The organism is Spirillospora sp. NPDC029432 (assembly GCF_040703975.1).
Lineage (GTDB): Bacteria > Actinomycetota > Actinomycetes > Streptosporangiales > Streptosporangiaceae > Spirillospora.
This window is the reverse complement of the sequence record NZ_JBEZWH010000061.1, coordinates 1-47,868: the sequence shown is the minus strand read 5'-3', so window position 1 is coordinate 47,868 and position 47,868 is coordinate 1. Positions and strand designations below refer to the sequence as shown.

Annotated in this window: 43 protein-coding genes and 1 pseudogene; 21 read left to right on the top strand and 23 right to left on the bottom strand. The window is 73.8% G+C overall.

What is annotated here, in order from left to right; all coding sequences use genetic code 11:
* The 3 genes from AB0881_RS32975 to AB0881_RS32965 all read right to left on the bottom strand — a co-directional run.
* Positions 1-1,259, bottom strand: a 1,259-nt coding sequence (locus AB0881_RS32975) for a serine/threonine protein kinase (RefSeq protein WP_366623313.1), incomplete at its 3' end; no start/stop codon positions are given.
* 253 nt (positions 1,260-1,512) lie between these two features.
* Complete coding sequence (locus AB0881_RS32970) at positions 1,513-2,310, bottom strand: DUF3159 domain-containing protein (RefSeq protein WP_366623311.1); 798 nt, start codon at positions 2,308-2,310, stop codon at positions 1,513-1,515.
* A 47-nt stretch (positions 2,311-2,357) separates the two neighbouring features.
* A complete protein-coding gene (locus tag AB0881_RS32965) occupies positions 2,358-2,690 on the bottom strand; it encodes an OB-fold nucleic acid binding domain-containing protein (protein ID WP_366623319.1) in 333 nt (110 codons plus the stop codon).
* A 358-nt stretch (positions 2,691-3,048) separates the two neighbouring features.
* Here AB0881_RS32965 and AB0881_RS32960 point away from each other — a divergent pair, with 358 nt between their 5' ends.
* On the top strand, positions 3,049-4,266 hold the full coding sequence (locus AB0881_RS32960; protein ID WP_366623309.1) for an Ig-like domain-containing protein: 1,218 nt from the start codon (positions 3,049-3,051) through the stop codon (positions 4,264-4,266).
* 7 nt (positions 4,267-4,273) lie between these two features.
* Here AB0881_RS32960 and AB0881_RS32955 read toward each other — a convergent pair whose 3' ends face one another.
* From AB0881_RS32955 to AB0881_RS32940, 4 genes are all read right to left on the bottom strand, one after another.
* Complete coding sequence (locus tag AB0881_RS32955; RefSeq protein WP_366623307.1) at positions 4,274-5,167, bottom strand: PhzF family phenazine biosynthesis protein; 894 nt, start codon at positions 5,165-5,167, stop codon at positions 4,274-4,276.
* Between the two features lie 63 nt (positions 5,168-5,230).
* Positions 5,231-7,018, bottom strand: a complete 1,788-nt coding sequence (gene murJ / locus AB0881_RS32950) for a murein biosynthesis integral membrane protein MurJ (RefSeq protein WP_366623317.1) — start codon at positions 7,016-7,018, stop codon at positions 5,231-5,233.
* Positions 7,019-7,174: 156 nt separating this feature from the next.
* A complete protein-coding gene (locus tag AB0881_RS32945) occupies positions 7,175-8,530 on the bottom strand; it encodes an ABC transporter permease (protein WP_366623305.1) in 1,356 nt (451 codons plus the stop codon).
* 2 nt (positions 8,531-8,532) lie between these two features.
* Positions 8,533-9,300 (bottom strand): ABC transporter ATP-binding protein, encoded by a 768-nt coding sequence (locus tag AB0881_RS32940; RefSeq protein ID WP_366623303.1) that lies wholly within the window; start codon positions 9,298-9,300, stop codon positions 8,533-8,535.
* Between the two features lie 192 nt (positions 9,301-9,492).
* Here AB0881_RS32940 and AB0881_RS32935 point away from each other — a divergent pair, with 192 nt between their 5' ends.
* Positions 9,493-10,773 (top strand): ArsB/NhaD family transporter, encoded by a 1,281-nt coding sequence (locus AB0881_RS32935; RefSeq protein ID WP_366623301.1) that lies wholly within the window; start codon positions 9,493-9,495, stop codon positions 10,771-10,773.
* 19 nt (positions 10,774-10,792) lie between these two features.
* Positions 10,793-11,491 (top strand): PIG-L deacetylase family protein, encoded by a 699-nt coding sequence (locus AB0881_RS32930; RefSeq protein WP_366623299.1) that lies wholly within the window; start codon positions 10,793-10,795, stop codon positions 11,489-11,491.
* A gap of 257 nt (positions 11,492-11,748) precedes the next feature.
* Here the strand turns inward: AB0881_RS32930 and AB0881_RS32925 are convergent, their stop codons facing one another.
* Positions 11,749-12,591 carry a DUF3710 domain-containing protein gene (locus AB0881_RS32925; protein ID WP_366623297.1) on the bottom strand — a complete coding sequence of 281 codons (843 nt, stop codon included), beginning with the start codon at positions 12,589-12,591 and terminating at the stop codon, positions 11,749-11,751.
* 3 nt (positions 12,592-12,594) lie between these two features.
* Positions 12,595-13,071, bottom strand: a complete 477-nt coding sequence (gene dut, locus AB0881_RS32920; protein WP_366623295.1) for a dUTP diphosphatase — start codon at positions 13,069-13,071, stop codon at positions 12,595-12,597.
* A 251-nt stretch (positions 13,072-13,322) separates the two neighbouring features.
* On the opposite strand from dut, the gene AB0881_RS32915 reads away from it, so the two are divergent.
* The 9 genes from AB0881_RS32915 (at position 13,323) to AB0881_RS32875 (ending at position 18,528) form a co-directional block, all read left to right on the top strand.
* Positions 13,323-14,012 (top strand): hypothetical protein, encoded by a 690-nt coding sequence (locus AB0881_RS32915; protein WP_366623293.1) that lies wholly within the window; start codon positions 13,323-13,325, stop codon positions 14,010-14,012.
* Positions 14,009-14,536 carry a MauE/DoxX family redox-associated membrane protein gene (locus tag AB0881_RS32910; protein WP_366623291.1) on the top strand — a complete coding sequence of 176 codons (528 nt, stop codon included), beginning with the start codon at positions 14,009-14,011 and terminating at the stop codon, positions 14,534-14,536. The genes AB0881_RS32915 and AB0881_RS32910 overlap by 4 nt, the downstream gene beginning before the upstream one ends.
* Positions 14,533-15,000, top strand: coding sequence for a hypothetical protein (locus AB0881_RS32905; RefSeq protein WP_366623289.1), 468 nt, complete (start codon positions 14,533-14,535; stop codon positions 14,998-15,000). The genes AB0881_RS32910 and AB0881_RS32905 overlap by 4 nt, the downstream gene beginning before the upstream one ends.
* Positions 14,997-15,551 (top strand): hypothetical protein, encoded by a 555-nt coding sequence (locus AB0881_RS32900; RefSeq protein ID WP_366623287.1) that lies wholly within the window; start codon positions 14,997-14,999, stop codon positions 15,549-15,551. Before AB0881_RS32905 ends, AB0881_RS32900 begins: the two co-directional genes overlap by 4 nt.
* Entirely contained in the window at positions 15,539-15,709 is a 171-nt protein-coding gene (locus AB0881_RS32895; RefSeq protein WP_366623285.1) for a hypothetical protein, read from the top strand. The genes AB0881_RS32900 and AB0881_RS32895 overlap by 13 nt, the downstream gene beginning before the upstream one ends.
* An 18-nt stretch (positions 15,710-15,727) precedes the next feature.
* Positions 15,728-16,285: a hypothetical protein gene (locus AB0881_RS32890; RefSeq protein WP_366623283.1), complete on the top strand. Its 558-nt coding sequence runs from the start codon at positions 15,728-15,730 to the stop codon at positions 16,283-16,285.
* A gap of 28 nt (positions 16,286-16,313) precedes the next feature.
* Positions 16,314-16,586, top strand: coding sequence for a CopG family transcriptional regulator (locus AB0881_RS32885; RefSeq protein ID WP_366623281.1), 273 nt, complete (start codon positions 16,314-16,316; stop codon positions 16,584-16,586).
* Positions 16,583-16,996 (top strand): PIN domain-containing protein, encoded by a 414-nt coding sequence (locus tag AB0881_RS32880; protein ID WP_366623280.1) that lies wholly within the window; start codon positions 16,583-16,585, stop codon positions 16,994-16,996. Before AB0881_RS32885 ends, AB0881_RS32880 begins: the two co-directional genes overlap by 4 nt.
* A 248-nt stretch (positions 16,997-17,244) precedes the next feature.
* Positions 17,245-18,528 (top strand): cytochrome P450, encoded by a 1,284-nt coding sequence (locus tag AB0881_RS32875; protein WP_366623278.1) that lies wholly within the window; start codon positions 17,245-17,247, stop codon positions 18,526-18,528.
* 58 nt (positions 18,529-18,586) lie between these two features.
* Here AB0881_RS32875 and AB0881_RS32870 read toward each other — a convergent pair whose 3' ends face one another.
* From AB0881_RS32870 to valS, 3 genes are all read right to left on the bottom strand, one after another.
* Positions 18,587-19,654 (bottom strand): acyl-CoA dehydrogenase family protein, encoded by a 1,068-nt coding sequence (locus tag AB0881_RS32870; RefSeq protein ID WP_366623276.1) that lies wholly within the window; start codon positions 19,652-19,654, stop codon positions 18,587-18,589.
* Entirely contained in the window at positions 19,651-20,841 is a 1,191-nt protein-coding gene (locus AB0881_RS32865; RefSeq protein WP_366623274.1) for an acyl-CoA dehydrogenase family protein, read from the bottom strand. Before AB0881_RS32865 ends, AB0881_RS32870 begins: the two co-directional genes overlap by 4 nt.
* A 117-nt stretch (positions 20,842-20,958) precedes the next feature.
* A complete protein-coding gene (valS, locus tag AB0881_RS32860; RefSeq protein WP_366623272.1) occupies positions 20,959-23,505 on the bottom strand; it encodes a valine--tRNA ligase in 2,547 nt (848 codons plus the stop codon).
* A gap of 117 nt (positions 23,506-23,622) precedes the next feature.
* Here valS and AB0881_RS32855 point away from each other — a divergent pair, with 117 nt between their 5' ends.
* The gene (locus AB0881_RS32855) at positions 23,623-23,910 is read left to right on the top strand and encodes a DUF4235 domain-containing protein (protein WP_366623270.1); all 288 of its coding nucleotides are present in this window, start codon (positions 23,623-23,625) and stop codon (positions 23,908-23,910) included.
* A 54-nt stretch (positions 23,911-23,964) separates the two neighbouring features.
* On the opposite strand, the gene AB0881_RS32850 is transcribed toward AB0881_RS32855, so the two are convergent.
* Together AB0881_RS32850 and AB0881_RS32845 are read right to left on the bottom strand one after the other, a co-directional pair.
* Complete coding sequence (locus AB0881_RS32850) at positions 23,965-24,786, bottom strand: hypothetical protein (RefSeq protein WP_366623315.1); 822 nt, start codon at positions 24,784-24,786, stop codon at positions 23,965-23,967.
* 285 nt (positions 24,787-25,071) lie between these two features.
* Positions 25,072-25,368 carry a DUF4193 domain-containing protein gene (locus AB0881_RS32845; RefSeq protein ID WP_366623268.1) on the bottom strand — a complete coding sequence of 99 codons (297 nt, stop codon included), beginning with the start codon at positions 25,366-25,368 and terminating at the stop codon, positions 25,072-25,074.
* Positions 25,369-25,810: 442 nt separating this feature from the next.
* Here AB0881_RS32845 and AB0881_RS32840 point away from each other — a divergent pair, with 442 nt between their 5' ends.
* Together AB0881_RS32840 and AB0881_RS32835 are read left to right on the top strand one after the other, a co-directional pair.
* The gene (locus tag AB0881_RS32840) at positions 25,811-27,463 is read left to right on the top strand and encodes a serine/threonine-protein kinase (RefSeq protein WP_366623266.1); all 1,653 of its coding nucleotides are present in this window, start codon (positions 25,811-25,813) and stop codon (positions 27,461-27,463) included.
* A 99-nt stretch (positions 27,464-27,562) separates the two neighbouring features.
* The gene (locus AB0881_RS32835; RefSeq protein ID WP_366623264.1) at positions 27,563-30,379 is read left to right on the top strand and encodes an ABC transporter substrate-binding protein; all 2,817 of its coding nucleotides are present in this window, start codon (positions 27,563-27,565) and stop codon (positions 30,377-30,379) included.
* Between the two features lie 76 nt (positions 30,380-30,455).
* Here the strand turns inward: AB0881_RS32835 and AB0881_RS32830 are convergent, their stop codons facing one another.
* A complete protein-coding gene (locus tag AB0881_RS32830) occupies positions 30,456-31,754 on the bottom strand; it encodes a HAMP domain-containing sensor histidine kinase (protein ID WP_366623262.1) in 1,299 nt (432 codons plus the stop codon).
* A complete protein-coding gene (locus AB0881_RS32825; protein WP_366623260.1) occupies positions 31,751-32,404 on the bottom strand; it encodes a response regulator transcription factor in 654 nt (217 codons plus the stop codon). Before AB0881_RS32825 ends, AB0881_RS32830 begins: the two co-directional genes overlap by 4 nt.
* A 226-nt stretch (positions 32,405-32,630) precedes the next feature.
* Here AB0881_RS32825 and AB0881_RS32820 point away from each other — a divergent pair, with 226 nt between their 5' ends.
* Positions 32,631-32,807, top strand: a complete 177-nt coding sequence (locus tag AB0881_RS32820; protein WP_366623258.1) for a hypothetical protein — start codon at positions 32,631-32,633, stop codon at positions 32,805-32,807.
* Positions 32,808-32,943: 136 nt separating this feature from the next.
* Here AB0881_RS32820 and AB0881_RS32815 read toward each other — a convergent pair whose 3' ends face one another.
* From AB0881_RS32815 to AB0881_RS32805, 3 genes are all read right to left on the bottom strand, one after another.
* Positions 32,944-33,756, bottom strand: a complete 813-nt coding sequence (locus AB0881_RS32815; RefSeq protein WP_366623256.1) for an inositol monophosphatase family protein — start codon at positions 33,754-33,756, stop codon at positions 32,944-32,946.
* Positions 33,757-33,832: 76 nt separating this feature from the next.
* A complete protein-coding gene (locus AB0881_RS32810) occupies positions 33,833-34,753 on the bottom strand; it encodes a ferrochelatase (protein ID WP_366623254.1) in 921 nt (306 codons plus the stop codon).
* Positions 34,754-34,804: 51 nt separating this feature from the next.
* Complete coding sequence (locus AB0881_RS32805) at positions 34,805-36,004, bottom strand: lytic transglycosylase domain-containing protein (RefSeq protein WP_366623252.1); 1,200 nt, start codon at positions 36,002-36,004, stop codon at positions 34,805-34,807.
* A gap of 130 nt (positions 36,005-36,134) precedes the next feature.
* On the opposite strand from AB0881_RS32805, the gene AB0881_RS32800 reads away from it, so the two are divergent.
* Positions 36,135-37,355 (top strand): MFS transporter, encoded by a 1,221-nt coding sequence (locus tag AB0881_RS32800; protein WP_366623250.1) that lies wholly within the window; start codon positions 36,135-36,137, stop codon positions 37,353-37,355.
* Between the two features lie 38 nt (positions 37,356-37,393).
* Positions 37,394-38,704: a D-arabinono-1,4-lactone oxidase gene (locus tag AB0881_RS32795; protein WP_366623248.1), complete on the top strand. Its 1,311-nt coding sequence runs from the start codon at positions 37,394-37,396 to the stop codon at positions 38,702-38,704.
* Positions 38,705-38,730: 26 nt separating this feature from the next.
* On the opposite strand, the gene AB0881_RS32790 is transcribed toward AB0881_RS32795, so the two are convergent.
* A complete protein-coding gene (locus AB0881_RS32790; protein ID WP_366623246.1) occupies positions 38,731-39,684 on the bottom strand; it encodes a hypothetical protein in 954 nt (317 codons plus the stop codon).
* 380 nt (positions 39,685-40,064) lie between these two features.
* On the opposite strand from AB0881_RS32790, the gene sepH reads away from it, so the two are divergent.
* Positions 40,065-41,627 carry a septation protein SepH gene (gene sepH / locus AB0881_RS32785; protein WP_366623244.1) on the top strand — a complete coding sequence of 521 codons (1,563 nt, stop codon included), beginning with the start codon at positions 40,065-40,067 and terminating at the stop codon, positions 41,625-41,627.
* Between the two features lie 4 nt (positions 41,628-41,631).
* Here sepH and AB0881_RS32780 read toward each other — a convergent pair whose 3' ends face one another.
* Together AB0881_RS32780 and AB0881_RS32775 are read right to left on the bottom strand one after the other, a co-directional pair.
* Positions 41,632-43,125: a PH domain-containing protein gene (locus AB0881_RS32780; RefSeq protein ID WP_366623242.1), complete on the bottom strand. Its 1,494-nt coding sequence runs from the start codon at positions 43,123-43,125 to the stop codon at positions 41,632-41,634.
* Complete coding sequence (locus AB0881_RS32775) at positions 43,122-43,625, bottom strand: PH domain-containing protein (protein ID WP_366623240.1); 504 nt, start codon at positions 43,623-43,625, stop codon at positions 43,122-43,124. Before AB0881_RS32775 ends, AB0881_RS32780 begins: the two co-directional genes overlap by 4 nt.
* Positions 43,626-43,967: 342 nt before the next feature.
* Between AB0881_RS32775 and AB0881_RS32770 the strand changes: the two genes are divergently transcribed.
* Entirely contained in the window at positions 43,968-44,960 is a 993-nt protein-coding gene (locus AB0881_RS32770; protein ID WP_366623238.1) for an ATP-binding cassette domain-containing protein, read from the top strand.
* Positions 44,957-45,769, top strand: a complete 813-nt coding sequence (locus tag AB0881_RS32765) for an ABC transporter permease (RefSeq protein WP_366623236.1) — start codon at positions 44,957-44,959, stop codon at positions 45,767-45,769. The genes AB0881_RS32770 and AB0881_RS32765 overlap by 4 nt, the downstream gene beginning before the upstream one ends.
* Before the next feature lie 9 nt (positions 45,770-45,778).
* Here the strand turns inward: AB0881_RS32765 and AB0881_RS32760 are convergent.
* Positions 45,779-47,868: pseudogene (locus AB0881_RS32760) on the bottom strand (AfsR family transcriptional regulator); the annotation flags it as partial.

Below are 47,868 nucleotides of genomic sequence, written 5' to 3'. Positions count from 1 at the left end.
GGGCCAGGCCCCGCCGGGGGCGCCGGGCCCGGCTCGAACAGCCCCGACCGCCAGGGCCGGGGCGGGCCGCCGGTGTCCGCGCACACCTCGGCCAGCACCCCGGCGACCTGCTCGGCCATCTCCGCCGCCGACCCGAACCGCTCGGCCGGGTCGGGGTGGGCTGCGCGGCGCAGCAGCCGGTCGTACGACCCGTACCGGGACAGCAGCGGGACGTCGGCGCGGTCGGGCAGCGACTCCCGGTACTCGCCGGTGTAGCCGGTGAACTCGAAGCTCAGCACGGCCATGGTCCGCGCCACCGTGTACAGGTCGGAGCCGATCGACGGGCCGCGCTCGGCGATCTCCGGCGCCTGGTAGCCGACCGTGCCGTACACCGGCCCGCCGGGGTCGCCGATCCGGCGGACGCTCCCGAGGTCGATCAGCTTGAGCTGGTCGCCGGAGTGGATGGCGTTGTCGGGCTTGAAGTCGCAGTAGAGGAGGCCGAGGCCGTGCAGGTGGCCGAGCGCGCGCAGCGCCTCCAGCGCGTACGCGAGCACGTGCGCGAGCGGCGGTGATCCCCCCGCCCGGCGCCGCTCCAGGGCGATGTCCTTGAGCGAGCGGCCGCCGACGTACTCCATGACGATGTAGCCCTCGCCGAAGTGCCGGACGAAATTGTGGATGCGGACGATGTTGGGATGCTCGACCGCGGCCAGGAAGCGGCGTTCGGCCGCGGCCGCGGCGCGCAGGTCCGGGTCGTCCGAGCCGATCATGCTCTTGAGCGCGACCCGGCGGCCGGACACGCCGCGGTCGCGGGCCAGGTGGACCCAGCCGGTGCCGCCGTGCGCCAGGCAGCCGAGCACCTCGTACTGCGCGGCGACGACGTCGCCGGGCGCCAGGGCGGGCACGAAGGAGAAGCGGGTCCCGCACTTGGGGCAGAAGCCGCGGGTACGGCCGGGCGCGCCGTCGCGGCCGCGCCCGACGGGGGCGTCGCAGCCGGCGCAGAAGCGCCGGTGCTCGGGCACCTCGGGGTCGGTGAGCACGGCCTCGGCCGGGTCGCGGTCCGGGACCGGCGGCACGTGGACGAGCCCGGCGCCGAGCGTCCCGCGCAGCGCGGTACCGGAGGCCGCGACCGGCGGAGAAGTCAGGGAGGGAGGGACGGGTGTGGACGCCGGTGCGGGCCGCGCGGCCTCGGCGGGCTCGGGCGGGAGGCCGCACACGTCGCAGTAGCCGTCTTGGATCCGGCCCGTGCAGGAGGTACGCGGGCACTTCAGGGCAGCGTTCATCGTCGTCCCGGGTCGTCGGCCGTGGTGGGAGGGGGTGGAGCCGTCAGGCCACGGACCGATCAGGGAAGTCGAACACCCAAGGAGACACCCAGGGAGAGGAAAGGGGGGAGGGGGCCGGGTGCGGCGTCATGCGCGTCTCCTGTCGGCGGGCTCGCTCGCGACGACGCCGACCAGACTTCCCGGCACACCTACCGGCAGGTTACCCCGGACTTACCGGCAATCACCTTCGAGGACAGAGATGTCCGGAAGCGGACTATCCGGTGGCGCCGCGCGACTCCACCGGCGTGCGGCCGCGCGCGACCACCCACACCATCGTCGCCAGCGCCGCGACCTGCAGCGGCCAGCCCATCGCGATCTTGGCGGCGCCCAGCAGCCCGCTCTGGTCGCCGTCGGCCAGGTAGATCGGGTACTGGACGACCACCCGCAGCACGCAGGGGGCCAGCAGGATCCAGGTCAGCTTGGAGCACAGCCGCACGACCGCCGGGTCGGAACGCCACGCGGTGGGGTCGGAGGTGGTGACCGACCCGATGATGAAGCCGACGACCGGCCACCGGGCGAGGATCGACACCAGCATCGCCAGGCCGTACCCGGCGTTGAGCAGGATGCCGGGCATGAAGGCGTCCTCGGCCTTGCCCGAGCGCAGCGCGAAGAACGCCGCGATCGCGATGCCGATCAGGCTGTTGAGCACGAACTGCGGGTTGGACCGCTGCGCCAGCCGGACCAGCACCAGCAGCACCGCGACGCCCACGCCCAGGATGACGGCCGTCTTCACTTCCTTGGTGAGGACGTAGGTGAGCGTGAACCCGATCGTCGGCACGGCGGCCTCGATCATGCCGCGGACGCCGCCCAGCGCCTTGGACAGCTGCTCCCGCACCGCCGCCTCGACGGTGTCGTGCGCGTTGCCGTCGCCTGCGGCCTCCTCGGACGCGCCCGGCGTACCGGACGTGCCCGACTTCAGGGTGTTCTCGGCGTCGGCCAGTTCCTGGGCGAGGACCTCGGCGGGCGAGTCGTCGCGGGCCGAGGTCCCGGCGCCGCCGTCCGCCTGACGCATGGCGTCGTCCTCCATGCGCGGCCGGTCCGCGGTCCCGTCGGGCCCGGTCACGCGCTGCCACGCAGCTCGTAGCGGGGATTGAACATGACCTTGCGGCCGTCCTGGAGGCTCACCAGCCCCTCGGCGCGCAGCCGGCGGCCCGGGTCAATGCCGGCGATCTTGCGCCGGCCCAGCCAGACCAGGTTGATCACATCGGTGCCGTCGTACAGCTCGGCCTCCAGGGCCGGCGCACCGCCACGGGGTCGCAGGGTCACGGTCCGTAGCGTACCCGCGACGCAGGCCCGCTTGCGCGTGGCGCACGCGGTGATGGGCGTGGCCCCCTCCTCACCGGAGGTCTTCTGCAGTTCCTCGGCCTCCAGCTCGGTCCTGCTCGACGCCATGCGCCGCAGGAAGCGGCGCAGCCCGCCGCGGCCGCGCTCGGGCGGCGCCGGGCCGTCGGAACCCGGCGTCGTCCTAGCCGGAACGTCACTGGCCGGAACGTCGTCCATGCACGAAACCCTACGGCATACCACCCCCAAACGAACCTCGCCCCAGCGGACGAATCACCAGTTGAACGGATGACTCCCCCGATACCGGAACTCCCGCCCGGCGGCGGGCCCGGGCCGTTCGGCGCAAGCGCCCGCGGGTTTCGGCGAGACGGCCACCCGGCGGCCTCCGGGGCACTAGTTTGGCCAGCGATCGTCACTCTCGGTAACGAAATCCCTGCATAGGGGTCGCACGCGGCACAACGGGGGCGGAATGCTGCGACATGGGTACAGGCCGGTCACGGTCCTGGCCGTCCTGGCCACGGGCTGCGCGGGGTGCACCGGCGGCGGGGACGGAACGGCGCGGCCCGCGGTCTCGCCCGCCGGGGCCGTCCCGGCACCGGCGCCCGCGATCGCGATCGAGCCCGGCGACGGCAGCCGGGACGTGCGGCCCGACCGGCCCGTGGTGGTCTCGGCCGTGCGCGGCACGCTCGACCGGGTGATCGTGCGCGGCGGCGGGTCCACCGCCGGCGGGCGGCTGTCGGCCGACCGGCGCAGCTGGCGCACCCGGTGGCCGCTGCGGCCCGCCACGTCCTACACCGTCACGGCCACCGGCACCGGCGCCGAGGGCGAGCGCACCGCGCTGAGCGGCCGGTTCAGCACGCTGCGCCCCGCCGGGACGTTCCGGATCGCCGACGTGACGCCGCGGTCCGGCGAGACGGTCGGCGCCGGCATGCCGCTGATCGTCACGTTCGACCGGCCGATCACCCGGCGCCGCGCCGTCGAGCGCGCGCTGAGCGTGCGCATGTCCCGCCCGGTGCCCGCCGCCTGGCGCTGGACGGGCCCGCGGCAGGTGGTCCTGCGCCCGCGGCACTACTGGCCGGCGGGCCAGCGGGTCACGCTCCAGGCCCGCACCACCGGGGTACGCGCCGCCCGCGGCGTGTACGGGACGGCGGGACACGTCGCCACGTTCACCGTGGGCCCCCGCCGGATCAGCACGGTCGACGTGCGGCGGCACCGCATGACCGTCCGGGAGAACGGCCGGGTCGTCCGGTCGGCCGGGATCAGCGCCGGCAAGGGCGGCAAGCGCGCCTACACGACCACCAGCGGCGTCCACCTGGCCATGGGCAAGTACGACCCGGTCACGATGACGTCGGCGTGGATGGGCGTCACCGACCCGAAGGACCCCCGCTACTACAAGAAGCGGGTGCGGCACGCGGTGCAGATCTCGTCCTCGGGCGAGTACGTGCACGCGGCCCCGTGGTCGGTGAAGGACCAGGGCAGGCGGAACGTCAGCCACGGGTGCGTCAACGCCCCGCCGGAGTTCGCGCGGTGGTTCCACGCCCGCTCGCTGCGCGGCGACGTCATCACGGTGACCGGCACCGACCGGCCGCTCGAATGGGACAACGGCTGGGGCCACTGGCAGATCCCGTGGCGGCGGTGGGTCGCCGGGAGCGCGTTCGGCAGGCCGGTCCCCCACCAGGACCGGTGACGGCGGCTCAGGCCGGGATGGGCACGGCCGTCCCGGAGACGTGCACGCGCGGGTCGCCCGCGCGCAGCTCCACGTGCAGCGTCGCCGCGCGGCCCAGATCCTCGCCCTGGCGGAGGGTGACGCGGGCGGCGGCCGGGATCGCTCCAAGGCACCGGAGGTACGCGCCGAACGCCGCCGCCGCGGTCCCGGACGCCGGATCCTCCAGCACGCCGCGGGGCGGCGAGACCGAGCGGACGTCGAAGGCGTCCGGCGCCGCCCGCCACACCAGCTGCACGCCCGTCAGGTCGCGCGGGACCATGTACGCCGCGAGCCGGTCGAAGTCGTAGTCCAGCCGGGACAGCCGCTCCCGCTCCGCGGCGGCCAGGATCAGGTGCCGGGCGCCGGCGTAGCCGACGAAGGGCGGCAGCTCCGGGTCCAGGTCGGCCGGGCTCCAGCCGAGCGCGCGCAGGGCCTCGGCCAGGTAGCTGGGGCTGATCTCCTGCACGTACGGCTCGACGCTGGTGAACGTGGCGCGCGGCAGCCCGTCCGGCCCGGCCGCGGCCGTCACCGGCACCCGCCCGACCTGGGTCGCGAACTCCAGCGGCCGCCCCCGCGCGCCGCGCTCGGCCAGCGCCGCGGCGGCGGCCAGGGTGGCGCGGCCGCAGAACGGCACCTCGCCCTTGGGGCTGAAGTAGCGCACGGCGTGCGTGCGCCCGGGATCGCCGACCCAGCGCGGCGGCCGGGTCAGGAACGCGGTCTCGGAGTACCCCAGCTCGGCGGCTATGGCCAGCATGGCCCGGTCGTCCAGTCCGGCCGCGTCCAGCACGACCCCGGCCGGGCCGCCCCCGCCGGGGTCCGCCGCGAACGCGGAATAGCGGAGGACGACGCGCCCGAGAGCGGGGAGGGGGGTCGTCATCGTCATGGGGGCGCCCCGATGTTGGATAATTTCCTATGTGACCGATTAGCAGAGAATTTCAGCCGCCTGTCAACCCCGGTCACGGAGACCTGGCACCCGGGTACGGGCCACATCGAGGAAGTAGCCCACCTCCGGCACCCTCAGCAGCCGCGCGCACCACACGTACAGCAGCCCGCCGCCCAGCCCGCCCGCGGCCATCGCCGCCAGCCCCGGGATCCGGTCGCCCGGCAGCAGCCCGAACGCCCACACGCACCCGGCCCCGAACAGCCCGCCCGGGACCGCCGCCAGGAACAGCAGCCCCAGCGTGCGGAAGATCCGCCGCCCGTCCATGCCGCCGAGCCTGCGCCGCAGCACGCCCGTCGCGCCGACCGCGCCCACCAGGTAGAACAGCCCGTACGCCACCGGCAGGCCCAGCACCACGTACCGGGCCGGCAGCAGCGCCCCCATCGCGATCGCCGTGCCCGCCTGCACGATCCCCGCCGGAACGGCCAGCAGCCCCGGCGTCCGCGTGTCGCCCAGCGCGTAGAACACCCGCATCTGCAGCTGGAACAGCGTGAACGGGACGACCATCACCGCGAACACCATCAGCACCAGGCCGATCCGCCGCGCGTCGTCCGGCGTGGTGCTCCCGTACGCGAACAGCAGCACCGCCCCCGGGACGGCGAACACCAGCATCGCCACCGACAGCGGCACCAGCAGCGCCGACGCCAGCCGCAGCCCCCGCGAGAAGTCGGCGCGCAGCAGGTCGCGGCGGCCGTCGGCGACATGCGCGCTCATCCGCGGCAGCAGCGCGGTGATCACCGACACCGCGATGATCGCGTACGGCAGCTGGAACACCACCTCGGCGAACTTGTACGCCGCCAGCCCCGCCCCCGGCTCCCCTTCGGCCACGGCGTCGCGGCCCGCCCGGTTGGCCACGTTCGCGGTCACCAGCAGCCCCGCCTGCGCCACCACGATGTACACGAACATCCACAGCGCCGCCAGCGCCGCCTCGCCGAACCCCGAGCCGCGCAGGTCCAGCCGGGGCCGCCAGCGGAACCCGGCCCGCCACAGCGACCAGGCCAGCAGCAGGCTCTGCACGGCCGTCCCGGCCGCCGACCCGATCCCCAGCACCGCCAGCTGCCCGTCGGTGACGGTGTCCACGCCCCGGCCCGGACCCGCGACCCAGATGAACGCCACCCCGGCGCCGCAGGTGATGAGGTTGTTGACCACCGGCGCCCACATCGGCGCGCCGAACACCTGCCGGGCGTTCAGCAGCGTCCCCGCCACCCCGCTCACCCCGATGAACAGGATCTGCGTCAGCAGCAGCCGGGTCAGCAGCACCGCGATCTCGCGCTGCCGGTCCTCGAACCCCCGCGCGTACAGCGAGACCAGCGGGTCGGCGGCCAGCACCGCGATCACCGTCAGCACCAGCAGGCCCGCGACGACGGCGGTGAACAGCCGCTGCTCGGTCGCCGCTCCCCCGTCCGCGTCCAGCCTGCGGCGCTTGACCAGGAACGGCACGAACACGCTCGACAGCAGCCCGCCCAGCAGCAGCGCGTACACCGTGAACGGGATCATGTCGGCGGTCTGGTACGCATCGCCCAGCAGCCCGACGCCGAGCGCGGCGCTCACCACCGTCGTGCGCAGGAAGCCGGTCGCGCGGGAGAACACCGTCCCGATCGCCATCACCGCGCTGGAGCGCGCCAGCCCCGGCGGCGCCGCCTGCGCGGCACCGCCGATCTCGTCGCGGTCCCAGCCCGGCCGGCCCGCCGTGCCCGGGTCGCCGACGTCGCTGGGATCGCGGTACGGGACCAGGCCCGGCTCCGGCGCGGTCGGCGGCTCGAACCGCTCGGCGGCGTCGAACACCTCCGGCATGACCCGGCCGCGCGCCGGTCCCCGGTCCCAGTTCACCCGATCAGCCACACGAGGACCCTAGACCCAGGCCGCGCGCGAACGCGGGAACGGGACGGCCGCACCATGGCGGCCGCCCCGTTCCGCAGGACGTGCTCTCCGGCCCGCGACGCGGCTCCCTCACACGGCGACGGCCTCGACGGCCGGGACCCGCACCGCGCGCCGCGCCGCGCCCAGCGCCGTCGCCATCGTCAGCGCCGCGGCCACCGCCGCGACCCCGGCCATCGTCAGCGGGCCCAGGTCCGGCAGCGCCGTGCCCGCCCGCGCGATCCCGAACGGGACCACCGTGAACGCCGCCGCGAACGCCCCGCACACCAGCCCGATCACGGTCAGCAGCACGCTTTCCAGCGCCACCGCGCCGAGCACCTGCCCGGGCGTGGCACCGGCCAGCCGCGCCTGCCCGAACTCCCGGCGCCGGTGCGCGGTCGCCGCCAGCAGCGTGTTCACCAGCATCACCGCGGTGAAGACGAGGATCATCCCGATGACCACGAAGTTCAGCGTGGCGATGTTCTTCTGCTCGACCGTGCTGAGCAGCCCCGCGGCGCGGATGGCGTCGCGTTCGATCTCCTGGAGGTAGATCGTGCCGGCCGCGATACCGCTGAACAGGATGATCGGCATCACCACCGCGGCCATCTGCCCGGTCCGCCGGCGCAGCGTGCTCACCGCCAGGTCCCCGGCCACGCCCAGCAGCCGCAGCGGGCCGGCCAGCGCGCCGGCGATCCGCCGGATCAGCCACGGGGCCAGCAGCGCCAGCCCCAGCGCGGCGCAGATGTCGGCCTGCCCGGCGGTGGCCATGGCCGCGTCGCCCTCGTTCCGCAGCACGGTCGAGGTGATGACCGCGAGGTCCAGCCCCAGCAGCAGGAACACGATCCCGCCCGCGGTCCGCTTCCAGCCGAGCCGCGTCTCGCCGATCGCCGCGTCCGCCAGGGACTCCGCCACCCGCGCCCGCGCCGTCCGGCGCACCGCCAGCATCGCGGCGGCGACCGCCGACACCAGCGTGACGCCCAGGCCCATCGCCGGCGCGACCGGCCCGAACGCGTACCCGATGCTCTCGGGCACCTGGCCGGTGTCGTGCAGCATCGCCAGCAGCGCCCGCCCGCCCAGCAGCCCCGGAACGATCCCCAGCGCCCACGCCGCCACCGCCAGCACGGCCGCCTCGCCCACCACCATCCGGCCGAGCTGCGCCGGGGTCGCGCCGATGCTCTTCAGCAGCGCCATCTCCTCGGCGCGCTGCCGCACCGACAGCGCCAGCGTGGAGGAGACCGCCAGGACCACCAGGACCAGGCCCCAGCTCCCCACCACCGCCGCCATGATCGTCAACGTCTCGGCGGCGGCGCCCGAGGCGTTCCCCCGGATCGAGGTGTCCAGCATCGAGGCGAACGCCATCACGATCGCCGCGCCGAGGAACAGCGCCGTGAAACTGGCGGCGAACCCGCCGGCCCGCTTCCGCAGCGAGCGCAGAGCCAGAGCGAACATCGTCACACCCCCGCCAGCGCGCGCTGCCGCTCGACCTCGTCGGCCAGGTGCGTCATCCGCTCCGCCACCGCCTCGGCGGTCGGCGCGGTCAGCGACCCCACCAGCCGGCCGTCGGCCAGGAACAGCACGCCGTCGGCGTACGAGGCGGCGACCGGGTCGTGCGTCACCATCACCACGGTCCGCCCGTACATCCGCACCGCCTCCTGGAGCAGCCCGAGCACCTCGCGCGCGCTCCGGGTGTCCAGCGCGCCGGTCGGCTCGTCCCCGAACAGCACCTCCGGCTCGGTCACCAGCGCGCGGGCGATCGCGACGCGCTGCTGCTGGCCGCCCGACAGCTCCGCGGGCAGGTGGCCGAGCCGGTCGCCCAGCCCCACCCGCCCGAGGATCTCCGCGGCCCGCCGCTTGTCGGCCTTCCGGCCGGCCAGCTTGAGCGGCAGCGTCACGTTCTGCAGGACCGTCAGCGCCGGCAGCAGGTTGAACTGCTGGAACACGAACCCGATCCGCTTGCGCCGGAACTTCGTCAGCGCCGCCTCGCCGCCGCCCGCGGCCAGCTCGGCGCCGGCCACGAACACCCGGCCCCCGGTCGGCCGGTCCAGCCCCGCCGCGCACTGGAGCAGCGTGCTCTTGCCCGAACCGGACGGCCCCATCACCGCGGTGAACGAGCCCGCCGGCAGCGACAGCGACACGCCGTCCAGCGCCGTCACCCGGTTGCCCTCCGCGCCGTAGACCTTCCGCACGTCCTCCAGCCGGAGCGCCTCACTACCCACCATCGCCCTGCCTCCCATCGAGACCGCCCTTCCTGCGTCCGATAGAGACGCTATGGACGGCCCGAGGCCCGGAACATGGGCCTGCACCGCCGAACGGGGTAGGCAAAACCCCACCATCGGACCGCGCCGCACGGCACGGCACTGCTGCCCCCTGCGTTGATCTCGCACGGTGACGAGGCGTTAAGGTCGGTCACCGTGCAGGCCACCATCGCGATCGCGGTCTTCGTCATCGCCTACGTTCTGATCGCCACGGAGAAGATCGACCGCACCAAGGTCGCGCTCGGCGGCGCGGCGCTGATGCTCCTGCTGCACATCACCGACGCGCACGCGGCGTTCTTCTCCGAGCGGAGCGGCGTCGACTGGAACGTCATCTTCCTGCTGCTCGGCATGATGGTGATCGTCTCGGTGCTGCGGCAGACCGGGGTCTTCGAGTACGTGGCGATCTGGGCGGCGAAACGGGCCCGCGGCCGGCCGTACCGGCTCATGGTCATGCTGGTGCTCATCACCGCGGCCGCGTCGGCGCTGCTGGACAACGTCACGACCGTGCTGCTGATCGCGCCGGTCACGTTCCTGGTGTGCGAGCGGCTCGCGCTGAACGTCGTCCCGTACCTGATCGCCGAGGTGATGGCGTCCAACATCGGCGGCACCGCCACCCTGGTCGGCGATCCGCCCAACATCATCATCGCCAGCCGCGGCGACCTGTCGTTCAACGACTTCCTCGTCCACCTTGCGCCGTTCGTGGTGCTGATGATGGCGGTCTTCTGCCTGCTGTGCCGGGTGCTGTTCCGGAAGGCGTTCCGGTACGACCCGGAGCGCGCGGCCGAGGTGATGTCGCTGGAGGAGCGGGAGGCGATCACCGACCGGCGGCTGCTGGTCCAGGGCCTGGTGGTGCTCGGGATCGTGATCGCCGCGTTCGTGCTGCACCCCGTCCTGCACTACGAGCCGTCGGTGGTCGCGCTGCTCGGCGCCGGGCTGCTGGTGGCCGCGACCAAGGTGACCACCGAGGACGCGCTGCGCGAGGTGGAGTGGCCCACGCTGGTGTTCTTCGCGGGCCTGTTCGTCATGGTCGGCAGCCTGGTCGAGACGGGCGTGATCGAGTCGGTCTCCAAGGCCGCGACCGAGGCCACCGAGGGACGGCTGGCACTGGCGGCGATGACGCTGCTGTGGGGATCGGCGGGGCTGTCGGCGATCGTGGACAACATCCCCTACGTCGCGACGATGAGCCCGATCGTCGAGACGCTCGTCCACGGGCACGGCCCGGACGGCCAGGTGCTCTGGTGGGCGCTGGCCCTGGGCGCCGACCTCGGCGGCAACGCCACGGCGATCGGCGCCAGCGCGAACGTGGTCGTCCTGGGCATCGCCGCCCGGAACGGCACACCGATCAGCTTCTGGACCTTTACGAAGTATGGTCTGATCGTCACTTTCATCAGCATCCTGCTCGCCACGCCGTACCTGTGGTTCCGCTATCTGGCCTGAGATCGGCCAGAATCGGGGGATGGAACCGGTACCGGAGGACTGGACGCGGGCGCTGGCGATCGTGGCGCACCCCGACGACCTGGAGTACGGCGGCTCGACCGCCGTCGCGAAATGGACCTCGCAGGGCAAGACGGTGGTCGAGGTGCTGGCCACCCGCGGCGAGGCCGGCATCGACGGGATGGACCCGGAGGAGGCCGCCCGCGTCCGCAGCGTGGAGCAGGTCGAGGCGGCCCGCGCGGTCGGCGTGGAGACCGTGGAGTTCCTGGACCTGCCCGACGGGATGCTGGAGTACGGGCTGCCGCTGCGCCGCACGCTCGCCGAGGCCATCCGGCGGCACCGCCCCGAGGTCGTGGTCTCGGTGAACTTCCGGGACACCTTCCCCGGCGGGTTCTTCAACATGGCCGACCACCGGGTGCTCGGCCTGGCCGTCGTGGACGCGATCAGGGACGCCGCCAACCGCTGGGTCTTCCGGGACCTGGACATGGAGCCCTGGCAGGGCGTGCGGTTCGCGCTGTTCGGCGGCTCGCCCGAGGCCACGCACTACGTCGACGTGACCGGCCACCTGGACGCCGGCGTCGCCTCCCTCCAGGCGCACAAGGTCTACTTCGCGGGCCTGGGCTCCGACTTCGACCCGCGCGAGTTCCTGACCGGCATGGTCGAGCCCGCCGGCAGGGAGGTCGGCGTCACGCACGCGATGCCGTTCGAGATGGTCCAGTAGAGGCGCCGGCGGCTACCGGCGGGCGCAGGGCCGCTTGCCGCCGTTGGCCTTGCGGCGCTTGCGGGCACGGCGCTTGCGGGTCTTCTTCGACATGCCTGCATTCACCACCCGCGAACCGCGTTCGGCAAGGCCCAATCCGCATTGGAAGGGCGGCGGAGGGCCGCCGGAAGGCGCTCAACGCGGCAGAGCCCGCCGGGACGGCGTCCCGGCGGGCTCTCAGGCCGAACTCTCAGGCCGCTCTCGGCCTGGACGCGCGCTCAGCGCACCTCGGTGATCTCGGGGCCGCGCTCGAAGGGGTCGAAGGTCTCGACGTTCTCCTCCTCGCCGTCCTCGGCGGCCTCGCTGAACTCCTTGGGGATCTGCAGCTCGAGCAGCTCCCGCGGCGGCATCGGCGACTCGCCCCGGACGACGACGACGTTGCGGAACACGTCCTCCAGGACCTGCCACTGCTCCTCGTCCTCGATCGCGGCGCCCTGCACGACCGCCTGGAGGAACCAGCGCGGGCCGTCCACCCCGATGAAGCGGATCACCTGCGGCGCCCAGCCCTGCTCGATGAACTCCGCCGGGATCTGCTCGCGCATCTCCTGCGGCATCTCGGCGAGGACCTCCTCGGTGAGCGCCGCGGGGACCATGGCCAGCAGCTCGGGGCCGAACGGGCCCTCGTGCTCCTGGGTCTGGCCGCCGGCGTCCTCCTGGATGTCGTTCGCGGTGTCCCGCCGGATGTCGTCCCAGATGCCCGACCGCTTCGGCGCGGCGAACGCCTGCAGCTGCATGGCGCTCTCCTCGTACTGCACCAGCACCGCGACGGGCCGGCCGTCCAGCGGGTTGCCCTCGTCGTCCACCTGGGTGGCCTCGAAGTTGACCTGGAAGCCCAGCCCGGGCGCGACCGGCACCTGGAGCGACCCGAAGTCGAGCCGCTGCAGCTCGGGGTGCTCGTCCTCCGAGTCCCAGGGGCCGCCCGCGGCGGGCGCCTCGGCCTTCTCCGGAGCCTCGCCGTCCGCGGCCGGGGCGTCGGCCCCGGTCTCCTCGCCGGCCGTCTGTGGCTCGTTCGCGGGCTCCTTAGCGGGCTCCTCGGCCTGACGGCGACGTCCAAAAGCCACGACTCACGCTCCTTCTTCGCTCAACCCATTATCCGCGAATCCGCCCGTGGAACCGAATCCGGCGGTGCCGCGCGCCGCACCCGGAAGCTCGGAGACCTCGTGGAAGACCGCGTGCTCCACCCGCTGCACCACCAGCTGGGCGATCCGGTCGCCGCGCCGCAGCCGTACGGTGGCGCGGGGGTCGGTGTTCAGCAGGGTCACCTTGATCTCACCCCGGTAACCGGCATCGACCGTACCGGGTGCGTTGACGATGGTCACCCCAAACCTAGCGCCCAAACCCGAGCGCGGGTGAACGAAGGCGGCGTACCCGTCCGGCAGCGCGATCGAGACCCCGGTGGGGACCAGCGCGCGCTCCCCGGGCGGCAGCTCGACGTCCACGGCGGCGAACAGGTCGGCGCCCGCGTCGCCCGCGTGGGCGTACGACGGGAGCGGCAGCTCCGGGTCGAGCCGGCGGATGAGCACGTCGACCTTGTTCGTCACGGATTTCACCTCACGGTAGGGATGCGATGGGCGCGGGCCGACCCGACCCTACCGGGGGACGGGCCCGCCGCCGCCCCGCCCGGCTCCCGGGCGCGTCCCTGCAGGGTACGGCCCGGTTTTCATGATCTACTGGAGGGACGCCGCCCGGCCCGGGAGGGTGACCACTTCCGGCACGCCCATCCCATGTGAGCCCGCAGGCGCGTAGCGTCAATGAAGTCACTAACCGTACTTTTCGTACGGAGGGGTCCGAATTGCTGCGAGACGTCACCCATCGGTCCCTGGACGGCACGCGCGTGCGGCTCCGCGGCCCGTACGAGCTCGGCCGTCCCACCACCTCGGTCGCCCGGATCGCCGACCGCGGCCGGCTGCACGAGATCTCCAGCGGCACCCGGGAGGACGCCCGCGCGTGGGCGGAGGACATCGGGGTCGCACGCTTCCACCAGGAGTACCGGCTCCAGGGCGGGCGGCTGCGGCTGGGCCGCACCGGCGCCCGCGACGCCGAGACCCGGGTCGCCGACCCAGTGCTCGCCGCGGTCTGGGAGGGACGCCGGCACGCGGTGTTCACGCACCTCTACCACGGGGTCCCGGCCGACGCGATCGAGTTCTTCAACACGCTGAAGCTGCGCGAGCACGACGACGGCGTCACCGCCGAGCCGCGCGGCCGCGCCGCCCGTCCCGACCCCGCCGAGCTGGTCAAGGAGATCCCCGAGCTGGGCCTGCTGGAGATCACCCCGCTGACCGCGCGGACCCGCCGGCGGCTGCCGCCCTGGCGCGGCGCCCGCGTCGGCGACGGCGAGCTGTTCCAGGACACCGTCGAGGGGCAGGGCCCGTACTTCCTGCTCGCCACGCGGGCGCTGCTGGTGACCGTGCTGCCGGACGAGGAGCGGGTGCGCGAGGTCCCGGGGCGCCTCGCCGGGCTGGCGGTCGAGGCGGTCCGGTGACCGGCCTGCTGGCGGGCACCGGCGCGGTGGCCGTACCGCTGGTCCTGCTGGTCTCCCTCGCCGGCCATCTGCGCCGCCCCGGCCTCCTGCGCGCCGCCCTGCGCGCCCAGCGCACGCTGCCGCCGCCGCTGGCCGCCCCGGCGGCCGTCCTCGCGGTGGCGGCCGAGGCGCTCCTCGGCCTCGCCGCCCTGGCCGGCCTGCTGCTCGGCCGGGACGCCGTCCTGCGCCCGGCGCTGGGCCTGGCCGCCGCGCTGCTGGCCCTGTACGCCGGGTACGCCCTGCGCGTCGCGCGGACCCGTCCGGCCGCCCCCTGCGGCTGCGCCGGGGACCTGGCCATCCCGATGACGGTCTGGGTCGCCGCGCGCGCCGCCGCCCTCGCCCTCCTCGCCGCCGCCGGCGCCGCCTGGCCCCCGCCGGGCGAGGGCACCGCGGTGACCGTGCTCGCGGGGCTCGCCTTCGGCGTCCTCCTGTGGACGCTCCCGCGGGCCATGAACGAACCGATCGAGGGGAGAACCGCGGGATGAGCTTCCAGACCAGCGCGCTCCTGCTGTCGTGGGCCGCGATCCTGCTGCTGTCCCTGGTCGTCGCCGGGCTCGTCCGGCAGGTGCACGCGCTCGGCCAGGGGGCCGCCGGGGCGCGGCCCCGGGCGCTCGGCCCGCCGCCCGGCTCGCGCGCGCCCGCGTTCGACCGCCTCGGCCCCGGGCTGCTGCTGTTCCTCGACCGCGACTGCGGCGTGTGCGCGGAGGTCCTGGAGGCGGTCGAGGGCCCGGTCACGGCGGTCTTCTCCGGCCCGGCGCCCGACGGCGCCCCCGCGGGGGCGCTGGCCCACGAGGCGGACGGGCTGTTCGCCGACTACCGGGTGCCCGCGACCCCGTTCGCCGTGATCGTGGACGCGGGCGGCCGGGTCCGCGCGGCCGAGCCGGTGGGCTCGCCGGAGGCCCTGCGCGAGCTGACGGACCCCAGGGTGGATCTGGAGGGAACGCGATGATCGAGCTCGACGACGTGCCGCCGCTGCGCGGCCCCCGCCCGGCCGGCGCCGAGCGCGTCCGCCGCCGCCGCACCCCCGAGGAGGCGCCGCGCGCCCGCGTGGCCCGCCGCAGCGTGCTGTCCGGGATCGCCGCCGCCGGGGCCGCCGCCGGCCTGAACGCGCTCGGCGTCTTCCCGCCCGCCCGCAAGGCCATCGCGGCCGGGTACAGCATGCGCGGCTACTACGACATCTACGGGCGCTGCCCCTCGTACGCCGCCAACCACAACTGCTCCCCCGGCTGCGGGCCCAGCCTGGTCTGCTCGGTCTGCTGCCGGACGAGCGGCAAGTACAAGGGCTTCCACAAGTCCGGCGTCTCGGACCCGGGCCGGTACAAGCTGCGGCCCGGCCAGTGCTACGGCAGCGGCTGGGACGGCTGGCTCTGGTCGTACTCCAAGAGCTGCGGCAGCTGCAAGAAGGGCGTCACCTGGCGCTGCCACGACGGCTGGAAGAAGTCCTCGAAGGGCAACTGGTACAAGACCATCTGCCGCAAGGCCACCTCGTGCCGCAACTAGCGGCGGCCGGGCGGCTGCGCCGGGGCCTCACCGAGCCGCTCCTGCCCGTCGCGGCCCTCGCGCTCCTCGCGGTGGCCGCCGGCGCGCTGGACGCGGCCGTCCTGTGCTGGGCCTCGATCGGCGCGCTGGCGGGCTTCTCGCTCTCCGGCTCCGTTTGAACGCGCAACAGCGAGTCGGTGCTGTTCTCGCCAGGTTGGCGGGCCCACGTACGGCAGGGCGAGGTCCTGGCCGTCTTCACCCTCGGGCTCCTGCTCGGGGGCACCCTGAGCGCGGCGGCCGTCTGGCTGCTGTCCGGCCTCACCGCGCCGGTCCCCGCGCCCGCGCGCACGGCGGCGATCCTGGCCGTCGCCGTACTGGGCGCGGCCCGCGAGTTCGGCCTGGCGCCCATCCCGCTGCCGCAGAACGCCCGCCAGATCCCCCAGGAGGTCCTCCAGTTCCGCATGCGCCGGGGCTCCCTCCAGTTCGGCTTCGAGCTGGGAACGGGCGTCCGCACGTACGTCTCCGCGAGCGCCCCGTACGTCCTGGGCCTGGGCCTCCTGCTCAGCCGCCAGCCCCTCCTCCCGACCCTCCTGGCCGGCGCCGCCTTCGGCCTCGGCCGAGCCCTCAGCGCCGCCCTCACCTACGCCGCCAAGGACCCCCACCGCGACACCGCCGTCGCGCTCCGCCTCCCCTGGATCACCAGGACCGCCGCCCTGACGACTCCCCTCGCCCTGGCCCTCCTTTTCACCCTCTAGTGGTAGCAGCCTTGGTAGGATGAGAAGCATGAGCGAACCTACCGGCAAGTATTCGATCACCATGCCACGAGATATCGCCGAAGCGGCGCGGGAGCGAAGCGGCCCCTCCGGGTTCTCGGCCTACGTGAGTGCGGCGGTCGCACGTCAACTCGAACGAGACAAGCTCGACGAACTCATCGCAGCCGGGGAAGCCGAGAACGGCCCTGTCGACCCGGCCGCCGTCGAGGAGAAGCGAGCGGTGTTCACCCGAGCGCGAGCCGGGCAGAATGCGCAGCCCCGGCAGGACAGGCGGATTGCGTGAGCCTGGCGCCGGCCACGTCCAACGGCACGCTCGTCCTCGACAGCGAAGGATTGGCCAAGGCGGTTCTGCGTGACACCACCGTGAACGAATGGCTGGCAACGGCACGCGAAGAAAACGCACGAGTCGTCACCAGCGCCGCCACTCTGATCGAAGTGGTTCACCCACGAATCAAGATGACAGCCCTGGAGTGGACGCTCTCTCGGGTGAACATCGCCCCGGTCACTGAGTCGATCTCCCGCGATGCCATACGACTACTCCATCAAGCCGGACTCCACGGGCGTAAGTGCGCCATCGATGCCATGGTGGCCGCCACCGCGCACGCAGCACCCCCACCGGTCGTGGTCTTGACCTCCGACCCAGGCGATCTCACGAGGCTGTGCTCAGAACACATCGCCGTGGTGAAGGTTTAAGCCCTCGCCGGTTGCCGCCGACTTGGCCGGGCACCAGAATCCGCTGCTCGCGCACACGTTGCTGGTGGCGTGGTGGTCGTCGCGGCGTTCGTTCCGCTGGCGGCGGGGCTCTACCTGCTGGTCTCGGGGGCCTGGACGGCCGCGGAACGCGCCGTCCTGCACCGGCGGATCGTCGCGGCCGCTTGACGCGGCCCGGCGGGGGCGGTTTCGATGGAAACCGAACCATGTTCGGACGCGGAGGGAGCGGCATGGCGACCAACCTGCGGCACACGGCACCCGGCGAGGCGGACCTCTCGAACCTGGAGTTCTGGGCGCTGCCCCGGCGCGAGCGAGAGCGCGGCTTCGCGCTGCTGCGGGAACGGGACCGGCCGGCGTTCTTCCCCGAGCTGAAACTGCCGTTCATCAAGCACGGACCGGGCTACTACGCGCTGGTCCGGCACGCCGACGTGGTCGAGGCCAGCCGCAACCCCGAGGTGTTCAGCAGCGAGCCGTGCTCCAACAGCATCGCCGACCTGCCCCGGTACCTGGCGCGGTACTTCGGGTCGATGATCAACATGGACGATCCGCGGCACGCCAAGATCCGGCGGATCGTGTCCCGCGCGTTCACCCCGCGGGTGCTGGCCAAGCTGGAGAGCGACCTGCAGGCGACCGCGACCCGGATCGTGGACGACCTGGACGGGCCGGGCGACTTCGTCACCGACGTGGCCGCCCGGCTGCCCGTCCAGGTCATCTGCGACATGATGGGCATCCCCGAGCGGCTCCGGCCGATGGTGTACGAGCGGACGAACATCATCCTCGGCCTGGGCGACCCCGAGTACAGCGGCGGCCGGACCTACGAGCGGGGCATCACCCGCGCGGGCGTCCTGTACGGCCTCACCGCCGTGATGGCCGCCGGGTACGAGCTGAACCACCTGGCGATGAAGCTCGCCCGGCGGCGCCGCCGGGACCCGGGGGACGACCTGGTGTCCGCGCTGGTCCACGCGAACGTGGACGGCGAGTCGCTGACCGACCAGGAGATCGGCTCGTTCTTCATCCTGCTGGTCGTGGCCGGGAACGAGACCACCCGCAACGCGATGTCGCACGGGCTGAAGCTGCTCACCGACGACCCGGAGCAGCGGGCGCTGCTGATGGAGGACTTCGAGGGCCGGATCGGCGGGGCGGTGGAGGAGATCGTCCGGATGGCGACGCCGGTGATCCAGTTCCGCCGCACGGTGACCCGCGAGTACGAGATGAACGGCCAGCTCTACCGGCCGGGCAACAAGGTACTGCTCTTCTACAACTCGGCCAACCGCGACGCGTCGGTGTTCGAGGACCCAGACACGTTCGACATCACGCGCTCGCCCAACCCGCACGTCGGGTTCGGCGGGCCGGGGCCGCACTACTGCCTGGGCGCCAACCTGGCGCGGCGGGAGATCACCGTGATGTTCCGGGAGCTGTTCACGCGGGTCCCGGAGATCCGCGCGGCGGGCCGGCCGGAGCGGCTGTTCTCCAACTTCATCAACGGCATCAAGCACCTGCCGTTCGAGTACTGAGCGCCGAAGGGGAGCCCCCGGCGGCGGGTGCCGCCGGGGGCTCCCGGTGAGCGCCGCGTCAGGCCAGCAGGCCCAGGGATTCGGCCAGGTGCGCGCGGTGGTGGCGCGGCGAGCCCAGCAGCAGCTGGGAGCTCTTGGCGCGCTTGTAGTACAGGTGCGCGTCGTGCTCCCAGGTGAAGCCGATGCCGCCGTGCAGCAGCAGGCTGTCCTTGGCGACCTGGAAGTAGGCGCGCCCCATGTACGACTGCGCAAGCGCCGCCGCGACGGGCAGCTCCTCGGCGCTCTCGTCGGCCGCCCACGCTGCGTACCGCACGACCGACTCGGCCTGCTCCAGCGTGCAGTGCATGTCGGCCAGCTTGTGCTTGACGCCCTGGAACGATCCGACGTACCGGCCGAACTGCACCCGCAGCTTGGCGTACTCGACCATCGCGTCCAGGCAGTGCCGCAGCCCGCCGAGCTGCTCGGCGGCCAGCGCCACCGCGGCCAGCTCCAGCGCCCGCTGCACGCCCTCGCCCGAGCCAATGCGGCGGGCCGGGGTCCCGTCGAGCGACAGCCGGGCCTGCGGCCGGGTCAGGTCGAGGACGGTCAGCGGCGTGCGGGCCAGCCCCTCGGCGCCGGACTCGACCGCGAACAGCCCGCCGTCGGCCACCAGCAGGACCAGGTCGGCGTCCGCGCCGTTCACCACGTGCGGGAGGGTGCCGTCGAGCCGGTCGCCGGCACGGACCGCCGGGGCGGGGCCGTCGCCCGGCACGCTGACCGCGGCGACCGTGGTGCCGGCCGCGATCCCCGGCAGGTACGCCTTGGCGGCCTCCTCGTCGGCAGCCTCCAGCAGGACGTTCGCCGCCAGCACCGCGGACGCGAGGAACGGCGACGGGGTCAGCGCCGCGCCCAGCTCCTCCTGCACGGCCGCGACCTCGGCGTGCCCGGCACCCGCGCCCCCGTACTCCTCGGGGACGGCGAGCCCGGCCAGGCCCAGCTCGCCGCACATCCGCTCCCAGAGGCGGGCGTCGTACGGCTCGTCCGACTCGGCGACCTCACGGACCCGCGCCATCGGCGCCACGTCCGCGAGGAAGGACCGGACCGAGCCCGCCAGTTCCCGCTGGTCGTCGGTGAGGATCAGCTTCACTTGCCCGCCTCCTTCGCCTGGGTGCCGACCTTGAGCTCGCGGAACGGGACGCCGCGGTCCACCTGCGGCTCGCGCGGCAGGCCGAGCACCCGGTCGCCGATGATGTTGCGCATGATCTCGTTGGTGCCGCCGCCCAGCGCCATGCCGGGCGCGAACGCCAGCGCCCGCGCGATCGTGCCGCCGCCCTCCTCGTAGGCGACGGCGTCGGCGCCGAGGATCTCGCTGGCCACGTCCGAGCTGGCCAGGGTCAGCTCGGCGAGCAGCAGCTTGGCGATCGAGCCGCGCGCGCCCGGCTGGATCCCGGCCTTGACCTCCTGGCTGAGCCGGGCGTTGAACAGGTCGAACGCGCGCTCCTGGAGGTAGAGGTCGATGAGCTGCTCGCGTACCGCCGGGTCCTCCAGCAGCCCGCGCTCGCGCGCCGCGGCGGCCATGTTGCCGAACGAGGCGGCCCGCTCGGTCCGGGTCGCGCCCATGCCGATCGAGACGCGCTCGTGCAGCAGCGTGGTGACGGCGGCCGACCAGCCGCCGTTCACCTCGCCGACGACCTGGTCGGGGGCGACCCGCACGTCGTCGAAGAAGATCTCGTTGAAGTGCGAGTCGCCGCTCATGTCGCGCAGCGGCCGGACGGTGACGCCCGGGTCGTGCATGTCGATGATGAACATCGTGATGCCCTGGTGCTTCACCGCGTCCGGGTCGGTGCGGGCGATGAGCAGGCCGTAGTCGGCCTGCCGGGCGACCGACGTCCAGACCTTCTGCCCGTTGACCACCCAGGCGTCGCCGTCCAGGACGGCGCGGGTCTGCAGTGATGCCACGTCCGAGCCGGCGCCCGGCTCGGAGAACATCTGGCACCAGATCTCCTCGCCGCGCAGCAGCGGCCTGATGTAGCGCTTCTTGTGCTCCTCGGTGCCGATCGACAGCAGCGTGGGCCCGCACATGCCCAGGCCGATCCCGAACGGCCCGACCGGCAGCCGGTGGTCGCGCGAGGCCTGCTGGAACGCGCGCTCCTCGGCCGCGCTCAGGCCCTGCCCGCCGTACTCCGACGGCCAGGTGATGCCGGAGTACCCGGCGTCGTAGAGCTCTGCCATGAAGGCACGGCAGGTCGCGAGGTCGGGGTCGCGGGGCAGATCGCTCGCGTTGGCGTCGAGCCAGGCGCGGGCACGGCGCCCGTACTCGTCCAGATCCGTCACGGGGCGGCTCCTCCGAAGACGACGGTGTCAGGGTCCGCTTACGCTAGCGCGCACTGACCCGAATGTCATTCGGTCTCCCGCCCGGCGGCCGGGCGGGTGGGAGCACGGGACGGGCGCTCAGCCGGCCAGGCTGACCGTGACCATGAGCCCTTCCTCCCCCTCCGCCGCGCCCGGCGCCTCCTCTAGCGACAGGTCCGCGATGCGCCCGGCGGCGGCCAGGTCGGCCCGCGCGATGCGCGCGGTGGCCGCGCCCCGGACGGCGGCGTGCGCGACGTCCGCGCGCATCGACGCCCTGGCCTCCGACTTCGCCTTGCGGACCTGGCGCAGCGCCTCGGCGGTGGCCGCCAGGACGCCCGGATCGCCGCCCGCGGGCAGCTCCCCCGCCTCCGGCCAGGACGCCAGGTGGACCGAGCCGTCCCGCCACCAGGACCAGACCTCCTCGGTCACGAACGGCAGGAACGGCGCGAACAGCCGCAGCAGGACCGACAGGGCCGCGCGCAGCGCCGCGCGCGCCGACAGCGCCTCCGGGCCGTCCCCGTACGCGCGGGCCTTGACCAGCTCCAGGTAGTCGTCGCAGAACTCCCAGAAGAAGCGCTCGGCGCGCTCCAGCGCGCGGGTGTGGTCGTACCCCTCAAAGGCCGCGGTCGCCTCGTCCACGACGGTGCCGAGCGCGGCCAGCATCGACAGGTCCAGCGGCTCGGTGACCTGGGCAGCCGGCTCGCCGGTGCCGGCCTCGCCCAGGCCCAGGACGAACTTGGAGGCGTTCAGGATCTTGATGGCCAGCCGCCGGCCGACCTTGATCTGGCCGGTGTCGAACGCGGTGTCGGCGCCCGCCCGCCCGTTCGCCGACCAGTAGCGGACCGCGTCCGAGCCGTACTCCTTCAGCAGCCCGATCGGCGTGACGACGTTGCCCTTCGACTTGGACATCTTCTTGCGGTCCGGGTCGAGGATCCAGCCCGACAGCGCGGTGTCCGTCCACGGCAGCGAGTCGTGCTCCAGGTGCGCGCGAACGACCGTGGAGAACAGCCAGGTGCGGATGATGTCGTGCGCCTGCGGGCGCAGGTCGTACGGGAAGACGCGGGTGAACAGGTCCGGGTCGCGCTCCCAGCCGCCCGCGATCTGCGGCGTCAGCGACGACGTCGCCCAGGTGTCCATGATGTCGGGGTCGCCGATGAAACCGCCCGGCTCGCCCCGCTGGTCCTCGGTGAACCCGGGCGCCGGATCCGACGACGGGTCGACCGGCAGCGCCGCCTCCTGGGGGACGATCGGGTCGTCGTAGAGCGGCTCGCCCGCGGCGTCCAGCCGGTACCAGACCGGGATCGGGACGCCGAAGAACCGCTGCCGGGAGATCAGCCAGTCGCCGTTGAGGCCCTCGACCCAGTTCTCGTACCGGGCCCGCATGTACGGCGGGTGCCAGGCCAGCTCGCCGCCGCGCGCCAGCAGCCGGTCGCGCAGGCCGCGGTCGCGCCCGCCGTTGCGGATGTACCACTGGCGGGTCGTGACGACCTCCAGGGGCTTGCTGCCGTTCTCGTAGAACTTCACCGGCCGGACGATCCTCCGCGGCTCGCCGTCCAGGTCGCCGGACTCGCGCAGCAGCTCGGTGATCCGCTCCTTGGCCGAGAAGACCGTCTTTCCGGCCAGCTCCGCGTACGGTTCGGCGGCGACCCCGGCCGGCGGCTCGGCGGCCAGCCGGCCGTCCCAGCCGATGACCGCCCGGATCGGCAGGTCCAGCTCGCGCCACCAGGTGACGTCGGTGACGTCGCCGAACGTGCAGATCATCGCGATGCCAGTGCCCTTGTCCGGCTCGGCCAGCCGGTGCGCCAGGACGGGGACCTCGGCGCCGAACAGCGGCGTGCGGACCGTCGTGCCGAACAGCTCCCGGTAGCGCTCGTCCTCAGGATGCGCGACGAGCGCGACGCACGCGGGCAGCAGCTCGGGCCGGGTCGTCTCGATGTAGACCGGCCGGTCCTCGCCGTGGAAGCGGAGCTTGTAGAACGCGCCCGGCTGCTCGCGGTCCTCCAGCTCCGCCTGCGCGACCGCCGTGCGGAACGTGACGTCCCAGAGCGTCGGCGCCTCCGCGAGGTACGCCTCGCCGCGCGCCAGGTTGCGCAGGAACGCCCGCTGCGACGCCGTCCGCGACTCCGCGCCGATCGTCGTGTACAGCAGGTTCCAGTCGACCGAGAGGCCGACCCGGCGCCAGGTCTCCTCGAACGCCTTCTCGTCGATCGCGGTGAGCCGCTCGCACAGCTCGATGAAGTTGCGCCTGCTGACCGGGAGCTGCCTCTTGGGGTCCGGCTTCGCCGGCGGCTCGAAGTCCGGGTCGTACGGCAGCGACGGCTCGCACCGGACGCCGAAGTGGTTCTGGACGCGGCGCTCGGTCGGCAGGCCGTTGTCGTCCCAGCCCATCGGGTAGAAGACGGCGCGCCCGCGCATCCGCTGGAACCGGGCGACCGTGTCGGTGTGGGTGTAGGAGAAGACGTGGCCGACGTGCAGGGAGCCGCTGACCGTCGGCGGCGGCGTGTCGATCGAGTAGACCCCGGCCCGCGGCCGGGTGCGGTCGAAGCGGTAGGTGCCCGCTTCCTCCCAGCGGCGTACCCACTTGTCCTCCAGGCCGTCCAGGGAGGGCTTGGGAGGAACGTCGGGCGTACGCGGCTGTGCTGTCATGCGTCAATGCTATTGACAGGGCGGCGCCGCGCACCCGAATAAACCGCCGCATGGCGAAGGTCATCGGCCGGAGGCGGTTCCGGTAGCGTCGGGCACACGGACGACGGAAGGACGATCATGGCGGACAGAGGCGACCTCGGCTGGAAGGTCACGGCCGGCGCCGCGGCCTTCGCGGGCGGTTTCGTCGCCAAGAAGGCGATCTCACTGGCCTGGAAGAAGACCACCGGCAAGGAGCCGCCGACCAACCCCGAGTCCCCGGAGGTCGCGCTCAAGGAGGCGATCGGCTGGGTCGTGGTGATGGGCATCGGCATGGAGGTGGCCCGGCTGCTGGCCACCCGCGCGGCGGCCCGGCAGTGGGCCAAGGGCACGGGCGAACTCCCCTCGCACCTCAAGGCCGAGGTCTGAGCATCCCCGGACGGCGGCGCGCGCGGCCGGTCCCGTGGTCCACGGGGCCGGCCGCTACTTCTTCCTCCCGCCGCGCTTCTGCCGGCCGCCGCGCGCGCCCGGCTCGATCGGGAGGTGCGGGCCCGGCAGCGGGCCCGGCCGGTCCGCGCTGGGCGACAGGTCCCTGCGGACCGCCGCCGCCATGCTCTTGGTCGCGGTGCGGTTGAGCACCGCGCCCGCCGCCGCGCCCGTCAGGAACGGGCCCAGCGTGCTCATGCTGCGGCCCAGCGTCTTCAGCAGCCGCTTGCGCAGCGCCGACTTGGCCGCCGAGCCGAGCGCGCTGGTGAACGAGCCCGTCTCCAGCGGGTTGATGCCGCGCTGCCGGGCCCACGCGGTCAGGAAGGCGGCACCGCGGACGCTGCCCGAGCCCTCCACCCGCACCCCGTACACCTCGTGCAGTTCGGCGATCAGCTTGGTCTCGATCGCGGCGACCACCAGGGTCTCGGCGGCGAGCTGGGCCGGGGCGGTCAGCAGCAGCGGAGGGGCGGTGAACTGCGCTGCGGCCAGCGCGCCGGCGGCGGCGCCGACCGCGGTGGTGCCGTTGCTGGCCACCCGGACGAGGTTGTCGGCCAGCTCCTCGCCGGTGAGGCCGTGGTGGTGCTCGCTGAGCGTCGCCGCGTCGCGGATGGGGATGTGCGGCGCCGCGGCGATCATCAGGTCGGCCAGCCAGCGGCCGCGGGCGACGCCCGCGGCGCCCGCCCGGCGGGCGCTGCGGGCCAGCAGCCGCGACAGCCGCCCGAGCAGGCGGCCGCGCGTGTCGTCGTCCATCCGCTCGGCGGCGGACAGCCGGCCGATCAGCTCACCGATCTCCGCCGACTCGTCCCCCGCCGGCACGATCTCCGCCGACTCGTTCTCGACCGACTTGTTCTCGATCGGTTCGTTCCCGGCCGAACCGTTCTTCGCCAGTTCGTTGCTCGCCGGCTCGCCCTCCGCCGGCGCGTCGTCGTTCCGTGCCACGAGTTCGCCGTCGCGGTCCTCGTGGCGTTCGGTCTCTCCCGTCACCGGCCGCTCCCTGATGACGCCCCCGCGTTAAGGACATCCCGCTTTCGGGACATGCCGTCCTCTACTCAGGGGCACCCTGCCGTTTACGCCACTTTTGCCAGACTCCGGGGTTACCCCGGATCAGGCGGCGCATTCGCGGCAGACGAGCCGGCCGTTCTTCTCGCTGGCCAGCTGGCTGCGGTGGTGCACCAGGAAGCAGCGGCTGCAGGTGAACTCGTCGGCCTGCCGCGGAACGACCCGGAAGGTCAGCTCCTCGTTCGACAGGTCGGCGCCCGGGAGCTCGGCGACCTCGCCGGCGTCCAGGTCCTCGTCGATGATGCTCGCGGCCTTGTCCGCGCGGCGGGCCTGGAGCTCCTGGAGGCTGTCCTCGTTGAGGTCGTCGTCCGTCTTACGTGGGCTGTCGTAGTCGGTCGCCATCTTCTATCTCCATCCCCCTCAGTGCTTTATGCGCCCCGTCGCGCGGATCTAACGCTCGGGGGACCGTTCTTGTGCCCGATCCGGGCGGGAAATTCTGTCACGGGCGGTGGCGTGCGACACACGAGGCGCGACGGGCCCCAGTGGTGACACCGATCACCCGCGACCATCCCCACCTATGTGCCGTATGTCACATATCCGGACGAAGGTCACGACGTTGATCTGGGTCGGAACGCGTGCCGCGGGAAGCCGCGGCGGCGGGGATCATATCGGTCCCGCGCGGCTTGCGCGCGCGGACCGGGCCGTGGTCGGCCAACGGCCGAGATCGATGCCGCGCGAGGCGAACCAGACGCAGCGGTGAAACGTCTGAAGTTACGCGATATCGTGCCCGCCTGACGCTGGACTATCACGCGGGAACACCACTGCGGGTCAATGGAGGGTCGAAATGCCGGATGCCGCTCCGCTGGAGCCAGGCGATCCCCGGGCACTGGGGCAGTTTGAGGTCGTCGGGAGGCTCGGTGCGGGCGGGCAGGGCGCGGTCTTCCTGGGGAAGGCGCCGAACGGCGAGTACGTCGCCGTCAAGCTGCTGCACGCCCAGATGGCCGGCGACCCCGCCGCCCGGGCCCGCTTCGGCCGCGAGGTCGCGGCCGCGCAGAAGGTCGAGCCGTTCTGCACCGCCCGGGTGCTGGAGGCCGACGTCCAGGGCGACCAGCCCTACGTCGTCAGCGAGTTCATCGACGGGCCGTCGCTGCACGACGTGGTCGCGCACAACGGCCCGCTCGGCGCCGCCGAGCTGGAGCGGCTCGCGATCGGCACCGTGACCGCGCTCGCCGCGATCCACGAGGCCGGGATCGTCCACCGCGACTTCAAGCCGAACAATGTCATGCTGGCCTCGGACGGGCCGCGGGTGGTCGACTTCGGCATCGCCCGCACGGTCAACTCCCAGGAGAGCGCGGTCACCGCGACCGGCATGGTCGTCGGCACCCCCGGCTACCTGGCGCCCGAGCAGCTCACCGGCGCGCCGCTGACGCCCGCGGTCGACATCTTCGCGTGGGGCGCGACGATGGTGTTCGCCGGCACCGGCCAGTCGCCGTTCGAGGCCGACACGCTGCCGGTGATCATCAACCGGATCCTGAACGAGGAGCCGGACCTGTCGGCGCTGCCGGCCGGTCCGCTGCGCGACCTGATCGGCCGCTGCCTGTCCAAGGACGCGGGCCTGCGCCCGCCGGCCGCCCAGCTGCTGCTGAACCTGCTCGGCCACGTCGGGGCGGCCCCGGCCAACCCGAACGCGCAGGAGGACCTGCTCAACCAGGGCACCCGGATCGCCGCGCAGATGCCGGCGCCGCCGCGGGTGCCGCAGATGCCGCAGCACACCCCGCCGCCGCAGCCGATCACGCCGCCCCCGATGCCGATGCACCAGGGCGCGCACGGCCCCAGCACGCCGCCGCCGCAGCCGATCACCCCGCCGCCGATGCCCATGTACCAGGGGCAGGGGTCGACGCCGCCGCCGATGCCCATGCAGCAGGGCATGCCGCCGGGGCCGCGGCCGCCGTACCCCCCGGGGTCGCCGGCCCCCCGGAAGTCCTCGTCGAGCGGGCCGCTCATCGCCGGGATCGGCTGCGCCGTCATCGCGGTGCTGGCGGTCGTGGTGCTCATCGTCGCGCTGGCGATCGGCGGCGACGACGACCCCGAGGTCGACCCGTACGAGACGCCGACGTTCCGCTACTCGCCGCCGGCGACCAGCGGCATCACCAGCGGCATCATCGGCACATACCGCGGCACCGGCTACCAGCCCGGCGCCGGGACGGGCCGCACGACCTTCAGCCCGACGTTCTACCTGCTGGGCCGGTCCGGTTCGGCGAGCTACGTCTACAGCGACTCGCAGACCTGCCGGACGCGGCTGACGCTGATCTCCGGCGGCGAGAGCAGCGGCGAGGCCGTCTACCAGGAGACGCCCTACTCCGGCCAGTCGGAGAACGAGTGCGCCGCCGGCTACGTGACGTTCAAGAACATCACCAGCAGCTCGATGCGGTGGGAGTGGCGGGAGAACCAGTCCGACACCACGTACGACGCGTTCGGCACCGTCAGCAAGAGCTGACCCCGGCCCGTACCGGCCACGGCCGGTGATCCGGCGCCCCGCGCGCCGGATCACCGGCTACCGTTGATCTACCTTCATCCCCCGGCTCTGAGGAGCGCGATGCCCGAGATCGCCCCGTTGCGCGAGGGTGATCCGCGAACACTCGGCCCGTACCGGCTGACCGGGCTGCTCGGCGAGGGCGGGCAGGGCTCGGTCTACCTCGGCGAGCGGGACGCCGATCCGGAGTCCCCGGAGGGCGGGAGCGACGGCGTCCGGCGGGTCGCGGTCAAGCTGCTGCACGCGCGGCTGAGCGGCGACGCCAAGGCGCGGGCGCGGTTCGCCGACGAGCTGCGGACGGCGGGGCGGGTGGCGGCCTTCTGCACCGCCCGCGTCCTGGACTCCGACGTCGAGGGCGACCGTCCGTACATCGTCAGCGAGTACATCGACGGCCCGTCCCTGTCGGAGGTGCTGGCCGCCGCGGGCCCGCGCGAGGGGCCCGCGCTGGACCGGCTGGCGATCGGGACGATGACCGCGCTGGCGGCGATCCACCAGGCGGGCGTGGTCCACCGCGACTTCAAGCCGCACAACGTGCTGATGGCCCCGGACGGGCCGCGGGTGATCGACTTCGGGATCGCGCGGGCGCTGGACGCCACCGGCACGCTGTCCAGCACCGCCGTGGGCACGCCCGCGTACATGGCGCCCGAGCAGTTCTCCGGGACCGCCATCGGCCCGGCCGCCGACGTGTGGGCCTGGGGCGCCACGATGATCTACGCGGCGACCGGGCGGCCGGCGTTCGGGCAGGACTCGATCCCGGCGGTCATGCACCGCATCCTCAACTTCCCGCCCGATCTGGGCTCGCTGGGCGAGCCGCTGCGCGGGCTCGTCCAGTCCTGCCTCAACAAGGACCCGGCGTACCGGCCCAGCTCGCAGCAGATCCTCGTGCACCTGCTGAACCTGGCCGGCAGCCTGCCGGCCGCCGCCGCCGAAGGGCAGGGCGGCCCCGGCGGGCAGGACGCGCAGTCGACCGCGGTGCTCAACCAGGGCGCCGCGGCCGCCGCGACCCACACGACCACGCGCCTCGCGGTCGATTCCCCGGCACCGCCGCCCGGCATCCCGTACGGGCAGGTCTCCTACCAGCAGCAGCCACCGCCGTCCCCGTGGAACGCGCCCGCGCCCCCGCCGGCCCCGGCGCCGCAGCAGTGGGGCACGCCCGCCACATGGCCCGGCGGCAACGGACCTGGGGGCAATGGCCCCGGAGGCACCGCCGGGGCCGGGAAGCCCGGCCGCCGGCGGCCCGGAGTGGGCGTGCTGGCCGGGGCCGGCAGCGCCGCGCTGGTCGCGCTGATCGTTGCCGGCACCGCGATCGCCGTCCAGCTCCGCGACCGCGGCGACGATCCGCCGGCCGGCGGCGGTTCCGGCCGCACCGGCGGCGCCATCGCGCTGGCGCAGAGCACGCTCAGCAGCGACCGGGAGCTGTCGCCGTCCGTCGCCGGGTACGGCACCGAGCGGCTGATCGCCAAGCAGCTGTTCACCGGGCTGGTGGAGATCACCCCGGACGGCGCGGTGCGGAACCGGATGGCGAGCAGGCTCACCCCCGCGCCGGGCTGCGGCAGCTGGCGGATCGACCTCAAGACCGGGACCACGTTCAGCAACGGCGAGCCGGTCGACGCCGCCGCGTTCGTGCGCGGCTGGGTGCGCGCCGCCCAGGACCCGACCGGGCTGGCCTCGCTGTACATCGGGGACGTCAAGGGCTTCGCGGACGTGAACGGCGGCAAGAGCGACGACTTCTCGGGGATCCGGCGGTCCGGGGACGGGTTCGACGTCGAGCTGGTCTCGCCCGACTGCGAGTTCGACCGGCGGCTGGCCAACCCCGTCCTGGCGCCGCTGCCCGCGGACGCGCTCAAGTACGACAACGCCGCGTACAACCAGCGGCCGGTCGGGAACGGGCCGTTCAAGGTCCAGTCCTACGAGAAGGACCGTCGCGTCACGCTGGTGCGCAACGACGCCTGGGCCTTCGGCAAGGCGAGGCTCGACCGGGTCACGATCAACCTGACCCCCGACACCGGCGCGGTGGGCAGGGCGGGGTTCCGGGCCGGGGAGTTCCAGTGGGCGGCGCTGCAGGCCGACGGCACGGCCGCGGCCACCCGCGACCCCGCCCTGGTCACCAGGACCACGCAGAGCCTGAACTACCTCGTCCCGATCACCGCGCGCGGCCCGATGAAGTCCAAGGACGCCCGGCTGGCGGTCTCGTACGCGCTCGACCGGCGGAAGATCAGCGACACCGTGTACGGCGGCCTCAACCCGCCGGCGCGGAGCATCGTCCCGCCGTCGATCCCCGGCTTCGAGAAGGCCGGCTCCTGCCCGTCCTGCGACACGCACGACCCCGCCACGGCCCGCCGGTACGCGGAGGCCGCCGGGCTGAAGCCCGGCGCCGAGGTCCGGCTGTACGTGCGCGGGCTGCCCTCGCACCGGCGCTGGGGCGAGGTCGTCAAGCAGCAGCTGGAGACCGCCCTCGGCTGGCGGATCGACCTGAAGATGCAGGCCGAGTACGACCACTCGGCGTGGGTGCGGGACCTGACCTCCGGCGACGCGACCGGGCTGGCCACCCTCGGCTGGCAGCCGGACGTCCCGACGGCGTTCAGCATGCTGCGCCCGATCCTGTCGAGCGACCTGGTCGCGACCAAGGACAACGGCTACTCCAACTACTCCGGCTGGAAGGACGCCCGGTTCGACCACCTGATCTGGGAGACGCCGCGGACCGCCGACGCGAACGGCCGGCTCCAGCGGATGCGCGAGGCCGAGAAGCGGGCGCTGGACGACATGGCCATCATCCCGGTGGTCAACCACGGGAGCGCGGCGCTGCGCAGCGACAGGCTGACGGGGCTCGGGATGGACATCGACGGCGACCCGACCCTGGCGACCGCCGCGTACAAGTGAGCCCGGCACGCGCCCGCTGAGGGCCGTCCAGGCGCCCCCAGGCGGTGCGATCGGCCAGCGGGTTCAGGCGGCGGGTTCAGGCGGCGGGCTGGGCCAGCGGCAGCCGCACGGTCACGATCAGGCCGCCGCCGGGGCGCGGGGCCGCGTGCACGGACCCGCGGTGCGCCAGCACCACCGACCGGACGATCGACAGCCCCAGGCCCGCGCCCTTGGCCGACTCGACCCGGTCGGCGTTCAGCCGGCGGAACGGCTCGAACAGCCGGTCCACCTCGTAGGCGGGCACGGTCGCGCCGGTGTTCTCGACCTGGACGGTCGCCCAGCCGTCGAGCACGCCGGTGCGGGCCCAGACCTCGCCGCCGTCGTCGTTGTGCTTGATCGCGTTGTCCACCAGGTTGGTCACCAGGTGCTCCAGCAGCACCGGGTCGCCGAGCGTGGCGCCCGGCGTCAGCTCCTCGTGGACGGTCACCTCGAGGTCGCGCTCGCCGGCCCGGCGGGCCGAGCTCTCCAGCACGGTCGCGGCGACGTCGGCCAGGTCCACCGGGGTGCGGGTGGTCAGCTCGCGCTCGCTGCGGGCCAGCAGCAGCAGGCCCTCGATCAGCCGCTCGTGCCGGGCGTTGGTGGCCAGCAGCGTGCGGCCGACCGTGCGCAGGTCGTCGGACGCCTCCGGGTCGCCCAGCGCCACCTCCAGCAGCGTCCGGTTGATCGCCAGCGGGGTGCGCAGCTCGTGCGAGGCGTTCGCGACGAACCGGCGCTGGGAGTCGAAGGCCTGGCCGAGCCGTTCGAGCATCGCGTCGAAGGTGTCGGCCAGCTCCTTGATCTCGTCGTCCGGGCCCTCCAGCGCGATCCGCTCGTGCAGGGTGCTCTCCGACAGCCGGCGGGCCGTGGTGGTCACCCGCTGCAGGGGGCTCAGCGCCCGGTCGGCGACGAAGTAGCCGAGCGCCAGCGCGATGATCCCGACCCCGGCCAGCGCCACCAGCGACCGGCTCACCAGCTGCTTCATCGTCAGCGTCTTCAGCACCTCGGGATCGAGGGAGCCGTTGGGCGTGATGATGAGGTAGCCCTTCGGGAACACCTGGTCGAGGATCTGCCCCACCAGGATGTAGGTCACGAAGAGCAGCAGCGCGCCCGCCATGAAGAACAGCAGGCCGTACAGGACGGTCAGCCGCAGCCGCACGCTCACCCGGCCGGACAGCATCCGCCCCTTCACGCCCGGGAGCCCCGCCGCCGCCCCCGCGGGCGGCGCGACCCCGGAGATCGGCTGGGTGGCGCCCGAGGCGGGCGGCCCGGCCTGGTACCCCTGCTGATGCTGCGGGGACGGCTGGGACTCCTGAGGCGCCTGCTGGGACGGCCGGGGCTGCCGCGGGGCGGTGCTCACAGCCGGTACCCCACCCCGGGCACCGTCTCGATCACCGGCGGGTCGCCCAGCTTCTTGCGCAGCGTCATCATCGTCACCCGGACCACGTTCGTGAACGGGTCGATGTGCTCGTCCCATGCCTTCTCCAGGAGCTGCTCGGAACTGACCACCGCGCCGTCCGCGCTCAGCAGGACCTCCAGCACCGCGAACTCCTTGCGGGTGAGCTCGACCGGGCGGCCGTCGCGGGACACCTCGCGGCGGCCCGGGTCGAGGCTGATCCCGGCCCGTTCCAGCACCGGCGGCAGCGGCGCCGCGGCCCGCCGGCCCAGCGCGCGCACCCGGGCGATCAGCTCGGCGAACGCGAACGGCTTGGCCAGGTAGTCGTCGGCGCCGATGGACAGCCCCTCGACCTTGTCATCCAGCTCGCCCGCCGCGGTCAGCATGATGATCCGCGCCGGGTAGCGCTGGGTCACCAGCTGCTTGCAGACGTCGTCTCCGTGGATCCGGGGCAGGTCGCGGTCCAGGACGATCACGTCGTAGTCGTTGACGCCCGCCCGCTCCAGCGCGCCGGCGCCGTCGTAGGCGACGTCCACGGCCAGCGCCTCGCGGCGCAGGCCGGTGGCGATGGCGTCCGCCAGGACCCGCTCGTCCTCGACGACCAGAACACGCACTGCGTCCCCCTCACTGAGCGGGCCCCTCACCGGGGCCCGATCCAGGTATGCCATGGCGCCCGTAAGACGCCCGTAAGCCGGTGTTCCCAGGCGGGAGGGCCCGCCCGGGACGGCGCCCGCCGGCACCGCGATCTCACCGGAAGTTCACCGGGAATCCGGGGGCCCGAAACAGGTTTATTTTCAGCGTAGGTGTGGGTAGAGGAGGTCACGATCCGGAGGGAGGCCCATGGGCGAACTGTCACGCACCATCAAGCAGCGGCTCGACGATGCCTACGAGTCGTTGCGTCACGCCCACGCCGACGGCGACATCTACCTGGCCGACATCCGCCAGGAGGAGATCAAGGAACTGCGCCGGATCGCAGCGAATCACGACATCGGCATCGAACCACCCCGCTGCGACTGACTAGGGCCCGCCCTAGAGACGCCAGATCCAGGGGGCGGTCACGCCGGTAGCAGCGCCCGGCGGGGCCGCCCCTCACGCGTACCTCCGGCCTCCGGGCCTATCTTTTGTTGTACCCGCTGTACCCCTGTGCGCACGTCTATGAGTCGCGGGCCGGGTCCAGCGGGACGAGCAGGTCGTGCAGGGCCTCGAAGACCCCCGGGCCGCCCGCCACCGTCAACTCGGGCCCGGCCGGGGCGCCGCGCAGGCCCTCGACCCGGCCGCCCGCCTCCTCGACGATCAGCGCCCCCGCCGCGATGTCCCACGCCTGCACGCCGCGCTCGTAGTACGCGTCCACGCGGCCGGCCGCCAGCGAGCACAGGTCCACGCAGCACGACCCGCCGCGCCGGATGTCGCGCACGTTCGGCAGCACGCCGGTGAGGACCCCGGCCTGGTGGGCGCGCCGCTCCGCCGCGTACCCGAAACCGGTCGCCACCAGCGCCCGGTCGAGCGGCACGCCGGAGTTGCAGCGCAGCTCGCGCGTCCCCGCGGCGGTGTGCAGCAGGGCGCCGCCGCCCCGCACGGCGGTGTACGTCTCGCCGCGCCGGGGCATCTCCACGGCCCCCGCCACGGCCCTGCCGTCCACCTCGGCGGCGATGCTGACCGCCCAGTCCGGCAGGTCGTACAGGTAGTTGACCGTCCCGTCGATCGGGTCGATCACCCAGCGGACGCCGCTGCCGCCGGCGCGGGTGCCGCCCTCCTCGCCGAGGAAGGCGTCGCCGGGACGGGCCGCGCCGATCCGCTCGATGATCAGGCGTTCGGCGGCCCGGTCCATCTGGGTCACCACGTCGGTCGGGCTGGACTTGGTCTCCACCACGTCCGGGCCCCCGGCCGGCCGCTTGTCGACCAGCATCCGGCCCGCCTCGCGGGCGGTGGCCACGGCCAGCTCCAGCAGCTCTTCGGGCAGGCTCATCCGTTCGGTCCCCTTGTCTGACTGACGTGCTGTCTGGCTGACGTGCTCTCGGGCTGTGGGCGTGCGCTGTGCGCGGTCAGCGGTGGTCGGCGAGCAGCGCGCGGGGCAGCGCGACGAAGCGCGGGTCGGTGTGCGGGGTGGCCGCGCGGACGTACGCCATGCCCAGCTCGCGGGCGCGGGCGGCGGCCTCCACGTCGAGGTCGTACTTGACCTCCATGTGGTCGGACACGAACCCGATCGGCACGACCGCGACCGCCGGGACGCCCTCGCCGTGCAGCGCGTCCAGATGGTCGACGACGTCCGGCTCCAGCCACGGCTGCGACGGCGGGCCGCTGCGGCTCTGGTACACCAGGTCCCACGGGACGCCGGGCGCGGCGCGTCCCGCGACCAGCTCGGCCACCTGCTTCAGCTCGGCCTCGTAGTCGGGACGGCCCGGCTGCGCCAGCGGGACGCTGTGGGCCGTGAAGACCAGGCGGCGCGGCCCCTCGGGCAGCCGCTCCAGCGCGTCGCGCGCGGCGTCGGCGAACGGGTCGACGAAGCCGGGCCGCAGGCAGTAGACGGGCAGCTTGTCCACCTCGGGCGCGCCGGGCACCTCGGCGCGGGCGCGCTCGATGTCCTCGACGTACTGGTCGCAGCACGAGTAGCCGCTGTAGGCGGAGGTGACGAACGCGGCCGCGCGCCGGACGCCGTCGTCCTTCATCCGCCGCAGCGTGTCGGCGAGGTAGGGGTCCCAGTTGCGGTTGCCCCAGTAGACCGGCAGGTCCACGCCGTGCTCGGCGAAGTCGGCCTCGATCGCCGCCTTCAACTCCCGGCACTGCTGGTTGATGGGGCTGACCCCGCCGAAGAGGTGGTAGTGCTCGCCGACCACCTCGAGACGCGCGCGCGGGATGTCGCGCCCCCGGGTGACGTTCTCCAGGAAGGGGATGACGTCGTCGGGCCCCTCCGGCCCGCCGAAGGACACCAGGAGCAACGCGTCGTACGTGCTCTCTCGACTCATGCCTCCATCCAACCAGCAGCGTCGCGATGCCCCCGTCAGGGGTGAGGCGTGTCAGCCGTAGCGGTCGTCGTAGGCCTTGGCCAGGGCGAGGACCTTCTGCACGTACCAGTCGGCGTGGTTGTAGTGCCAGATCGCCTTGTAGAGCGCCCGGCCGCCCCCGGCGGCGCCGTGGTCGCACAGGTAGCGGGCGGCGGCGGGGATGGCGTCGTACGGGTTCATGATGTCGGCCTTGCCGTCGCGGTCGCCGTCCATGCCGTACGACTTCCACGTCGCCGGCATGAACTGCATGGGGCCGAGGGCCCCGGCGCTGGAGCGGCCGGGGTTGCGGTTGTGGTCGCTCTCGACCTGGCCGATGGCGGCGAGGACCGTCCAGGAGAGCCCGGGGCAGGACTTGGCCGCGTTCTTGTACAGGTCGAGGTAGCTGCCGCTGGCGGGCGCCTGGTACTTCTGGTCGTGCAGGTTGATCACGTCCGCGCCGGAGCCGAGGATCCTGCCGACGGCGCGGGCGGTGGTGGCGGGCTTGACGCCCGGCGCGTTGACCAGCACCGCGATGTTCGGGACGAGGCCCATCGACTGGCCGGTCTTCTTGTGCACGAGCATGTCGATGCCGGGCAGGCCGAGGGAGCCGGAGCCGCCCATCATCAGGCTGGGCATCGTCCGCCCGACCACCGGGTACGGGAAGCCCTTGCTGAGCCTGAGCTGGTCGGCGGCGGCCGTGGAGGTCACGAACTGGTCGCCGGCCAGGGCGGTCCACAGGCCGTTGTCGCGCGCCGTGCCGGGCGGCGTCCAGGAGCGGAACGTGGACGGGTCCACGGCGAACGCGTTCACCTGGCGGCCCTGCAGCTGCACGGCGCCGCCCGCGACGGCGATCACGTCCCGGACCTTGCCCAGCCTGGCGATCCGCTGGATCTGCGCCTGCCCGATCGGGCGGGTGCCGACCGCGAGGACGTCCGGGGGCACGACCCGCTTCAGCGGGGCGACCTGGCCGCCGTCGGCGACGTTGGTGACCGGGCCGGCCGGTGCGCCCGAGGGGGTTCCGGCGCGCGGGCCGGCGCGCCCGTCCCGCTCGCCGCGCTCGCTCTGGGCCGTCACCGCGGCGTACACGCCCCCGCCCAGGTTCGCGGCGGCGAGCACCGCGATGCCGGCGACGGCCCGGCGCAGTCCCCTGCCGAGCGGCGGCACGACCGGCGGCCGGCCGGGGCCGCCTGAGGCGCCGGGTGCGCGCGTGGGTGAAGGAGCAGCCACATCCATTCCCTACGAGAGTCGCCGTGACCGGGTACTGGTCTTTTCGATTGTTTCGCCCGGGTAACGTGATCTTGGCGCCGGGGTCGTGCGCCTGGTCAGGGGGCCGACCGCCTCCGAGGATGGAGAGAAGGCGCGGATGTCCGGTCCCTACCGGGAACTGCTGGCCGTGCCCGGGGCACGTCTCTTCGTGGCCGCGGGTTTCGTCGGGCGCATGTCGATGGCCATGGTCGGCATCGGGATCGTCCTCCTCGTGTCCGCGGTTACCGGATCGTACGGTATCGCCGGAAGTGTCGCCGCGACCCTCTCCCTGTCCTACGCGGTCGGCGCGCCGCTGAGCGCCCGCTTCGCCGACCGGTACGGGCAGCACCGGGTGCTGGTCCCGCTGGTGCTGGCCAACGCGGCCGCGTTCACCGTGCTGATCACGTTCGCGCAGCTCGGGCTGCCGGTCTGGACGCTGTTCCCGGCCGCGGCGCTGGCCGGGCTGACGCAGGTCTCGCTCGGCGCCTGGATCCGGGCCCGGTGGACGCACGTGCTGCGGGACGCGCCGGGGCGGCTGCACGCGGCGTTCTCGTTCGAGTCGGTGGTGGACGAGTCGATCTTCGTGGCCGGGCCGCTGATCGTGACCGCGCTGGCCACCGGCGTCCATCCGGCGGCCGGGCTGGCGTCGGCCGCGGCGTTCACGCTGGCCGGCTGCCTGGCGCTGGCGGCGCAGCGCGGCACCGAGCCGCCGCCGGTGCCGCGCCCGCCGGGCGCCCGGGGCGGGCACATCCTGCGCAACCCGGCGGTCCGCGTGATCACGCCGGTGTTCCTGCTGCTGGGCGTGGTGTTCGCGGCGATCGACGTCAGCGTGGTCGCGTTCGCCGAGGAGGAGGGGCGCAAGGGGATGGCCGGGGTCGTGCTCGGCTGCTACGCGCTCGGCAGCGGCGTCGCGGCCCTCTGGTACGGGGCGCGGCGCTGGCGCAGCCCGCTGGAGCGGCGGTTCCAGGTGGGGCTCGGGCTGATGGCGGTCGCGATGGTGCCGCCGGTCCTGGTCGGCGACCTCCACCTGATGATGGCCGTGGTGTTCTTCTCCGGGCTGGCGATCTCGCCGACGATCATCCCGGGGTACGGGCTGGTGGAGCGGCTCGTCCCGGCGCACCAGCTCACCGAGGGCCTCGCGGTGGTGTCCACGTCGGTCGGCGTGGGGCTGGCGGGCGGCTCGTCGGCCGCCGGCCGGGTGGTGGACGAGTTCGGGGCCGAGGCGGCGTTCCTGGTGCCGATGGCCGCGGCGCTGGTCGCGGCGGTGTACGGGCTGGCGGGGACGGGGTACCTCGCGAGGCGCTCGTCGGGAGCGGGCACACCCACTCCCAAAACATGAACTATCCTCGCGATAGCCTCCCCCAGTAGAGTTCCGCCATGTCCCCCGGAAACACCCATTCATGGCGCAACTGGGCCGGTAACCAGCGGGCCACCCCCCGCCGCGTGGCCACCCCCAGGACCACCGCCGAGGTGGCCGCCGCCGTCCGCGCCGCCGCCACCGACGGCCGCACCGTCCGGATGGCCGGGACCGGCCACTCCTTCACCGGCGCCGCCGTGGCCGAGGACGTGCTGCTGCGCCCCGCCGGCCTGACCGCCGTCCGCTCCGTCGACACCGGCGGCGGACTGGTCACCGTCGAGGCCGGCCTGCCGCTGCACCGGTTCAACCGCGTCCTGGACGAGCACGGGCTCGCGCTGGCCAACATGGGCGACATCCAGGAGCAGACGGTCGCCGGCGCCGCCCAGACCGGCACCCACGGCACCGGCCGCGACGCCGCCGGGCTCGTCTCCCAGATCGCCGGCCTGGAGATGGTGCTCGCCGACGGGAGCGTCGTCACGTGCTCGCGCGACGAGCGCCCCGACCTGTTCGACGCGGCCCGCGCCGGCCTCGGCTCGCTCGGGATCGTCACCGCCATCACGTGGAAGACCGTTCCGGCGTTCCTCCTCCAGGCGCGCGAGGAGCCGATGCGCTGGGACGAGGTCCTGGACCGGGTCGACGAGTTCGACGAGGGCAACGAGCACTTCGAGTTCTACTGGTTCCCGCACACCGAGGGCTGCCTCACCAAGCGCAACAACCGCGTCGAGGGGCCCGCCGAGCCGCTGTCGCGGTTCAGGTACTGGCTGGACGACGAGTTCCTGTCCAACAAGGTCTTCGGCCTCGTCAACCGCGTCACCCACCGGGTGCCCAAGGCGACCCCGTTCGTCAACGGCATCTCCGCCAAGGCCCTCGGGGCGCGCACGTACAGCGACACCTCCTACAAGGTGTTCACCAGCCCCCGCACGGTGCGCTTCAAGGAGCAGGAGTACGCGATTCCGCGCGAGCGCCTCGTCCCTGTGCTGCGCGAGCTGCGCGCCCTCTTCGACCGGCGCGACTGGCGGATCAGCTTCCCCATCGAGGTCCGGCTGCTCCCCGAGGAGGACGCCTGGCTGTCGATGGCGTACGGGAGGCGCACGGCGTTCGTCGCGGTGCACGTCTACAACCGCGACCCCCACGAGGAGTACTTCCAGGGGATCGAGGAGCTGATGACGGCGGCCGGCGGGCGGCCCCACTGGGGCAAGCTCCACACCCGCGACGCCGCGTACCTGGAGAAGGTCTACCCGCGGTTCGCCGACTTCCGGGCGCTCCGGGACGAGCTCGACCCGGAGCGCCGCTTCGCCAACCCGTACACCCGGCAGGTCTTCGGCGACTGACCGGCGTCACGAGCGCCGGGCGGGCTCTAGGAGCCCTGGTTCTCGCGCTGGGTGCCGGCGCCGGACCCGTCCTGCTGCTGGTCGCCCCCGCCTCCCCCGGGCGCGGTCGGCGCCGTCGTGGTCCCCGGGTCGACCGGCTGCTCCGGCTCGGTGCTCGGGGTCGGCGTCGGGCGGTCCGGCTGCTCGGGGCCGGACGTCGCGGGCGGGGTCGGCCGCCCGGTCTCCGGCGCCGTCTCCTGCCCGCCGGTCGCCGGCGTGTCGGTCGGCCGCTCGGACTCCCGGGTCGTCCCGGGGGACGGCGTCTCGGCGGGCTCCGCCCCGCCGCCGTCGTCGTTCCCGAGGTTGCTCCAGGTCGTCCCGCGGCCGTCGTCCGCGCCGACCCAGCTCGCCGCCGGCTTGTCGGTGATCTTCTCCAGCACGGTGATGCCGGCCATGACCACGGCGAAGACCGCGACCGACGACACCGCCAGCACGGCCCAGCGGCGCCTCGCCCACGCCAGCGAGTCGCGGAACGCGTCCCGCCAGGCCGCCCGCCGCACCGCCTCCCCGCCCGCCTCGGCCGCCAGCGCGTCCGCGACCGTCTCGGCAGGCGACAGGTCCAGCCGCGTCGCGTTCGGGTCGCCGCCGCCCGGCGGGTCCAGGAGGGTGGCGTTCGGGTCGCCCCCGGGACGGCCGGAACCGCCCGGCCACACGACCGTGCGGGTCGGGTCGGCGTTCAGCGCCTCCGCCGCGGCGCCGCGCGCCACCGTCTCGTCCCGCACGGCGTCCTGCAGGTGCGTGCGCTCCTTGATCTGCTCCTTGCCCTGGTCCAGATAGTGCTTGCCCACCGCGGCCCCCGCCGTGGAGACCACGCTCATGAAGGCGGCGCCGATGACGGTGCCGTACACCCCGAGGAAGGACGCGCCCACGGCGGCCGCCAGCGTGGCGAGGCCGCTGGCGATGAGCTGGGTCGTACTGAGATCCAGCGCCTTGCGCCGCATCGGATTCGTTCCCCCTGTCCACCGACCACGATCAAACTTCGTAAACCGGAACTACCGGCGGCGGGTGAACTGTTCCGTCCCGCGACGTGATGATGACAACGCCAAAACACTGGAGCCTCGACGTCCCGTCGGGCAGAGTGTGGAAAAGGATCCACAAGAATCGGGTAGGGCGTCCCCCGCCGGACCTCGGCACCGGCAAGCTTGGTCAGGTGCCCTCTTCGGCCTCGTGAAGAGGGCTTCGAGAGCGGCGATGTTCGGACATGCCGGGTACGGTGCTGGCAGCAGGTGTGTCCGAAAGAGAGACTCGGGAACCCGGGGGAAGGGCACGCATGCGCCCTCGGCACCCTCCGGTGCCGTCAGGAAGGGCAGGAAGGACACGCATGCAGGAGCTGCGCCTCGTCGCGGTCAGCGAGGACGGAACGTACCTCGTCCTGGCCACCGCGGGCCGAGGCACCCGGTTCACCCTGCCCGTCGACGATCGGCTGCGCGCAGCGGTCCGTGGGCACTTCTCCCGCCTCGGCCAGTTCGAGATCGAAGTGGAGAGTCCCTTGCGCCCCAAGGAGATCCAGGCTCGCATCCGGTCCGGCGAGACCGCGGAGGAGATCGCCGAGTCGGCCGGTATCCCGGTCGAACGCGTCCGCTGGTTCGAGGGTCCCGTCCTGCAGGAACGCGAGTACATGGCCCAGCAGGCGCAGCGCGTCGCGGTGCGCCGGCCCGGCGAGTCCACGCCCGGCCCGCCGCTGGGCGAGACCGTCGAGGAGCGGCTCGGCCGCGGCGGCGTCGACCTCGAAGAGGTCGAGTGGGACTCCTGGAAGTGCGAGGACAGCACCTGGCGGGTGCGGCTGTCGTTCTTCGACAACGGCCGCCCGCACGCGGCCGAGTGGGTCTTCGACCCGCGCCGCCGGCACGTCTCCCCGCTCGACGAGGTCGCCGCCCGGCTGACCGCGGTCGAGTGGGAGGACGACGGGCTCGGCGGCGACACCGTCACCCCGCTGGTGCCCCGCCGCCCGGCCATGAAGGTCGTCTCCGACAGCCGCGACCTCGCTCCCCCGCCGCCGCGCGGGATCGGCACGCCGCGCTCCCCGGAGGCGCCCGAGCCGCTGCGCGCCGCCACCGACCTGCGCCGCGAACCGCCGGCCGTGTCCCGGCCGCCCGCGCGCCCCGTACCGGAGGCGCCCGCGGCGGACGAGGAGCGTTCCACGCCGGAGCCGGCCGCCGTGGCGCCCGTTCCCGTGCCCAGGCCCGCGCCCGACGAGTCGGCCGCCGAGACCGGGCAGGAGCCGGAGCTGGAGCGGGAGAGCGCGCCGGAGCCGGTGGACGAGCCCGCGGCCGAGGAGGCCGTTTCGGCGCCCGAGCCGGAGCGTGAGAGCGAGCCCGAGGCCGTTCCGGAGCCCGAGGCCGAAGCCGAAGCCCAGGCCGAGCGGGAGCCTGAGATCGGGAGCGAGCCGGAGAACGAACCGGAGAGCGCGCCGGAACCGGTGGCCGAGGCCGCCGAGGAGGCTCCTGACGAGACCCCCGAGCTTGAGGCCGAGGCCGAGACCGAGGCCGACGTTCAGGCCGAGACCGAACAGGCCCCCGAGACCGAAGCCGAGCGGGAGCCGGAGCCGGCCGCCGAGGAGGCGCCCGCGCCGGAACCCGAGCCGGAGCCCGAACCCGCGCCCGAGCCGGAGAAGCCGGCCGCGCGGGAGAAGGCCCAGCCGGCGCCCAAGCCGCAGCGCCCGCCGCACCGGGAGACGTCCCGGCCCCCGGCGAAGAAGAAGCCGTCCACCGCGCGGCCGTCCATGCCCGCCGCGCCGGTGGACCCGCCGGCGGCCGCCGCCGCGGCGGCGGGAGAGGCGGCGGGGGCGCAGCGGCCCGCCCGCAACCGGCGCAAGTCCAAGGGCAAGCGCGCGTCCGTCCCGTCCTGGGACGAGATCATGTTCGGCGCGCGCCGGCCCGACTGACGCGCTACCGGGGAGTCCGCGATGCCGTCCCCTCGGGGGCGGCACCGGCCGGCCCGTCCGCCGCCAGGAACGGCTCGACCCAGCCGGGGGTGATCCGGGCGGCGAACGCGACCGCGTCGCCCTCGGCCATGTCCACGGCCTGGTAGCCGCCCTCGCCCGCACCCACGGCGACGTACAGCGTCGCGAGCCCCAGGCGGCGCTGGAAGAGCGTGCGGCGGACGCGCCAGCCGATCACCGCGTCATGGTCGACGACGGCCTGCCGGCGGCGCAGCGAGCCCGACCGGACCGTCAGCCGGACGGCGTCGGTGGCGTGCCCGAGCTGCCGGTAGCGGTCGATCCCCAGCGGTACGGCGAGGACGGCCAGGCCGAGGCAGCCGTACATCACCCAGGGCTCCCCCGCCAGGTGCGCCGCCACCGCCAGGCCCAGCGGCGGCGCGACGGCCCGCAGGACGCGGCGGCCGCGGGCGGCGGACGGGTGCGGGACGAGCGGGCCCGGCACGGTGCCGAGCACCTCGCCCGCCAGGCCGCGCACGACCGGCCACGGCGCGGCGGGCAGCAGCCGGCCCCGCTGCGCGGCGTCGCCCAGCCCGGTGACGAGGGCGCCCAGCCGGACGACGCGGGCCAGCCGCTCGAACGGGTTGTCCGACAGCTCCACGCCGCGGATCCGGCGCCGCTCCAGGCTGACGCTGCGGCGGGTGACCAGGCCGCGCTCGGCGACCACCGAGCCGTCCCGGGCGTACACGGTGAAGTCCCAGTTCACCAGCGCGAACGCGATCACCGACAGCACCGGGGTGACCAGCAGGAGCGCCGCCAGCAGCGCCAGCACGGTGGTGGCGTGCAGCCCGGCCAGCCGGTGCCCGAGGTCCGACAGCCGGTCCTCGGTGATGAGGCCCAGATCGTCGCCGAGGTTGTAGAGGGTGCCGAACAGGCTGCCGGCCACCGCGAACGGGGTGAGCAGGTACGCGCCGCCGAGCGGGGCGAACAGGTACCAGCGCGGCCGTACCCGGGCGAGCTCGCGGCGCGGCGGGGCGGGCGCGGCGCCGTCCCGCCGCAGCAGCGCCCGGCGCAGCCGCTCGGCCTCCGGCCGGGACACCGCGTTCAGCTCGCCCTCGCCGCCGTCGGCGCCCGCGTCGATGTGGACGATCGCCAGGCGCAGCAGGCGGTGCGGGGCGGGCGCGCTGACGTCCACGCCGCGGATCCGCTCGCGCGGGATCGTCTTGACCGATCTGCGCAGGAACGAGCGGCGCAGCTCGATGCGGTCGTCGTACACGGTGTAGGTGAACGTCAGCCAGACGGCCACGTGGTAGGCCAGCCCGACGGCGAGGCCGCCCAGCGTGAAGAAGAACGCCGTGGACACGCCGCCGACGGCCAGGCCCGCCGCTCCGGCCGCCAGCAGCGCCAGCAGCTCGCGGGTCGCGCTCACGATGGACGTCAGCGGGTGCAGCCGCTGCGCACGCGCCGCGGCCGCCGGGGCGCGGGGCGGGCCGGGTGCGTTCACGTCGCGTCGTCGCGCAGGGCGTGCGCGCGGTGCGCCAGGTCCTCCGACAGCCGGGTCGCCACGCCGGCGGGCAGGCCCGAGACCTCGGACGAGCCGGTGTGCGAGGCGGTGTTGACCTCGATCGTGGCCAGGCCCAGCAGGCGCTCGATCCAGCCCTGCTTGGTGTCGACGGTCTGGATGCGGCTCACCGGCACCAGCAGCCATTCGCGGCTGAACCAGCCCGTACGGGTGTAGACGACGTCCGCGCTGACCTCCCAGCGGTGCACCCGGTAGCGCCACACGGGGGCGACCAGGACCATGAGGGCGCCGGCCGCGCCGGTCAGGAGCGGCAGCCGGGCGATGACGGTCTCCAGCCAGCCGGGCGGACCCGTCCAGCCGGAGCCCTCGTACCAGGCGGCCACGCCCCAGGCCAGCCCGAACGCCAGGCCCCACAGCAGCAGCGCCTCGATCGCCCAGTGCGCGATGGCGCGCGGCGACACCCGGTGCGCGGGCGGCCGCAACCGCGGCGGGTGAGGCTCGCCTCCGCCGGATGGGTGGGTTGGCCGCACCGCCGTCACGTACCCGAGTTTAGATCTTCCGGGCCGTGCTCGTCTCCGCCGCCGGTACGACCGTCGAACAGGGGCATCGGTGTACTTTTCCGAGAAATCACCGGCGTATCAGCGTTTTGTCAGACCCGGATGCGAACCTGGTGATGGCACCAGCGACCTGTCAGCGATCTGACAGACCCCGCGCGAAAACTGGATGCGCACCACTCCGGACCTTCGAATGATTTGACCTGCCGCAACGTCAAGGTCATGGGATGGCCGGACAAGCCCGTACACACCCGCTTCAGGGGAGATCACATGACAGACGCCATCCAGGCCGAGGGCCTGGAGAAGCGATTCGGGGAGACCCAGGCGCTGGCGGGGGTCTCGCTCACCGCCGCCGCCGGAACGGTCCTCGGCGTGCTGGGGCCCAACGGCGCCGGCAAGACCACCATGACCCGCATCCTGGCCACGCTGATCGAGCCGACCGCGGGCAGCGCCCGCGTGGGCGGCTTCGACGTGGTCAAGGAGGCGCACCAGGTCCGCCAGCTGATCGGCCTCACCGGCCAGTACGCCGGGGTCGACGAGATGCTCACCGGCACCGAGAACCTCGTCCTCATCGGGCGGCTGCTCGGCCGGTCCCGGCCGGACTCCAAGGCCCGCGCCCGCGAGCTGCTGGAGCGCTTCGACCTGACCGACGCGGCCGAGCGGCCCGCGAAGACCTACTCGGGCGGGATGCGCCGCCGCCTCGACCTGGCCGCGAGCCTGGTCGGCCGGCCGCAGATCCTGTTCCTGGACGAGCCCACCACCGGTCTCGACCCGCGCAGCCGCAACGGCCTGTGGGACATCGTCCGCGGCCTGACCGACGACGGCGTGACCGTGCTCCTCACCACGCAGTACCTGGAGGAGGCCGACCAGCTGGCCGACGACATCATCGTCATCGACCGCGGGCAGGCCATCGCGCACGGCACCTCCGACGAGCTCAAGGCCCAGGTCGGCGGCCAGGTGCTGGAGCTGCGCCCGGTGAACGAGGCCGACCACGTGACGGTGGCGCGGCTGGCCGGCGAGCTGGCCGGCACCGACCCCGAGGTCCGCGACGGCCTGGTCGCGGTGGGCATCACCGACCCGGCGATCATGCCGGCGATGGTGCGCCGGCTGGACGAGGCCGGCGTGCTGCTCAGCGAGCTGTCCATGCGCAAGTCCACGCTGGACGAGGTGTTCTTCGCCCTCACCGGCCATCACACCGACGACCTCGACGCCGAGGCCGGCGAACTCGCCGAGGCGAGCAAGAAGGAAGGGGCCCCGGCATGAGCGCAGCGGGGATCGCGGTTCCGGCCGACCTGTCCAAGCGGGTCTCCCCCGGCGTCACCGCGCGCAACATCGCCACGCTGGCGTGGCGCAACCTGGTGCAGATCAAGCACAACCCGATGGAGCTGCTCGACCTCAGCATCCAGCCGATCATGTTCGTGCTGCTGTTCGCGTACGTGTTCGGGCCGTCGATGGCCGGCAGCGTGGAGGCGTACCTGCCGGTGGTGATCCCGGGGATCATCGCGCAGAACGCGCTGTTCGCCGGGATGGCGACCGGGTTCGGGCTCAACACCGACATCACCAAGGGCGTGTTCGACCGGTTCCGCAGCCTGCCGATCGCGCGCAGCGCCCCGCTGGCGGGACGGATCATCGCCGACACCGCCAAGCAGGGCTGGTCGATGATCATCCTGCTGGCGGTGGGGTTCGCGATCGGGTTCCGGCTGGAGACCGGGCCGCTGGCACTGCTGACCGCGTTCCTGCTGCTGCTGGCGTTCGCCGTGCTGTTCTCGTGGACGTCGGTCTACATCGCGATGAAGGTGAACGAGCCGGAGAAGGTGCAGATCTTCGGGTTCGTGGTGATCTTCCCGCTGAGCTTCCTGAGCACCGCGTTCATCCCGTCCACCGACCGGATCCCGGGGCCGGTCGCCTGGGTGATGGACAACAGCCCGGTGACCCAGCTGGTCGAGGCGATGCGCGGGCTGCTGGTGGGCGGCCCGGTGTTCGACCACGCGATGATCGCGCTGGCCTGGGGCGTCGGCATCTCGCTGGTGTTCGCGCCGCTGTCGATGCGGGCGTTCAAGCAGCGCGCCTGACGGCGCGGCTCAGCGGGCGCCGGGGACGCCCCGGCCCGCCGGATCCGCCGGGTCCTCTTCGCCGGGTGCGGCGAGGAGGACCGGCGGCGGGGGGCGTTCCAGGCCGAAGCCGGCGATGACGTCGTCCAGGGTCCGCGCGGCGCCGCGCCGGTAGGACTCCTCGAAGGCGGCGTCGCCGAGCGCGGCGCGGGCCATCGCCTCGATCCGCGCCGGAAGGGGCCGCGACAGGTCGCGGACGCCGCGCAGCCCGTCGGCGGTGCCCAGCAGCCGGGCCGCCCGCTCCGCGGCGCCCTCGCGTACGGCCAGATGGGCCAGGCCCACCAGGACGTCCGCGACGATCGGATGGTCGAGCGCCCGGACCGCGGCCGGGACGGCCTCGTCCAGGCGGCGGCGCGCGGCCTCCATGCCTCCCCCCTCCGGACCGCCCCCGTCCGGACCGCCAGCCCCCGACCCGTCCTCGTCCAGGTCCAGATGCGCCCGTGCGGTCAGCACCATGGCCCGGAGATGCGGCGGCTTGGCGCGGCGCGCGTACTCCTCGGCGAATTCCAGCCGCCGCGCGGCCTCGCCCCGATCACCCGCCCTGGAGGCGAACTCGCCGTACCGCATGTGCAGGAAGGCCGTCGCCTCCGGCGACCCCATCCGCTCGGCGTCGCGCAGCGCCCCGTCCAGGATGTCCCTGGCGCGGGCGTGCTCGCCGAGGAGGTCGAGCTCGTTCGCCAGCCGGGAGTGCATGTGGACGAACATGCCCGCGCCCCCGCCGAGCGGGGCGTTGTGCCGCAGCGCCTCCGCGAACAGGTCCGCCGCCGCCCGGTGCTCGCCGCGCCACGCCAGGATGTCGCCCTGGGCCGCCAGCGTGAACGACATCCCCCACCGGTCCCCCGCCTCACGGAAGCCGCGCAGGGCGGCGGCGAGATCGTCGGCCGCCTCGGCGACGCGGCCGAAGTTGAGGGCGAGCTGGCCCATGACGAAGTGGCCGATCGCCCGAACCCAGGGGTCCGGGTCCTCGACCATCGGCCGGGCCTCGCCGCGCGACCGCTCGTCCCAGCCCTGGGCGAACAGCCGCATGAGCGTCACCATCACCCGCAGCACCGGATGCGGCGACCGCTCGCCGAGCCCCTCGGTGATCCGCATGACCCGCCGCAGCCAGGCCGTGGCCTCGACGTTCTCCCACGGCCCCTCGAAGGTGAACATCACGCCGTGCGCGAGGGCCGTCGCGGTCGTCTCGTCCTCCGGCAGGCCCGGCATGGCCGTCACCTCGGCGAAGAACTCCTTCGCCTCCTGGACGGCGCCGCCCAGGAACCAGTACCAGCCGAGCGCGGCGCACAGCCGCACGGCCAGCACCGCGTCGCCCGCGGAGATCGCCCAGCGCAGCGCGCCGTGCAGGTTGTCGTGCTCGGCCTTGAGGACGGCCATCCAGTGCAGCTGGTCATGCCGGTACAGGCGCGGCTCGGCCGTCTCGGCCAGCTCCGCGAGGTACTCGGCGTGGGCGCGCCGCACCCGCTCCTCCTCGCCGGCCTCGGCCAGGCGTTCGGCGCCGTACGCGCGGATCGTCTCCAGCATCCGGTAGCGCGGGCCGGAGCCGTCCGCGCCGTCCATGCCGCCTGTGCCGCCTGTGCCGCCTGTGCCGCCTGCGTTGTCGGCGCCGCCGGTCTCGACGACCAGCAGCGACTTGTCTGCCAGGGCGGCGAGCGCCTCCAGGACGCCGTCCGGATCGAGCCCGGGCCCGGCGCAGACGCGCTCGGCGCTCGCGAGCGTCGCGCCGCCGGTGAACACCGACAGCCGCCGCCACAGGGCGCGCCCGGCCTCGTCCAGCAGGTCCCAGCTCCACTCGACCATGGCGCGCAGCGTCTGGTGCCGGGGCAGCGCGGTCCGGCTGCCGGTGGCCAGCAGCCGGAAGCGGTCGCCCAGCCGGCCGGCGACCTGCTGCGGGGTCAGCGCGCGCAGCCGTACGGCGGCCAGCTCGATCGCCAGCGGCATCCCGTCCAGGGCCCGGCAGATCCGCACGAGGGACGCCACGTTCGCGGGCGTCACCGCGAACCCCGGGGAGACGGCGGCGGCGCGGTCGGCCAGCAGCCGCACGGCCGGGTTCGCGGCGGCCT

What these genes read in the sequence shown, in the direction of transcription:
- AB0881_RS32970 (WP_366623311.1), bottom strand. Translation starts at nt 2,310, where the DNA reads ATGCGTCAGGCGGACGGCGGCGCCGGGACCTCGGCCCGCGACGACTCG.
- AB0881_RS32965 (WP_366623319.1), bottom strand. Translation starts at nt 2,690, where the DNA reads ATGGCGTCGAGCAGGACCGAGCTGGAGGCCGAGGAACTGCAGAAGACC.
- AB0881_RS32960 (WP_366623309.1), top strand. Translation starts at nt 3,049, where the DNA reads ATGCTGCGACATGGGTACAGGCCGGTCACGGTCCTGGCCGTCCTGGCC.
- AB0881_RS32955 (WP_366623307.1), bottom strand. Translation starts at nt 5,167, where the DNA reads ATGACGATGACGACCCCCCTCCCCGCTCTCGGGCGCGTCGTCCTCCGC.
- murJ (WP_366623317.1), bottom strand. Translation starts at nt 7,018, where the DNA reads ATGCCGGAGGTGTTCGACGCCGCCGAGCGGTTCGAGCCGCCGACCGCG.
- AB0881_RS32945 (WP_366623305.1), bottom strand. Translation starts at nt 8,530, where the DNA reads ATGTTCGCTCTGGCTCTGCGCTCGCTGCGGAAGCGGGCCGGCGGGTTC.
- AB0881_RS32940 (WP_366623303.1), bottom strand. Translation starts at nt 9,300, where the DNA reads ATGGTGGGTAGTGAGGCGCTCCGGCTGGAGGACGTGCGGAAGGTCTAC.
- AB0881_RS32930 (WP_366623299.1), top strand. Translation starts at nt 10,793, where the DNA reads ATGGAACCGGTACCGGAGGACTGGACGCGGGCGCTGGCGATCGTGGCG.
- AB0881_RS32905 (WP_366623289.1), top strand. Translation starts at nt 14,533, where the DNA reads ATGAGCTTCCAGACCAGCGCGCTCCTGCTGTCGTGGGCCGCGATCCTG.
- AB0881_RS32900 (WP_366623287.1), top strand. Translation starts at nt 14,997, where the DNA reads ATGATCGAGCTCGACGACGTGCCGCCGCTGCGCGGCCCCCGCCCGGCC.
- AB0881_RS32885 (WP_366623281.1), top strand. Translation starts at nt 16,314, where the DNA reads ATGAGCGAACCTACCGGCAAGTATTCGATCACCATGCCACGAGATATC.
- AB0881_RS32875 (WP_366623278.1), top strand. Translation starts at nt 17,245, where the DNA reads ATGGCGACCAACCTGCGGCACACGGCACCCGGCGAGGCGGACCTCTCG.
- valS (WP_366623272.1), bottom strand. Translation starts at nt 23,505, where the DNA reads ATGACAGCACAGCCGCGTACGCCCGACGTTCCTCCCAAGCCCTCCCTG.
- AB0881_RS32855 (WP_366623270.1), top strand. Translation starts at nt 23,623, where the DNA reads ATGGCGGACAGAGGCGACCTCGGCTGGAAGGTCACGGCCGGCGCCGCG.
- AB0881_RS32845 (WP_366623268.1), bottom strand. Translation starts at nt 25,368, where the DNA reads ATGGCGACCGACTACGACAGCCCACGTAAGACGGACGACGACCTCAAC.
- AB0881_RS32840 (WP_366623266.1), top strand. Translation starts at nt 25,811, where the DNA reads ATGCCGGATGCCGCTCCGCTGGAGCCAGGCGATCCCCGGGCACTGGGG.
- AB0881_RS32835 (WP_366623264.1), top strand. Translation starts at nt 27,563, where the DNA reads ATGCCCGAGATCGCCCCGTTGCGCGAGGGTGATCCGCGAACACTCGGC.
- AB0881_RS32820 (WP_366623258.1), top strand. Translation starts at nt 32,631, where the DNA reads ATGGGCGAACTGTCACGCACCATCAAGCAGCGGCTCGACGATGCCTAC.
- AB0881_RS32815 (WP_366623256.1), bottom strand. Translation starts at nt 33,756, where the DNA reads ATGAGCCTGCCCGAAGAGCTGCTGGAGCTGGCCGTGGCCACCGCCCGC.
- AB0881_RS32810 (WP_366623254.1), bottom strand. Translation starts at nt 34,753, where the DNA reads ATGAGTCGAGAGAGCACGTACGACGCGTTGCTCCTGGTGTCCTTCGGC.
- AB0881_RS32805 (WP_366623252.1), bottom strand. Translation starts at nt 36,004, where the DNA reads ATGGATGTGGCTGCTCCTTCACCCACGCGCGCACCCGGCGCCTCAGGC.
- AB0881_RS32800 (WP_366623250.1), top strand. Translation starts at nt 36,135, where the DNA reads ATGTCCGGTCCCTACCGGGAACTGCTGGCCGTGCCCGGGGCACGTCTC.
- AB0881_RS32795 (WP_366623248.1), top strand. Translation starts at nt 37,394, where the DNA reads ATGTCCCCCGGAAACACCCATTCATGGCGCAACTGGGCCGGTAACCAG.
- AB0881_RS32790 (WP_366623246.1), bottom strand. Translation starts at nt 39,684, where the DNA reads ATGCGGCGCAAGGCGCTGGATCTCAGTACGACCCAGCTCATCGCCAGC.
- sepH (WP_366623244.1), top strand. Translation starts at nt 40,065, where the DNA reads ATGCAGGAGCTGCGCCTCGTCGCGGTCAGCGAGGACGGAACGTACCTC.
- AB0881_RS32770 (WP_366623238.1), top strand. Translation starts at nt 43,968, where the DNA reads ATGACAGACGCCATCCAGGCCGAGGGCCTGGAGAAGCGATTCGGGGAG.
- AB0881_RS32765 (WP_366623236.1), top strand. Translation starts at nt 44,957, where the DNA reads ATGAGCGCAGCGGGGATCGCGGTTCCGGCCGACCTGTCCAAGCGGGTC.